The organism is Nocardioides oceani, assembly GCF_030412965.1.
Classification (GTDB): domain Bacteria; phylum Actinomycetota; class Actinomycetes; order Propionibacteriales; family Nocardioidaceae; genus Nocardioides; species Nocardioides oceani.
This window is the reverse complement of sequence record NZ_JAUHJQ010000002.1, coordinates 491,979-549,649: the sequence shown is the minus strand read 5'-3', so window position 1 is coordinate 549,649 and position 57,671 is coordinate 491,979. Positions and strand designations below refer to the sequence as shown.

At 73.2% G+C, this 57,671-nt stretch carries 52 protein-coding genes; 16 read left to right on the top strand and 36 right to left on the bottom strand.

From position 1 onward, the window contains the following. Positions 1-83: 83 nt before the first annotated feature. Both QWY28_RS08165 and QWY28_RS08160 read left to right on the top strand, forming a co-directional pair. On the top strand, positions 84-695 hold the full coding sequence (locus tag QWY28_RS08165) for a sigma factor-like helix-turn-helix DNA-binding protein (RefSeq protein ID WP_300951873.1): 612 nt from the start codon (positions 84-86) through the stop codon (positions 693-695). Further along, positions 692-1,228 carry a hypothetical protein gene (locus QWY28_RS08160; protein WP_300951871.1) on the top strand — a complete coding sequence of 179 codons (537 nt, stop codon included), beginning with the start codon at positions 692-694 and terminating at the stop codon, positions 1,226-1,228. The genes QWY28_RS08165 and QWY28_RS08160 overlap by 4 nt, the downstream gene beginning before the upstream one ends. Positions 1,229-1,233: 5 nt before the next feature. Here QWY28_RS08160 and QWY28_RS08155 read toward each other — a convergent pair whose 3' ends face one another. From QWY28_RS08155 to rimP, 12 genes are all read right to left on the bottom strand, one after another. Beyond that, the gene (locus QWY28_RS08155; protein WP_300951869.1) at positions 1,234-2,610 is read right to left on the bottom strand and encodes a M16 family metallopeptidase; all 1,377 of its coding nucleotides are present in this window, start codon (positions 2,608-2,610) and stop codon (positions 1,234-1,236) included. Positions 2,611-2,618: 8 nt separating this feature from the next. After that, complete coding sequence (locus QWY28_RS08150; RefSeq protein WP_300951868.1) at positions 2,619-4,856, bottom strand: polyribonucleotide nucleotidyltransferase; 2,238 nt, start codon at positions 4,854-4,856, stop codon at positions 2,619-2,621. 279 nt (positions 4,857-5,135) lie between these two features. Next, the gene (rpsO, locus tag QWY28_RS08145; protein ID WP_154612046.1) at positions 5,136-5,411 is read right to left on the bottom strand and encodes a 30S ribosomal protein S15; all 276 of its coding nucleotides are present in this window, start codon (positions 5,409-5,411) and stop codon (positions 5,136-5,138) included. 212 nt (positions 5,412-5,623) lie between these two features. Continuing rightward, complete coding sequence (locus QWY28_RS08140; RefSeq protein WP_300951864.1) at positions 5,624-5,869, bottom strand: DUF6458 family protein; 246 nt, start codon at positions 5,867-5,869, stop codon at positions 5,624-5,626. Between the two features lie 86 nt (positions 5,870-5,955). Beyond that, positions 5,956-6,978 (bottom strand): hypothetical protein, encoded by a 1,023-nt coding sequence (locus tag QWY28_RS08135; protein WP_300951863.1) that lies wholly within the window; start codon positions 6,976-6,978, stop codon positions 5,956-5,958. After that, entirely contained in the window at positions 6,975-7,913 is a 939-nt protein-coding gene (locus QWY28_RS08130; protein ID WP_300951862.1) for a bifunctional riboflavin kinase/FAD synthetase, read from the bottom strand. The genes QWY28_RS08135 and QWY28_RS08130 overlap by 4 nt, the downstream gene beginning before the upstream one ends. 157 nt (positions 7,914-8,070) lie before the next feature. Beyond that, positions 8,071-8,970, bottom strand: coding sequence for a tRNA pseudouridine(55) synthase TruB (truB, locus tag QWY28_RS08125; RefSeq protein WP_300951861.1), 900 nt, complete (start codon positions 8,968-8,970; stop codon positions 8,071-8,073). Beyond that, positions 8,967-9,503, bottom strand: coding sequence for a 30S ribosome-binding factor RbfA (gene rbfA / locus QWY28_RS08120; protein WP_300951859.1), 537 nt, complete (start codon positions 9,501-9,503; stop codon positions 8,967-8,969). The genes truB and rbfA overlap by 4 nt, the downstream gene beginning before the upstream one ends. Positions 9,504-9,640: 137 nt before the next feature. Continuing rightward, positions 9,641-12,553 carry a translation initiation factor IF-2 gene (gene infB, locus QWY28_RS08115; RefSeq protein ID WP_300951857.1) on the bottom strand — a complete coding sequence of 971 codons (2,913 nt, stop codon included), beginning with the start codon at positions 12,551-12,553 and terminating at the stop codon, positions 9,641-9,643. A gap of 87 nt (positions 12,554-12,640) precedes the next feature. Next, complete coding sequence (locus tag QWY28_RS08110) at positions 12,641-12,934, bottom strand: YlxR family protein (RefSeq protein WP_300952298.1); 294 nt, start codon at positions 12,932-12,934, stop codon at positions 12,641-12,643. A gap of 139 nt (positions 12,935-13,073) precedes the next feature. After that, on the bottom strand, positions 13,074-14,051 hold the full coding sequence (gene nusA / locus QWY28_RS08105; RefSeq protein WP_300951856.1) for a transcription termination factor NusA: 978 nt from the start codon (positions 14,049-14,051) through the stop codon (positions 13,074-13,076). Continuing rightward, the gene (gene rimP, locus QWY28_RS08100) at positions 14,051-14,557 is read right to left on the bottom strand and encodes a ribosome maturation factor RimP (protein ID WP_300951855.1); all 507 of its coding nucleotides are present in this window, start codon (positions 14,555-14,557) and stop codon (positions 14,051-14,053) included. The genes nusA and rimP overlap by 1 nt, the downstream gene beginning before the upstream one ends. An 88-nt stretch (positions 14,558-14,645) precedes the next feature. On the opposite strand from rimP, the gene QWY28_RS08095 reads away from it, so the two are divergent. Further along, on the top strand, positions 14,646-15,182 hold the full coding sequence (locus tag QWY28_RS08095) for a hypothetical protein (protein ID WP_300951853.1): 537 nt from the start codon (positions 14,646-14,648) through the stop codon (positions 15,180-15,182). Then, a complete protein-coding gene (locus QWY28_RS08090; protein ID WP_300951851.1) occupies positions 15,179-15,613 on the top strand; it encodes a DUF4439 domain-containing protein in 435 nt (144 codons plus the stop codon). The genes QWY28_RS08095 and QWY28_RS08090 overlap by 4 nt, the downstream gene beginning before the upstream one ends. A gap of 156 nt (positions 15,614-15,769) precedes the next feature. Here QWY28_RS08090 and QWY28_RS08085 read toward each other — a convergent pair whose 3' ends face one another. The 9 genes from QWY28_RS08085 to dxr all read right to left on the bottom strand — a co-directional run bounded on the left by QWY28_RS08085 (position 15,770) and on the right by dxr (position 25,397). Then, positions 15,770-16,720, bottom strand: a complete 951-nt coding sequence (locus tag QWY28_RS08085) for a zinc metalloprotease (protein WP_300951850.1) — start codon at positions 16,718-16,720, stop codon at positions 15,770-15,772. 348 nt (positions 16,721-17,068) lie between these two features. Continuing rightward, on the bottom strand, positions 17,069-17,782 hold the full coding sequence (locus tag QWY28_RS08080; protein WP_300951848.1) for an HAD family hydrolase: 714 nt from the start codon (positions 17,780-17,782) through the stop codon (positions 17,069-17,071). After that, entirely contained in the window at positions 17,779-18,534 is a 756-nt protein-coding gene (locus tag QWY28_RS08075; protein WP_300951847.1) for a hypothetical protein, read from the bottom strand. Before QWY28_RS08075 ends, QWY28_RS08080 begins: the two co-directional genes overlap by 4 nt. Then, positions 18,527-20,308, bottom strand: coding sequence for a proline--tRNA ligase (locus QWY28_RS08070; protein ID WP_300951846.1), 1,782 nt, complete (start codon positions 20,306-20,308; stop codon positions 18,527-18,529). Before QWY28_RS08070 ends, QWY28_RS08075 begins: the two co-directional genes overlap by 8 nt. Positions 20,309-20,438: 130 nt before the next feature. Then, positions 20,439-20,801, bottom strand: a complete 363-nt coding sequence (locus QWY28_RS08065; protein ID WP_300951844.1) for a DoxX family protein — start codon at positions 20,799-20,801, stop codon at positions 20,439-20,441. A 26-nt stretch (positions 20,802-20,827) separates the two neighbouring features. Beyond that, positions 20,828-21,673 (bottom strand): GNAT family N-acetyltransferase, encoded by an 846-nt coding sequence (locus QWY28_RS08060; RefSeq protein ID WP_300951843.1) that lies wholly within the window; start codon positions 21,671-21,673, stop codon positions 20,828-20,830. Positions 21,674-21,722: 49 nt separating this feature from the next. Beyond that, on the bottom strand, positions 21,723-22,874 hold the full coding sequence (gene ispG / locus QWY28_RS08055) for a flavodoxin-dependent (E)-4-hydroxy-3-methylbut-2-enyl-diphosphate synthase (protein WP_300951841.1): 1,152 nt from the start codon (positions 22,872-22,874) through the stop codon (positions 21,723-21,725). A gap of 41 nt (positions 22,875-22,915) precedes the next feature. Beyond that, the gene (locus QWY28_RS08050; RefSeq protein WP_300951840.1) at positions 22,916-24,280 is read right to left on the bottom strand and encodes a M50 family metallopeptidase; all 1,365 of its coding nucleotides are present in this window, start codon (positions 24,278-24,280) and stop codon (positions 22,916-22,918) included. Between the two features lie 22 nt (positions 24,281-24,302). Beyond that, the gene (gene dxr, locus QWY28_RS08045; RefSeq protein WP_300951838.1) at positions 24,303-25,397 is read right to left on the bottom strand and encodes a 1-deoxy-D-xylulose-5-phosphate reductoisomerase; all 1,095 of its coding nucleotides are present in this window, start codon (positions 25,395-25,397) and stop codon (positions 24,303-24,305) included. Positions 25,398-25,453: 56 nt separating this feature from the next. On the opposite strand from dxr, the gene gabT reads away from it, so the two are divergent. Next, positions 25,454-26,818, top strand: a complete 1,365-nt coding sequence (gabT, locus tag QWY28_RS08040) for a 4-aminobutyrate--2-oxoglutarate transaminase (RefSeq protein WP_300951837.1) — start codon at positions 25,454-25,456, stop codon at positions 26,816-26,818. Between the two features lie 31 nt (positions 26,819-26,849). After that, positions 26,850-28,652 carry an N-acyl-D-amino-acid deacylase family protein gene (locus QWY28_RS08035; RefSeq protein ID WP_300951835.1) on the top strand — a complete coding sequence of 601 codons (1,803 nt, stop codon included), beginning with the start codon at positions 26,850-26,852 and terminating at the stop codon, positions 28,650-28,652. Positions 28,653-28,738: 86 nt separating this feature from the next. On the opposite strand, the gene QWY28_RS08030 is transcribed toward QWY28_RS08035, so the two are convergent. Then, complete coding sequence (locus tag QWY28_RS08030; protein ID WP_300951834.1) at positions 28,739-29,944, bottom strand: saccharopine dehydrogenase family protein; 1,206 nt, start codon at positions 29,942-29,944, stop codon at positions 28,739-28,741. A 13-nt stretch (positions 29,945-29,957) separates the two neighbouring features. Then, positions 29,958-31,391: a gamma-aminobutyraldehyde dehydrogenase gene (locus QWY28_RS08025; protein WP_300951832.1), complete on the bottom strand. Its 1,434-nt coding sequence runs from the start codon at positions 31,389-31,391 to the stop codon at positions 29,958-29,960. 143 nt (positions 31,392-31,534) lie between these two features. On the opposite strand from QWY28_RS08025, the gene QWY28_RS08020 reads away from it, so the two are divergent. Continuing rightward, entirely contained in the window at positions 31,535-32,926 is a 1,392-nt protein-coding gene (locus QWY28_RS08020) for an aspartate aminotransferase family protein (RefSeq protein ID WP_300951831.1), read from the top strand. An 86-nt stretch (positions 32,927-33,012) separates the two neighbouring features. On the opposite strand, the gene QWY28_RS08015 is transcribed toward QWY28_RS08020, so the two are convergent. From QWY28_RS08015 to QWY28_RS08000, 4 genes are read right to left on the bottom strand one after another with little or no spacing between them, the layout of a single operon-like run. Next, the gene (locus tag QWY28_RS08015) at positions 33,013-33,819 is read right to left on the bottom strand and encodes an ABC transporter permease (protein WP_300951829.1); all 807 of its coding nucleotides are present in this window, start codon (positions 33,817-33,819) and stop codon (positions 33,013-33,015) included. Continuing rightward, the gene (locus QWY28_RS08010) at positions 33,816-34,748 is read right to left on the bottom strand and encodes an ABC transporter permease (protein ID WP_300951828.1); all 933 of its coding nucleotides are present in this window, start codon (positions 34,746-34,748) and stop codon (positions 33,816-33,818) included. The genes QWY28_RS08015 and QWY28_RS08010 overlap by 4 nt, the downstream gene beginning before the upstream one ends. After that, positions 34,749-35,930: an ABC transporter ATP-binding protein gene (locus QWY28_RS08005; RefSeq protein WP_300951827.1), complete on the bottom strand. Its 1,182-nt coding sequence runs from the start codon at positions 35,928-35,930 to the stop codon at positions 34,749-34,751. Continuing rightward, the gene (locus tag QWY28_RS08000; protein WP_300951825.1) at positions 35,923-37,125 is read right to left on the bottom strand and encodes a polyamine ABC transporter substrate-binding protein; all 1,203 of its coding nucleotides are present in this window, start codon (positions 37,123-37,125) and stop codon (positions 35,923-35,925) included. The genes QWY28_RS08005 and QWY28_RS08000 overlap by 8 nt, the downstream gene beginning before the upstream one ends. A 195-nt stretch (positions 37,126-37,320) precedes the next feature. On the opposite strand from QWY28_RS08000, the gene QWY28_RS07995 reads away from it, so the two are divergent. Both QWY28_RS07995 and QWY28_RS07990 read left to right on the top strand, forming a co-directional pair. Continuing rightward, entirely contained in the window at positions 37,321-37,794 is a 474-nt protein-coding gene (locus QWY28_RS07995; protein WP_300951824.1) for an Lrp/AsnC family transcriptional regulator, read from the top strand. Positions 37,795-37,868: 74 nt separating this feature from the next. After that, positions 37,869-39,152: an NAD(P)/FAD-dependent oxidoreductase gene (locus tag QWY28_RS07990; protein WP_300951822.1), complete on the top strand. Its 1,284-nt coding sequence runs from the start codon at positions 37,869-37,871 to the stop codon at positions 39,150-39,152. Positions 39,153-39,372: 220 nt separating this feature from the next. Here QWY28_RS07990 and QWY28_RS07985 read toward each other — a convergent pair whose 3' ends face one another. Both QWY28_RS07985 and QWY28_RS07980 read right to left on the bottom strand, forming a co-directional pair. Next, complete coding sequence (locus tag QWY28_RS07985; RefSeq protein ID WP_300951820.1) at positions 39,373-40,569, bottom strand: AGE family epimerase/isomerase; 1,197 nt, start codon at positions 40,567-40,569, stop codon at positions 39,373-39,375. Further along, positions 40,566-41,990, bottom strand: a complete 1,425-nt coding sequence (locus QWY28_RS07980) for a M1 family metallopeptidase (RefSeq protein ID WP_300951818.1) — start codon at positions 41,988-41,990, stop codon at positions 40,566-40,568. The genes QWY28_RS07985 and QWY28_RS07980 overlap by 4 nt, the downstream gene beginning before the upstream one ends. A 121-nt stretch (positions 41,991-42,111) precedes the next feature. On the opposite strand from QWY28_RS07980, the gene QWY28_RS07975 reads away from it, so the two are divergent. From QWY28_RS07975 to QWY28_RS07945, 7 genes are all read left to right on the top strand, one after another. Beyond that, positions 42,112-43,470, top strand: coding sequence for a rhodanese-like domain-containing protein (locus tag QWY28_RS07975; protein ID WP_300951816.1), 1,359 nt, complete (start codon positions 42,112-42,114; stop codon positions 43,468-43,470). 94 nt (positions 43,471-43,564) lie between these two features. Further along, positions 43,565-45,598, top strand: coding sequence for a hypothetical protein (locus QWY28_RS07970; RefSeq protein ID WP_300951814.1), 2,034 nt, complete (start codon positions 43,565-43,567; stop codon positions 45,596-45,598). Between the two features lie 8 nt (positions 45,599-45,606). Then, a complete protein-coding gene (locus QWY28_RS07965; protein WP_300951813.1) occupies positions 45,607-46,818 on the top strand; it encodes a hypothetical protein in 1,212 nt (403 codons plus the stop codon). Positions 46,819-46,850: 32 nt separating this feature from the next. Further along, positions 46,851-48,128 carry a YeeE/YedE family protein gene (locus QWY28_RS07960; protein WP_300951812.1) on the top strand — a complete coding sequence of 426 codons (1,278 nt, stop codon included), beginning with the start codon at positions 46,851-46,853 and terminating at the stop codon, positions 48,126-48,128. Positions 48,129-48,307: 179 nt separating this feature from the next. After that, positions 48,308-49,228, top strand: a complete 921-nt coding sequence (locus tag QWY28_RS07955; protein WP_300951811.1) for a serine protein kinase RIO — start codon at positions 48,308-48,310, stop codon at positions 49,226-49,228. A gap of 47 nt (positions 49,229-49,275) precedes the next feature. Beyond that, positions 49,276-50,376, top strand: a complete 1,101-nt coding sequence (locus QWY28_RS07950; RefSeq protein WP_300951810.1) for an LOG family protein — start codon at positions 49,276-49,278, stop codon at positions 50,374-50,376. A gap of 53 nt (positions 50,377-50,429) precedes the next feature. Continuing rightward, entirely contained in the window at positions 50,430-52,208 is a 1,779-nt protein-coding gene (locus QWY28_RS07945) for a TIGR03767 family metallophosphoesterase (protein ID WP_300951808.1), read from the top strand. Positions 52,209-52,289: 81 nt separating this feature from the next. On the opposite strand, the gene rlmN is transcribed toward QWY28_RS07945, so the two are convergent. From rlmN to tsf, 7 genes are all read right to left on the bottom strand, one after another. Next, positions 52,290-53,414, bottom strand: coding sequence for a dual-specificity RNA methyltransferase RlmN (rlmN, locus tag QWY28_RS07940; protein ID WP_300951807.1), 1,125 nt, complete (start codon positions 53,412-53,414; stop codon positions 52,290-52,292). 82 nt (positions 53,415-53,496) lie between these two features. After that, on the bottom strand, positions 53,497-53,871 hold the full coding sequence (locus tag QWY28_RS07935; protein WP_300951805.1) for a hypothetical protein: 375 nt from the start codon (positions 53,869-53,871) through the stop codon (positions 53,497-53,499). Further along, on the bottom strand, positions 53,871-54,398 hold the full coding sequence (locus QWY28_RS07930; protein WP_300951804.1) for a histidine phosphatase family protein: 528 nt from the start codon (positions 54,396-54,398) through the stop codon (positions 53,871-53,873). The genes QWY28_RS07935 and QWY28_RS07930 overlap by 1 nt, the downstream gene beginning before the upstream one ends. 7 nt (positions 54,399-54,405) lie before the next feature. Next, a complete protein-coding gene (locus QWY28_RS07925; RefSeq protein ID WP_300951802.1) occupies positions 54,406-55,296 on the bottom strand; it encodes a phosphatidate cytidylyltransferase in 891 nt (296 codons plus the stop codon). Between the two features lie 15 nt (positions 55,297-55,311). Beyond that, entirely contained in the window at positions 55,312-55,866 is a 555-nt protein-coding gene (frr, locus tag QWY28_RS07920; protein ID WP_300952297.1) for a ribosome recycling factor, read from the bottom strand. 44 nt (positions 55,867-55,910) lie between these two features. Then, positions 55,911-56,624 (bottom strand): UMP kinase, encoded by a 714-nt coding sequence (gene pyrH, locus QWY28_RS07915; RefSeq protein WP_300951800.1) that lies wholly within the window; start codon positions 56,622-56,624, stop codon positions 55,911-55,913. Positions 56,625-56,727: 103 nt separating this feature from the next. Beyond that, the gene (gene tsf / locus QWY28_RS07910) at positions 56,728-57,540 is read right to left on the bottom strand and encodes a translation elongation factor Ts (RefSeq protein WP_300951799.1); all 813 of its coding nucleotides are present in this window, start codon (positions 57,538-57,540) and stop codon (positions 56,728-56,730) included. Between the last annotated feature and the right edge of the window lie 131 nt (positions 57,541-57,671).

The following is a 57,671-nucleotide window of genomic DNA, read 5'->3' as shown; positions in this document are numbered from 1 at the left end:
TGATGAATAGTCGACATTAGGCAATTCCCTAATGTAGCCTGATCCCCTCGGCCCGCTCGTGGCCGCGGGACGGGAGGACGGTCGTGGGTGGAGCCGTCGCCGTCCTGACGATCGACCAGCGCCGCAGCCGCAGCGGCACCGACCGGGTCCCCGAGGTGCTCGCCGAGCTCGCTGCCGTCCCCGAGCACCCCGTCCTGCGCCCCTTCGAGCGCACCGCCGGCGACGAGCTCCAGGGCGTCGTCGACCGGCCCGACGCGCTTGCCGCCGTCGCCGGCGCGCTGCTCCGCCAGCACGGCTGGTACGTCGGCATCGGCATCGGCCCCGTGGAGGAGCCGCTCCCCTCCAGCGCCCGCGCCGGCCGCGGCCCGGCGTACCTCTCGGCGCGCGAGGCCGTGACCGCCGCGAAGACGAGCCCCTGGCACCTGCGGGTCGTCGGCGACCACCCGGACGCCCGCTCCCTCGAGACCACGCTGTGGCTGTGGGCGGCCGTCCTGGCCCGCCGCACCGACCGCGGCTGGGAGGTCGCGGACCTCGTCGCCGAGGGGCTGACCTACGAGCAGGTCGGCCGACGGCTCGGCATCAGCCAGTCGGCCGTCAGCCAACGGGCGCAGGCGGCCGGCATCGTCGAGGCCCGGCGCGCGCAGGAGCTCGTGGCCACCCTGGCCGCGCGCGTCCTGGGGCAGGAGCCCTCGTGAGCGCGGACGACCTCGGCCACCTGCTGGTCGTCCTGCTCGGCTTCGCCGCGGCCGCCGCGCTCGCGGGGTGGACCCGCGCCGGCGAGCGGGTCTTCGTGCCGGTGACGGCCGGGTTGCTGGCCTGCACCGCGCTGGTCGCCGCCGTGCCGTCCTCGGTCGAGGTCGACGGACGGCCGCTGACCGCCCTGCTGGTGCTCCTGGCCGGCGTCCTCGGCGTCGCGGGCGGCGGGCCGGTCACGGCCCGGGTCTTCGCCCTGGTCGACCGCGAGGACACCGGGTCGTCCCTCGACCGGGCCGGTGCGGTGCTGCGCGGAGGCGCGTGGATCGGCGCCCTGGAGCGGGCGGCGATCTACGCGACGCTCGTCGCCTCCTGGCCCGAGGGCCTCGCCGTGGTGCTGGCGCTCAAGGGGCTCGGCCGCTACCCCGAGCTCAAGGCCGAGGGCGAAGGCACCGCGGAGCGGTTCATCATCGGCACCTTCGCCTCGGTCCTCTGGGCGGCCGCTTGCGCGGCCGTCGTCGTGCTCGTCCGCTAGACCCGTCAGGCCGGTCCGACCACGGCCAGCACCTCGGGCCGCGCGAACACCTCGGCGGCGACCGCACGCACTTCGTCGAGGGTCACCGCGTCGATGCGGGCGATCACCTCGTCGATCGACAGCAGCTCGTCGTGGACCAGCTCGGCCTTGCCCAGGCGCGACATTCGCGAGGCGGAGTCCTCCAGGCCGAGCACGAGGCCGCCGCGCAGCTGTCCCTTGCCGCGGGCCAGCTCCTCGGCGTCGATCCCCTCGGCGGCGACCCTCGCCAGCTCGGCCCGGACGGTGGCCAGCACCTCGTCGTACTTCGCCGGCAGGCAGCCGACGGCGACGCCGACCAGGCCGGAGTCGGCGTGGCTGCTGGCGAAGGAGTAGACCGAGTACGCCAAGCCGCGCCGCTCGCGCACCTCCTGGAACAGCCGGCTCGACGTGCCGCCGCCCAGCGCGGTGTTGAGCACCCCGAGGGCGAAGCGGCGCTCGTCGCTGCGGCCAAGGCCCTCCATGCCGAGGACCAGGTTGACCTGCTCGAAGGGCCGGGTGGTGGCGACGGTGCCGGGGACGACCGGCAGCCAGGGCTCCGCTGCCCGGCGGGGCAGGGGCTCGTCCTCGCCGTCGAGGAAGCCGCGCCGGCCGAAGGCCTCGACGACCTGCGCCACCAGCGCGTCGTGGTCGACCGCACCGGCGACCGACACGACCATCCGCGACGGGCGGTAGTGCTCGGCGTAGAACGCCCGCACCTGGTCCGCGCTCAGCGCGGTGATGGAGTCCTCGGTGCCGGCGATGTCGCGGCCGAGCGGCGAGTCGCTCCCCCACGCCTGCTCGGCGAAGAGGTTGTGCACGACGTCGTCGGGGTCGTCGTCGTGCATGGCGATCTCGTCGAGGATCACGTCGCGCTCGGCCTCGACGTCGTCGTCGGTCAGCACCGAGGAGGTCATCATGTCGCCGAGCACGTCCACCGCGAGCGGGAGGTCCTCGCCGAGCACGCGCGCGTGGAAGCAGGTGTACTCCTTCGCGGTGAAGGCGTTGAACTCCCCGCCCACCGCGTCCAGCGCGATCGAGATGTCGAAGGCCGAGCGCTCGGTCGTGCCCTTGAACAGCAGGTGCTCGAGGAAGTGCGAGCAGCCGTGCAGCGTCGCGGACTCGTCGCGGGAGCCGACGCCGACCCACACGCCGATCGCCGCGGAGCGGGCGCCGGCCATCTCCTCGGAGACCAGGCGCAGCCCGCCGGGCAGGACGGTACGCCGCACGGTCGAGGTCACCTGGCCGGCGGCGTCGCGCACCGTCTGCAGGGTCTCGGTCCGGGCGGTCAGCTCGGCGATGTCGTCAGAACGGGACGACCGGCCGGCAGGGGTCTGCCGGCCGGTCGTCGTGGTCCGTGGAGCCACGATGGAGGTCAGGCCTCCTCGGTGGCCTCGGCCGCGGCGTCGTCGGCACCCTCGGTGCCCTCGGACTCCTCGACCACGGGGACGAGCGAGAGCTTGCCGCGGTCGTCGATCTCGCCGATCTCGACCTGGATCTTCTGGCCGACCGAGAGGACGTCCTCGACGGCCTCGACGCGCTTGCCGCCGGCGAGCGGGCGCAGCTTGCTGATGTGCAGCAGGCCGTCCTTGCCGGGCAGCAGCGAGACGAACGCACCGAAGTTCGTCGTCTTGACGACCGTGCCGAGGTAGCGCTCGCCGACCTCGGGCATGGTCGGGTTGGCGATCCCGTTGATCGCGGAGCGAGCGGCGTCGGCGGCCTCGCCGTTGGTGGCACCGATGTAGATGGTGCCGTCGTCCTCGATGGAGATCGAGGCGCCGGTGTCGTCCTGGATCTGGTTGATCACCTTGCCCTTCGGGCCGATGACCTCGCCGATCTTGTCGACCGGGATCTTGATGGTGATGATCCGCGGCGCGGTGGGCGACATCTCCTCGGGGGCGTCGATGGCCTCGGCCATGACGTCGAGGATGGTGTGGCGGGCGTCGCGGGCCTGCTGCAGCGCGGCGGCCAGCACGTCGGCGGGGATGCCGTCGAGCTTGGTGTCGAGCTGGAGCGCGGTCACGAACTCGCGGGTGCCGGCGACCTTGAAGTCCATGTCGCCGAACGCGTCCTCGGCACCGAGGATGTCGGTCAGCGCGACGTACTCGGTCTTGCCGTCGATCTCACCGGAGACCAGGCCCATCGCGATGCCGGCGACGGCGGCCTTGAGCGGCACGCCGGCCTGCAGCAGCGACAGGGTGGAGGCGCAGACCGAGCCCATCGAGGTCGAGCCGTTGGAGCCCATGGCCTCGGAGAGCTGGCGGATCGCGTAGGGGAACTCCTCGCGGTCCGGCAGCACCGGCAGCAGCGCACGGCGCGCGAGCGCACCGTGGCCGACCTCGCGGCGCTTCGGCGAGCCGACGCGGCCGGTCTCGCCGGTGGAGAACGGCGGGAAGACGTACTTGTGCATGTAGCGGCGGTGCTTCTCCGGCGACAGCGTGTCGAGCTGCTGCTCCATCTTGAGCATGTCGAGGGTGGTGACGCCCAGGATCTGGGTCTCGCCACGCTCGAAGAGCGCCGAGCCGTGGACGCGCGGGATCACGCCGACCTCGGCGTGCAGCGGACGGATGTCGGCCAGGCCGCGGCCGTCGATGCGGATCTTGTCGCGCAGGATGCTCTCGCGGACCAGCTGCTTGTTCAGCGCGCGGAACGCGGCGCCGAGCTCCTTCTCGCGGCCCTCGAACTGGCTGCCGAGCTTCTCCAGGACGGAGTCCTTGAGCTCGTCGGTGCGGTCGTTGCGCTCGGTCTTGTCGGCGATCTTCATCGCGGCGGCGAGGTCGGCCTTGGCGGCGGACTCGACGGCGGCGAAGACGTCGTCCTCGAAGTCGAGGAAGACCGGGAAGTCCTGGACCGGCTTCGCGGCGGCGGCGGCCAGCTCGGCCTGCGCCTCGCACAGCTGCTTGATGAAGGGCTTCGCGGCGTCGAGGCCGCCGGCGACGACCTCCTCGGTCGGCGCCTGGGCACCGCCCTGGACCTTCGCGAAGGTCGTCTCGGTGGCCTCGGCCTCGACCATCATGATTGCGACGTCGCCGGTCTCGGTGACGCGACCCGCGACCACCATGTCGAAGACGGCGTCCTCGAGCTGGCTGTGCGTCGGGAACGCGACCCACTGGCCCTCGATCAGGGCGACGCGGACGCCGCCGACCGGGCCGGAGAACGGCAGGCCGGAGAGCTGGGTGGAGATCGACGCGGCGTTGATCGCGAGCACGTCGTACGGCGTGTCCGGGTTCAGCGCGAGGACGGTGATGACGACCTGGACCTCGTTGCGCAGGCCCTTCTTGAAGGTCGGGCGCAGCGGGCGGTCGATGAGCCGGCAGGTGAGGATCGCGTCCTCACCCGGGCGCCCCTCGGAGCGGAAGAACGAGCCGGGGATCTTGCCCGCGGCGTACATCCGCTCCTCGACGTCGATCGTCAGGGGGAAGAAGTCGAAGTGGTCCTTGGGCTGCTTGCCGGCCGTGGTGGCCGAGAGCAGCATCGTGTCGTCGTCGAGGTAGGCCGTGACGGAGCCGGCGGCCTGACGGGCCAGCAGGCCGGTCTCGAACTTGACGGTGCGGGTGCCGAACTTGCCGTTGTCCAGAACGGTCTCGACGGCGGAGATGACGGGGTCGGTCAAAGGGTGTCCCTTGTCTGTCGCGGAGCGATCCCGCGGCGTCCCGCGTGGTGTGACCGGCCGGTCTTCGATCGAGGCCCGCAGGCGCGCCCGCGCGGGGCGTCCTTCCTGAGGGCCACTACCGAGGACCGGGCCAGAACGGCGGGTCGCTCCTGGTGTGGTTGTTCCGTTGGTGAATCTAGCGCAGGACGGCGGCAGGGCCGCGCTGCGAGGGGGCCGCCACGACGGCGCAGTGCCCCGAAATGCGTGGAGGGCCCACCGGGGTGGGCCCTCCACGGGAGATCAGCGGCGCAGGCCGAGACGCTCGACGATCGACCGGTAGCGGTCGATCTCCGTCTTCTGCAGGTAGTTCAGCAGGCGGCGGCGCTGGCCGACGAGCAGCAGCAGGCCACGACGGCTGTGGTGGTCGTGCTTGTGCTGCTTGAGGTGGTCGGTGAGGTGGGAGATCCGGTGGCTGAGCAGCGCGATCTGGACCTCGGGCGAGCCGGTGTCGCCCTCGGTCGTGGCGTACTCGGCGATGATGCGCTTCTTGGTCTCCGCGTCGGTACCGATCGACATGCGGGCTCCTTCCGGCCGTGAGGCCTTGATCGCTGCGCGGCGCGCCGGGGCCTGTTCACCCGGGCACTCTGGTTCCGCGGCCGTTCTGACGGCAGTCGCCCTCGGCGGGCAACCGGAGAAGACTAGCGCGGCGCCGGAAGGGTGCCCAAAACGACGGCCACCCGGCCGGCGGGGGCCGACCGGGTGGTCCGGGGAGCGTGGTGCGCGGGCGGTCAGACCGCCGGCGGCTCCTGGCGCTGGACGGTCTGCGAGCCGTCGGCGTGCGTGGTGGTCGAGACCGCACCGCCGCGCGCCTTGCGGCTGTTCAGCGTGACGGCCGTGAGGACGAGCACGAGGACGCCGCCGATCGCCATGATCCAGCCGACCATCGTGAGGTCCACACCGCTGATCGCGTCCTCGACCGCGAGGGCGAGGATGAGACCGACGACGAGGAGGAAGACTCCGAGTCCGTAGCCCATGACTGTCCTTTCAGAGGTGACGTCGCAGGGGTGACGTCGTGCGCTGGGTCCGGTGCCCACCGGCCCGGGCCGGAAAACCGTGTGGCCTAGGCCGGTCGGCCCGGGCCCCGGTCGCGCAGCGCGAGGTAGACCGCCCGGACGCCGACCGCGCGCTCCATCTCGCGCAGCACGCTGCCGAAGAACTGCTCGCGGTAGGTCTCGTCGGTGACCGTCGAGACGGTCAGGTAGAGGTTGGAGAACGCGGCGAGGAACAGCGAGACCTGGAACAGCGGGACCGAGACCTGGTCGAGGTAGGGCAGGTTGCGGATCGAGCCCTGCTCCTTGCCGGTCCACGCCTCCTGGACCCCGACGTCCATCACCAGCCCGCCGAAGACGAGGAAGAACACCAGGACCGTCGCGGCCAGCAGGAGCACCTGGACGGCCTGGATCACGACGAGCACCAGCACGAGGTTCCAGCGCTCGAAGCCCGCGATCGTCGCGTACGCCGCGGGGTCGGCGTCGGGGTCGGCCACGAGCGCCCGGCACTCCTCCTCCAACGGCGTGCCGACGCAGGCACGCAGCAAGAGCTCGTCGTCGACGTCGTCGTCGGTGCGGTCGACCTCCTCCGGCAGCCGCACCAGCAGGAACGCGACGGCCAGCAGGCCGAAGAGCACCACGACGAGCCACAGCGTCCCCGGGGAGAGGCTGGCCGAGAGCTGCCAGGCCTCGGCGTTGATGAAGAGGAAGGTCACGAACAGCAGCAGGAGCGGCAGCGCGCGGCTCATCATCGGCAGCAACGTGCGCAGGCTGCCCAGGCCGCGGCGCAGCGCCCACACGACGATCGGGCGGGTGCGCAGGGCCGTCAGGGCGTACGCCGCGGCACCGAGGACGCCGATGGTCAGCAGGAACGCCGGGGCGGCGGTCAGCTCGTCGGACAGCCAGGCCAGCACCACGCCACCGGCGAGGGCGAGCAGCACCGTCAGCACCGCGGCAGGGAGGAACTTGCGCGGGCGCAGCGCCTCCCGGGCGAGGTGGCGCTCCTCGGGGACGAAGTAGGCCAGTCCGTGCTGGAGGAACCAGACCTCCGTCGCCGGGAGGGGTCCGGCGGCGACGTGCTGCTCGGTGCTCACGGCACGAGCAGCTCTCGCGCCCGGGCCACGTCGAGGTCCATCTGCTCCACGAGCGCCTCGACGGACTCGAACGCGGTCATCCCCCGCAGCCGGTCCACGAACGACACCTCCACCTCGACGCCGTAGAGGTCCAGGTCGGTGCGGTCGAGGACGTAGCTCTCGACCCGGCGCGCCCGCACGCCGTCGAAGGTCGGGTTGGTCCCGACCGAGATCGCAGCGGGGAAGGTCTCCCCCGTGTCGAGGCGCCGCAGCCACCCGGCGTACACCCCGTCGGCGGGCGCCGCCTGCATGCCGTCGGTGGGGACGTTGGCCGTCGGGTAGCCCAGCTCGCGGCCGCGCTGATCGCCGCGGACCACCTCGCCGCGCACGGCGTAGGGCCGGCCCAGCGCCTCGGCGGCGCCGGCGACGTCGCCGGCGGCCAGGCAGGTCCGGACGTACGTCGAGGACCAGACCATCGGGCCGCCGTCGAGCGGGATGCCCTCGGCGGTGAAGTCGTGGGTGCGGCCGGTCTCCGCGAGGGTCGCGACGTCGCCGGCGGCCCGGCTGCCGAAGCGGAAGTTCGCTCCGACGACCACCGCACGGGCGTGCAGGGGGTCGACGAGCACCCGCTGCACGAACTCCTCGGGCGTCCACGCCGCGACCGACCGGTCGAACGGCACCGCCAGCACGCCGTCGGCGCCGGCCTCGCCGAGCAGCCCGGCCCGGACCTCGATGGTCGTCAGGGTCGTCGGCGCGTGCTCGGGCCGCAGCACCGCCATCGGGTGCGGGTCGAAGGTGACCGCGACGACCGGCAGCCCGCCGTGCTCCGCGGCGATCGCACGCGCTCGCTCCAGCACCCGCCGGTGGCCGAGGTGGACGCCGTCGAAGTTGCCGATCACCACCACGGTGCGTCCGAGGTCGCCGGGGACCTCGTCGAGCGAGCGCCAGATCTGCACGGAGGAACCCTAGACCGTCCCCTGTCGGCGACCGTCGCGGAGGCCGGCCGCCGACGACGCGGGAGCCGAGCCCCCGCCCGCCGCAGGCGGAACCGCGCCCCGAGGCCGCAGCTCGGGTCACCGGGTCTCGACACGCTCGCGAGCGCTCGCGGCGGGGTCAGACGAAGACGGCGACCGGCCGGGCGACGTCGCCGCGCGGCTCGTACAGCGCGAGGAACTCCCCCGACGGCGCGAAGACGGCCGTGGTGCCGTCGAGCGCGAGCTCCAGGCTGCGACCGACCCGGACGTCCGCGGCGGCCCGGTCGTCGAGGTCCCGGCTGGGGAAGGCCGCGCGCGCCGCGTCCGCGATGGGCAGCACTCCTCCGTCGGTCCCGACCTCGTCGGCGAGCTGCTCGAGGGTCCGGGCGACATCGAGCCCGTAAGGCCCGACCGCCGTGCGCCGCAGCGCGGTCAGGTGGCCGCCGACGCCGAGCCGCGCGCCCGCGTCGCGGGCGATCGCCCGGACGTAGGTGCCGCTGGAGCAGCGCAGGCTGAGGTCGACGTCGACGACGTCACCCCCGTGCCGCACGTCGTGCACGACCAGCTCGTGGACGGTGACCGAGCGCGGCTGGAGCTCGACCTGCTCGCCGTCGCGGACCCGCTGGTAGGCCCGCTTGCCGTCGACCTTGATCGCCGAGACAGCGGTCGGCACCTGCTGCAGCTCACCGACGAACTCCCCGAGCACCGCACGGACGGCGTCCTCGTCGACCGCCGCGGTCGAGGCGGTCGAGACGACCTCGCCCTCGGCGTCGTCGGTGGTGGTGGCGACGCCGAGCCGGACGGTCGCGTCGTACCCCTTGTCGGTGAGCATCAGGTGGCCGAGGAGCCGGGTCGCCCGCTCCACGCCGAGCACCAGCACGCCGGTCGCCATCGGGTCGAGCGTGCCGGCGTGGCCGACCTTGCGCGTGCCGACGAGGCGGCGCACCCGCGCGACGACGTCGTGCGAGGTCATCCCGCCGGGCTTGTCGACGACGACGAGGCCCGGCCGCACCGGCGGCCGCCGGTCGGGTGCGCTCACACCTCGTCCGGGTCGACGGGATCGATCGGCTCGGCCGGCGCCGCCGGGTCCCCGCCGGCGTCGGTGTCGTCGTCGGTGTCGTCGTCGGCCTCGGCGTCGCGGGGCTTCTTGTAGGGGTCCGCCTCGCCGGCGTACGCCTCGACCCGGCGGGCCGCGACCTCCTCGTCGAGCGCCTTGGCGCGCGCCAACACCTCGTCGAGGTGACGGGCGGACTCCGGCAGCGCGTCGGCGACGAACGTCAGCGTCGGGACGTGCCGCGTGCCCAGCTGCTTGCCGACCTCGGAGCGGAGGAGGCCCTTGGCCGACTCGAGCGCGGCGGCGGTGCCGGCCAGCGCGGTCTCGTCGTCCTGCGCGCCCTCGCCGGTGCCGGCGAGCACGGTGTAAAAGATCGTGGCCTGCTGGGTGTCACCGGAGACGCGTACGTCGGTGACGGTGACGAACCCCAGCCGCGGGTCCTTGATCCGCCGCTCGAGCATCTCGGCCACCACGACCTGGATGCGGTCGGCGATCTTGCGTACCCGGGGACTGCTCATGTCTCTCACTCTCTCAGAACGTGACCGACCCGTGACGGCCAGGCGGTGTCGGGCAGGACGGCCGGTGCCGGCCTGCCCGGAACGCACCGGTCGGCGGGCCCCACCCACGAAGGGGGGACCCGCCGACCGGGTGGTGATCAGCTGCGGGGGATCTCCCGCATCTCGAACGCCTCGACGATGTCGCCTTCCTTGATGTCCTGGAAGTTGCGCAGGACCAGACCGCACTCGAAGCCCTCACGGACCTCGGACGCGTCGTCCTTCTCGCGCTTGAGCGACGCGAGGTCGAGGTTGTCGGCCACCACGGCGCCGTCACGGATGACGCGCACCTTGGCGTTGCGTCGGATGACGCCGCCGGTGACCATGCAGCCCGCGATGTTGCCGACCTTGGACGAGCGGAAGATCGCACGGATCTCCGCCTGGCCGAGGGTCGACTCCTCGAACTCGGGCTTGAGCATGCCCTTGAGCGCCGCCTCGATCTCCTCGATCGCCTGGTAGATGACCGAGTAGTAGCGGATCTCGACGCCCTCCTTGTCCGCCATCTCGGTCGCCTTGCCCTGCGGGCGGACGTTGAAGCCGATGATGATGGCGTCGGAGGCGGCGGCCAGGTCGACATTGGTCTCGGTGATCGCACCGACACCGCGGTCGATGACGCGCAGGGTGACCTCGTCGCCGACGTCGATCTGCGACAGCGAGTCCTCGAGGGCCTCGACCGAACCGGACACGTCGCCCTTGAGGATCAGGTTGAGCTCCTGGCTCTCGCCCTTCTCCATGGAGGCCATGAAGTCCTCGAGCGTGCGGCGGACGCGGCGCTTGGCCTGCATGGCCGCCCGCTCGCGGGCCTCGCGCTTCTCGGCGATCTGACGGGCCATCCGGTCGTCCTCGACGACGAGGAAGTTCTGGCCCGCGCCCGGCACGGCGGAGAGACCCAGGACCATCGCCGGACGCGCCGGGGTGGCCTCGCGGAGCTCGTTGCCGTGCTCGTCGAGCATCGCGCGGACACGGCCGTGGGCCGGGCCGGCGACGATCGAGTCGCCCACCCGCAGCGTGCCGCGCTGGACCAGGACCGTGGCGACCGGACCGCGACCGCGGTCCAGGTGCGCCTCGACCACGAGGCCCTGGGCGTCCTGCGTCGGGTTGGCGCGCAGGTCCAGCGAGGCGTCCGCGGTCAGCACGACCGCCTCGAGGAGACCGTCGAGGTTGAGCCCGGACTTCGCGGAGACGTCGACGAACATCGCGTCGCCGCCGTACTCCTCGGGGACCAGGCCGTACTCGGTCAGCTGGCCGCGGACCTTGGTCGGGTCCGCCTCCGGCTTGTCGATCTTGTTGACCGCGACCACGATCGGTACGCCGGCGGCCTTGGCGTGGTTGAGCGCCTCGACCGTCTGCGGCATGACGCCGTCGTCGGCCGCGACCACGAGGATCGCGATGTCGGTCGCCTGCGCACCACGGGCACGCATGGCGGTGAACGCCTCGTGACCCGGGGTGTCGATGAGCGTGATGCGCCGCTCCTCGCCGTCGACCTCGGCCGCGACCTGGTAGGCACCGATGTGCTGGGTGATGCCACCGGCCTCCTTGTCGACGACGTTGGCGTTGCGCAGCGCGTCGAGGAGCTTGGTCTTGCCGTGGTCGACGTGACCCATGACGGTGACGACCGGCGGACGCACGACCAGGTCGGCCTCCTCGCCCTCGTCCTCGCCGAACTCCAGGTCGAAGGACTCCAGCAGCTCGCGGTCCTCGTCCTCGGGGGAGACGACCTGCACGACGTAGTTGAGCTCCTCGCCGAGCAGCTCCAGCGTCGCGTCGTTGACCGACTCGGTCGCGGTGACCATCTCGCCGAGGCTGAACAGCATCTGCACGAGCTGGGCCGCGTCGACGCCGATCCGCTCGGCGAAGTCGGTCAGGGACGCGCCGCGCGGCAGGCGGACGGTCTCGCCGTCGCCCTTCCGGACGCGCACGCCGCCGATCGTCGGGGCCTGCATGGCCTCGAACTCCTGGCGACGCGCCCGCTTCGACTTGCGACCGCGACGCGACGGACCACCGGGGCGACCGAACGCACCCTGGGTCTGGCCACGCTGACCGGGACGGTTGCCGCCACCGCCGGGACGACCGGCGAAGCCGCCGGGACGACCCGGAGCGCCGGCACCGGGACCGCCGCCGGGACCGCCACGACCGGGAGCACCGGGGCGCCCGGGGGCACCACCGGGGCGACCCGGGCCGCCGGGACGACCCGGACCACCGGCGGGACGACCGCCGGGGCCGGCGCCGAAGGCGGCCGGGGACTTCGGCATCATCGCCGGGTTCGGACGCGGCATGCCCGGACGACCCGGTGCGCCTCCGTCGCGGCCGGCCGGCGGACGCGGCGGCCGCTGGTCACCGGCGCCGGTGCCCTGGCCACCGGCCGGAGCACCACCCGCGGGCGGAGCGGAGGGCGCGGGCCGACGGCCCATGCCCTGGTTGGAGCTGAACGGGTTGTTGCCCGGGCGCGGGGCACCAGGACGACCGACCGGGCGCGGGGCCGGGCTGGGCGCCTTGGGCGCAGCCGGCCGCGCGGACGCCGCCGGTGCCTCGGGGGCTGCCGGAGCGGCCGGAGCCGCCGGGGCCGGCTGGACCGGCTTGCCGTGCGGGCGCACCTGAGTGGGCTCGGGAGCCTTCTCCGGGGCCGGCTTCGCCGCGGGACCGGGCCGGGGCCCGGGGCGCGGACCGCCGGGCGCGGGCTGGGCCGGCGCGGCGGGAGCAGCCTCGGCCGGAGCCGGGGCGGCCTGCGGAGCCGCGGGAGCGGCCGGGGCGGGCGCGGACGGCGCCGGTGCGGCGGGAGCCGCGGGCGCGGGTGCCTTCGGCGCCGCCGACTCGGCGGGGGCCTGGGCAGGTGTGGAGCCGCCGGCAGCCTTCAGCTGCTCGCCGAACTCCTTCTTGAAGCGCATCTCGACGGGGGGCTCCACCGTGGAGCTCGCCGACTTGACGAACTCCCCCATCTCCTTGAGCTTCTCGAGAACGAACTTGCTCTCGACGCCGTACTGCTTGGCGAGCTCGTGAACTCGGGTCTTGGCCACGTTTCTCCTTCTGGCCCCAGACCCGCGCTCGGCGTCCTAGGACCGTTGGTGGTTGTGCAAACTCATTGGGAAGTACTCATCGAGTGCTCATGAGCTGCTGCTCCAGTTCCTGGTCGTTGCATCAGGGCGGACGTGCGTGCGAGCGAGGTGCTCGGCCACCGGCGTGCTGGAGAGCCCGGCTGGTCCGCTGGTCCTCAGCGCCCGGCCGAACGCCTTCCGGCGCACCGCGAGGTCGTAGCACTCCTGGGTGGGGTGCAGGTGTGCACCACGCCCGGGAGCGGTGGCAGTCGGATCGGGCACGACGGCCGGTCGGCCCTCGGCGTCCGAGCCGGCGGTCACCCGCAACAACTCGCGCTTCGCGGCCCGCTTCCGGCACCCCACACAGGTCCGGACCGGCCCCGAGGGGTCGATGTCGTCCGAGCGTGCGGGAGACCGAGGAGAGCGAGCCACTGCCGTCAACACTACCGGGTCGACGGCCCTGGACCGAACCGGGGCGTGCCCGGCCGGCCGCGGCGGGGCCTCAGGCGTCGGCGTCGGCCTCGTCGGAGCGGATGTCGATCCGCCAGCCCGTGAGCCGCGCGGCCAGGCGGGCGTTCTGGCCCTCCTTGCCGATGGCGAGCGAGAGCTGGAAGTCGGGCACGACGACGCGGGCCGAGCGGGCCGCCGCGTCGACGACCTCGACCGAGGTGACCCGGGCGGGCGAGAGCGCGTTGGCGACCATCGTGGCCGCGTCCTCGGACCAGTCGACGATGTCGATCTTCTCGCCGTTGAGCTCGGCCATCACGTTGCGCACCCGCTGGCCCATCGGGCCGATGCAGGCACCCTTGGGGTTCACCCCGGAGGTCGTGCTGTGCACGGCGATCTTCGTGCGGTGCCCCGCCTCACGGGCGATCGCGGCGATCTCGACGGTCCCGTCGGCGATCTCGGGGACCTCGAGGGCGAAGAGCTTCTTGACCAGGTTCGGGTGCGAGCGCGACAGGCTGATCTGCGGGCCGCGCATGCCCTTGCGCACCGACACGACGAGGCACTTGATGCGGGTGCCGTGCCGGTAGTCCTCGCCCGGGACCCGCTCGCTCACCGGCAGCAGCGCCTCGAGCTTGCCGAGGTCGACCATGACGTCGTCGGGGTTGCGGCCCTGCTGGATGACGCCGGAGACGATGTCGCCCTCCTTGCCGGAGAACTCACCGAACCGGATCTCGTCCTCGGCGTCGCGCAGCCGCTGCAGCATGATCTGCTTCGCGGTCGTCGCGGCGATGCGGCCGAAGCCCTGCGGGGTGTCGTCGTACTCCCCCACCGGGTTGCCCTCGTCGTCGACCTCGGTGGCCAGGACGGTGACGTGGCCGGACTTGCGGTCGAGCTCGACGCGCGCACGCTCCTGCGCGCCGGGGGTCTTGGTGTACGCCGTGAGCAGGGCCTGCTCGATCGCCTCGACGAGGACGTCGAAGGAGATCTCCTTCTCGCGCTCCAGCATCCGCAGGATGCTCAGGTCGATGTCCATCAGGACTCCTCCTCCTCGAGACCCGCGGCGGGGTCGGTCTTGCGATTGAACTCGACCTGCACGAGCGCCTTGGCGACGTCGGCGTAGGCCACCCGGCGCTCGCGGCCGGTCACGTCGAGCGTGGCGCCCTCCTCGTCGGAGGCGGTGATGCGCCCGGTGAGGGTCTCGCCGGCGGTCGTGGTGACCTTAACCAGCCGGTCGGCGTTGCGGCGCCAGTGGCGCGGCAGGGTGAGCGGGCGGTCGACGCCGCGCGAGGTGACCTCGAGGGTGTAGGGCTGCTCGCCCATCACGTCGGACGTCTCGAGCACCTGGTCGACGGCCCGGGTCGCGTCGGCGACGTCGTCGAGCGTGACGCCGCCGTCCTTGTCGACCGCGACGCGGAGCACGCGCCGCTTGCCGGCGGGGGTGATCTCGACGGCCTCGACGTCGAGACCGAGCGCCTGCAGGGGGTCGCGTAGCTCCTGCTCGATCCGACCCCGGACGGCGTCCTGCTTGCCTGTGGTCACGGGTGGGCGACCTCCCTGTTCTGTTGTCCTGCGGTTCCTCGCGTCCGGACACCATAACGCCCGGAGGAACGGAGGTTAGGGTCACGCCGTGCCCCACCTCCCACCCGCGTCCCGGCGTGCCGTCGTCGGCGTGGGCGCGGTCACCCTGGCCCCGGTGCTGGCGGGTGGGCTGGCGGCGTGCGACGCCTCCGACGTCGGGGACCTGCTCCCCGGCGCGGACCCCTCCGACGGTGGCGTCGAGGCCCCGGACCCGTCCGCGGACGAGGCCCTCCTCGACCGTGCGGTGGCGGAGGTGGCCGAGGCGCACGCGGCCGTCGCCGCCGCCCGGGCTCGCCACCCACGGCTGCGCCCGCTGCTCGCCGACCTCGAGCGCGTGCACGCCGCCCACCTCGCCGCGCTGGAGTCCGATCCGGCGCAGGCCGCCCGGCCCGGCGACCCCGGAACCGGGAGCGTGGCCGCCGCGCTGGCCGACGTCCGCCGCCGCGAGACCGCGCACCAGCGACGCCTGGCCGACCTGGCGGTCCGCGCCGACAGCGGCCGGCTCGCGCAGCTGCTCGCCGCGATGGCTGCGGGCGTCGCCCAGCAGCTGGTGGTCCTGCCCCGACGCGTGGAGGCGGGCCGGTGACGACGCTGGAGGCCCTGCGGACGACGCTCGCCGCCGAGCACGCCGCGGTGTACGTCGTCGGCGCGCTCGGAGCCCAGACCTCGCAGTCCGGGGCGCCGGCGCTGTACGCCGCGCTCCAGGACGCCTACGTCCAGCACCGGGCGCAGCGCGACCGGCTCGACCGCGAGCTGCGCGACCGGGGTGCCGAGCCGGTGGCCGCGGAGCCGGCGTACGCGCTCCCCGAGCGGCTCGGGACGGTGGCGGCCGTCGAGCGGCAGGCACTCGAGCTGGAGACCGCGTGCGCGGCGACGTACGCCGCCCTGGTCGCGCACACCGCGGGGCCGCTGCGCCGCTGGGCGGTGGAGGTGCTGGTACGCACAGCGGTCCGCGAGCTCGCCTTCCGGGGAACGCCCGAGATGTTCCCCGGAGTGGGCGAGCACGCGGACCGCTGACGCGACCCGGACACGGTGGGTCCTGAGGGAGCCGTCCGAGGTGGGGACCGACGGTGTGCTCCCTCGTGCAGAACTCTGCAGCACGGCACGACCGGCGGTCGATGCCCGCGAACCCTCAGGTTCGTGCATTGCAGGTTCCTGCAGACGGCCGCTCCGTCAGGCGCGGTAGGCCGTCCACATCTGCTGGGCCCGGCTGGCCTGGCCCGGGGTGAACTCGGTGTAGCAGGCGTCGTAGCTGTAGTCCATGAAGTTGTGGATCGGGTCCAGGCCCGGCAGCGAGCAGGAGTCCCGGCCGGCCGGGCAGCCGCTGGTCGAGCTGGCCTGCGCGGGGGTGTCGGAGACCTCGTCGTTCGTGCTCGTGCAGCCGCCCTGGAAGGTGTGGTAGAGCCCGAACCAGTGACCGGCCTCGTGCGTCGCGGTCTGGCCCAGGTCGTAGTTGGTGGCCGAGCCGCCGGGCAGCGAGGAGTACTGCACGCGGATGCCGTCGATGCCCGGGTTGCGCGCGTAGTCCCAGGGGAACGTCGCGATCCCGAGGTAGGAGAAGTCGACCAGCCAGACGTTCAGGGCGTTCTTCCCGCCCTTGCGGGTCTGCTTGCGGTAGGTCGAGCTCTGCTTGTCCTGGTGCCACTGGGTGTTGTTGTAGCGGTAGGTACCGGCGAGGCTGAAGGAGAACCCGGTGCTCGCCGCGGTGGTCGAGCCCTGACCGGCGAACGACGCGTTCATCACCGCGACCTGGTCGGCGATCTGCTGGTCGGTGACGTCCCCGCCGCCGTTGGCGTCGCGCATGACGTGGAAGTAGACCGGGACGGTCGCCGCGGCGGCGAGCGAGGTCGAGCGCTTCCCGAGCCGGTCGAGGCGTGCCTGGGTGCGGCGCTCGATGCGGGCCTGCTCCGCCGCGCTGATGCTGCGGTGGTCGGTGCCGTGGGCGCCGTGCCCGCGTGCGGCGTCCGCCTCGTCCGCATGGGTGGGGACGATGCAGTCGACGGCGGCGCGGGCCGAGCCGTCGGCGACGACGGCGGAGGCCGGGGTGGCCAGTCCCCCGCCGACGAGGACCGTCGCGCCGATCAGGGTGAGGGCGGCGGTCCCGAGATGGTGCCGAGTTCCCATGGAGGGTGTCCTTCGTGCCTGGGCCGCGGGGCGCGGCCGGGTGCGCCGATCCTGCGCCGCGGTCGTCGGCGGCGGAAGCGCCGATCGGCTGCAGGTCTGTGCACTGCGAGAACCTGCAGGTGACCCACCACGCAGGCGCCGGACTCCACCCCTCCAGCCCACCGTCCTCAGCCCTCCAGCCAGGTCCGCACCTGCCCGCTGACGTCCTCGGGTGGCTGCGGGATCGGGCCGCTCGGGGGGATGTGCAGCGACCCTGTGGTCGCTTCACACGCGTTGTGCGGCATGTGGAGCGACCGCAGGGTCGCTCAACACGCGGCGCGGACGCCCGGAGCTGGGAGGTTGCCGGTCTCAGTACCAGCGCGACACGACGTCGTGCACCTCGCCGATGCGCTGCACGACCGCGTCGGGCCGGCCCTCGGTGTGGCCGACCTGCTCCGGCGGGATGACGCTGTGCGGGACGTGGATCGCCCGCATGCCCACCTGCTGGGCGCCCCAGACGTCGTCGAAGAGCCGGTCGCCGACGTACACGCAGCGTGCGGGATCGGTGGCGCCGACGGCGTCCATCGCGGCGCGGAACGCGTGCGGCGACGGCTTCGTCCACGGCACCTCGCTGGTGTAGACGTCGCCGTCGAGGAGGTGGAGCACGCCGTCGCGCTCGAAGAAGCCGCGGTGCCAGGCGCGCGGCCAGATGGTGTTGGACAGGACGCCGACCTTCACGCCGTCGGCCCGGAGCGCCTCGAGCAGCGGACCGACCTCCGGGTCGGTCGCGGTGTGCGGCTCCCAGAAGTCGTAGTACGCCGACAGCAGCGCCGGGTCGTGGTCGAGCCCGGCCTCGGTGAACAGGTCGGCGATGGTCGCGCTCTGCTGGTGGTCGCGGCTGCGGCCCCACACCACCGAGCCCGCCGCGTGCAGCCGCTCGGCGTGCAGGTGGCGGTCGTCGTCGGGGTCCTCCGTGGCGACGACGGCGGCCGCGAGCGCCAGGGACTCGGCGTGGAAGTCGACGTCGTGCCACTGCGTGAGCGTGCCGCCCCAGTCGAAGACGACCGCCTCGACGCCCCTCATCGGACGACCTCGACGCCGACGCCGCGCCACCGGCCGTTGACCCGCTCGAGGTCGACCACGAGCCCGACGGTCCCGGAGGAGCCCCCTGCGGTGGCCTGGGCGGCGACGACCGCCCGCACCCGGTCCCGGGCGTACGTCGCCAGGCCGGCCGCCCGCACGTCGCCGGCGCCCCGGGCGTCGACGACACGGGCAGCCGCCACCAGGGCGCGCCGGTGCGCGGGCTCCGCCTCGAGGTCGCCGACCGCCGCGGCGCCGGTCAGCGCCGGGAGCTCGGTGACGACGTCGGAGACCCGCAGCCGGTCCCCGGCGGCGTCGACGGTGACCAGCACGGGGGCCGCCGACCGGCCGCCGAGCAGCACGAGGAGCTCCGCCTCGGCCCGGGTGCCGCCGGCGAGCCCGACGGCGCGGACCGTCACGTCGGCGGCGCCGAGCGGCAGGTCGCCGAGCACCGTGGCCAGCTCGGGCGTCGTGACCGCCCGGACCGCGGCGTCGTCGCCGGAGAGGATCGCGCCCACGGCGCGGCGGGTGAAGTCGACGTACTGCTCGCGTCGCCGCTCCGGCAGCGTGGCCACGCCCGGCTCGCCCTCGCCGGCCGCCTGCGGCGGGGTGTACGGCGGGACGTAGCCCTCGGGGCCGTCGTCGTCGGTGCGCAGCGCGACCCACAGCGCCGCCAGCAGCACCAGCGGCGTGAGCACCCCGAGGAGCAGGACCGTCCCGGACCTGCCCTCGAGGCGGCGGGACAGGTCAGGCACGGACGAGCCGGACCAGGTGGTCGACGACCTGGTCGGCCGGGACCTGCTCCCGCTCGCCGGTGCGGCGGTCCTTGACCTCGACGACGCCGTCGGCCAGCCCCTTGCCGACCACGACGATCGTCGGCACGCCGATCAGCTCGGCGTCCTTGAACTTCACGCCGGGGCTGACCTTGCCGGGGCGGTCGTCGTGGAGCACCTCGATGCCCTGCTTCGCCAGCTCGTGGGCGATCCGGTCGGCCGCGGCGAAGACCGCCTCGTCCTTGCCGGTCGCGACCAGGTGGACGTCGGCCGGCGCGACGTGGCGCGGCCAGCACAGCCCCTGCTCGTCGTGGGTGCCCTCGGCGATCGCGGCGACCGCGCGCGAGGGACCGATGCCGTAGGAGCCCATGGTGACGGTGACGAGCTTGCCGTCCTCGTCGAGCACCTGAAGGCCCAGCGCGTCGGCGTACTTGCGGCCGAGCTGGAAGATGTGGCCCATCTCGATGCCGCGGGCGGTCTCCAGCACGCCGTCGTCGCACGCGGGGCACGGGTCGCCGTCGCGGACCTCGGCGGCCTCGATGGTGCCGTCGGGGGTGAAGTCGCGACCGGCGACGAGGTCGAGCACGTGGCTGCCGTCGACGTCGGCCCCGGTGACCCACCGGGTGCCCTCGACGACGCGGGGGTCGACGAGGTAGCGGATGCCGGAGTCGTTCTTCTCGCCGAGCACGCCGGGACCGATGTAGCCCTTGACCAGCGCGGGGTGCTTGCGCAGCTCCGCCTCGTCCATCGGCTCGACCTCGATCGGCTCCAGCTGGCCCTCGAGGCGCTTCTGGTCGACCTCGCGGTCGCCGGGGAGGCCGATGGCGAGCGGCTCGCGGGTGCCGTCGGGGTGCTTGAGGGTCACCAGCACGTTCTTGAGCGTGTCGCCGGCGTGCCAGGGACGGTCCTCGCGCGGGTACGCCGCGTTCAGGTGGTCCACCAGCGTGTCGATCGTGGGGGTGCCGGGCGTGGCCTCGGCGTGGGCGGCCGGCGCGTCGTCGTACGGCACGGGGCGGGGCGCGCGGACCTGGACGGCCTCGACGTTCGCGGCGTAGTCGCAGGCGGTGCAGCGGACGTAGGTGTCCTCGCCGACGGTGGCCTTGGCGAGGAACTCCTCGGACTTCGAGCCGCCCATCGCACCGGAGGTCGCCTTGACGATGGCGTACTCGAAGCCGAGCTTGTCGAAGATCCGGACGTAGGCGTCGCGGTGGCGCTGGTAGCTCTCCTCCAGGCCGGCGTCGTCGACGTCGAAGGAGTAGGAGTCCTTCATGATGAACTCGCGCCCGCGCAGCAGGCCCGCGCGCGGACGCGCCTCGTCGCGGTACTTGGTCTGGATCTGGTAGAGCGCGAGCGGCAGGTCCTTGTAGGAGGAGTACAGGTCCTTGACGAGGAGGGTGAACATCTCCTCGTGGGTCGGGCCGAGCAGGTAGTCGCCGCCCTTGCGGTCCTGCAGGCGGAACAGCCCGTCGCCGTACTCCGTCCAGCGGTTCGTGGCCTCGTAGGGCTCGCGCGGCAGCAGCGCGGGGAAGCTGACCTCCTGCGCGCCGATGCCGTCCATCTCTTCGCGGATGATGTCCTCGATGCGGCGCAGCACGCGCAGGCCGAGCGGCAGCCAGGTGTAGATGCCGGGGGCGGCGCGGCGGATGTAGCCGGCGCGCACGAGCAGCCGGTGGCTGGGGACCTCCGCGTCCGCCGGGTCGTCGCGCAGCGTGCGGACGAAGAGGCTCGACATGCGCAGGATCCGGGCGGCGGTCATGGGCGCAAGGGTACGGCGACCGCTCGGCCGCCGACGACCCGGTTCCGGCCGCGGCGGGCCCGGCGCCGGGCTCGCCTGCGGGGTCGGCTCCGGGGTCGGCTCCGGGGTCGGCTCCGGGGTCGGCTCCGGGTCAGCTCCGGGCGGCCTTGAGGGCGGCGCGGATCATCGGCACCTGCAGCGGGAGGCGGCCCAGCGCGATCGCCTTGAAGCGCGTGCTGCGGGTCTTGAGGGAGTCCTGGGCCATCTTCACGTTGCCCGGGAAGACGCCGAGGAGCACCGCGACGCTGGCGTAGCCCGCGACCTTGCGGGTGGCGGGGACGGCGAGGCCGGCGGCGCACGCCAGCTCGGCGACGCCGCTGCCGTAGATGACCTCGCGGTGGGCCGGCACCCAGGCCGGCATGAGCGGCTCGAAGACCTCGGGCTTGACGAGGTGCACGACCCCGCTGACGGTGAATCCGGCGGCGAGGACCTTGGCGCTCAGGGGAAGGCTCATGCGGCCCAGCCTGTCAGACCGGCCGGTCAGAACATCACGGTGGAGAACCGGGCGGTCTCCTGGAAGCCCACCCGGGCGTACGCGCGGCGGGCCGGCTCGTTCCACTCGTTGACGTACAGCGACACCACGGGCGCGACCTCCGCGCGGACCATCTCCACGACGGCCGCCATGCCGCGCTCGGCCAGGCCCTCGCCACGCCGGTCCGGCGCGACCCAGACGCCCTGGATCTGGGCGGCGTGCGCCGACGCGCAGGCGACCTCGGCCTTGAACACCAGCCGGTCGCCGTCGAACGTCGCGAAGGACCAGCCCCGGTTCATCAGCTGGGTGACCCGCGCGCGGTAGAGCTCGGCTCCCCCGCCGTGCTCCGGGGAGACGCCGACCTCCTCGGTGTACATCGCCACGCACGCGGGGTAGAGCTCGGCCATGTCCTGGCGCGTCGTGCGCCGCACCCGCGGGTCGGGCTCGACCGCCGGGGGCCCGGCGATCTCCAGGTGCGGCTGCTGCCACCGCGCCTCGCGGGGCCGGCCCCAGCTGGCGGCCACGCCGTTCCACAACGCCTCGACGGCGTCGTGCGGGCCGACGATCGTCGAGACGGTCCGGCCGCGGGTCAGCGCGCGCTCCGCGAAGGCGCGGGCGTCGTCGGCGGTGGCGCCGACGGGGACGAGGTTGGCCCCGACGTGGCAGGCAGCGACGAGCTCGCCGCCGTCGAAGCGGCCCCACATCTCACCGCCGAGCCAGCGCGGCTCCAGGTTGGTGGTCCGGGCGCGGTAGTCGGCGAAGACGTTGACGACGGGGTCGCGCGCGGTGAGCGCGAGGAAGGCGTCGAGGTCGGCGGCCGCGAGGGGGCGCACACCGTGACGCGTCGAGAGCACGTCGGCAGCCTACGGGAGGGACCGGCCCGCGGTCAGGGCCCGGCCCGGCTCAGCCGACGGTGACCTCGGCGGCCGCGCCGTCGACGGACTCCATGCCCTCGGCGATGCGCATGGCCTCCTCGATGAGGGTCTCCACGATCTGCGACTCCGGCACGGTCTTGATGACCTCGCCCTTGACGAAGATCTGGCCCTTGCCGTTGCCCGAGGCGACGCCGAGGTCGGCCTCGCGGGCCTCGCCGGGGCCGTTGACGACGCAGCCCATGACGGCCACGCGCAGCGGGACCTCCATGCCCTCGAGGCCGGCGGTCACCTCGTCGGCGAGCTTGTAGACGTCGACCTGGGCGCGGCCGCAGGACGGGCAGGAGACGATCTCCAGCTTCCGCGGACGGAGGTTGAGCGACTGGAGGATCTGGATGCCGACCTTGACCTCCTCCACCGGCGGGGCGGAGAGGGAGACGCGGATGGTGTCGCCGATGCCCTGGGAGAGCAGCGCGCCGAAGGCGGTCGCGGACTTGATGGTGCCCTGGAACGCGGGGCCCGCCTCGGTCACGCCGAGGTGCAGCGGCCAGTCGCCCTCGGCGGCCAGCAGCTCGTAGGCGCGGACCATGACGACGGGGTCGTTGTGCTTGACCGAGATCTTGAAGTCGCGGAAGCCGTGCTCCTCGAAGAGGCTCGCCTCCCACTTCGCCGACTCCACGAGCGCCTCGGGCGTGGCCTTGCCGTACTTCTCCATCAGCCGCTTGTCGAGCGAGCCGGCGTTGACGCCGATCCGGATCGAGGTGCCGCGGTCGGCGGCCGCCCGCGCGATCTCCTTGACCTGGTCGTCGAACTTCTTGATGTTGCCGGGGTTGACGCGGACCGCGGCGCAGCCGGCGTCGATCGCGGCGAAGACGTACTTCGGCTGGAAGTGGATGTCGGCGATGACCGGGATCTGGCTCTTCGCCGCGATCGCCGGGAGCGCCTCGGCGTCGTCCTGGCTGGGGCACGCGACGCGGACGATGTCGCAGCCCGACGCGGTCAGCTCGGCGATCTGCTGGAGGGTCGCGTTGATGTCGGCGGTCACCGTCGTCGTCATCGACTGCACCGAGATCGGGTGGTCGCTGCCGACCCCGACCTTGCCGACCTGGATCTGGCGGGTCTGTCGGCGCGGCGCGAGCACCGGCGGCGGGGCCGCAGGCATGCCGAGGCTGATGGCGGTCATGGCTCCAGCGTACGGCGCGACCCGAGGCCGCCGGACGCCGCTCAGGAGTCCGGCAGGTGGAGCGGCACGACCAGGTCGCCGACGATCAGGACGACGCCCATCACGAGCATGGCCGACGCGACGACGTACGCCACGGGCAGGAGCTTGGCCGCGTCGACGTACCCCGGGTCGGGGCGACCGCGGAGCCGGGCGAACCCGCGCCGCACGGCCTCCCACAGGGCGCTGGCGATGTGACCGCCGTCCAGCGGGAGCAGCGGCACGAAGTTGAACACGCCGATGAAGAAGTTGAAGCCGGCGACGAGCATGAGCAGGAAGGCGACCTTGTCCTGGCTCGGGAGCTCCTCGTGCGCGGCGGTCTCGCCGGCGATCCGGCCACCGCCGACGATGCTGACGGGCCCGTCGGGGTCACGCTCCTCCAGGCCCACGATCGCCTGGCCGACGTCCCAGACCTTGACCGGCAGCGTCGCGAGCGCCGTGACGGTGTCGACCGCCATGCCGCCCATCTGGTCGAGCGTGTAGAGCGGCCCTCCGGTCTCCGTGACGACGCTCGTCGTCGGCGTCACGCCCAGGAAGCCGACCTCCCGCAGCGTCGTGTCGGTCTCCGAGGTGGGACGGGCCTCGACCGTCGTGCTGGTCGTCCCGCTCAGCTCCTCGCCGTCGCGCTCGTAGCGGATCACCGCGTCGCCGTCGGCGTTGTCGCGGATCAGGTCGCGCAGCTGGTCCCAGTCGGTGACGGTGGTGCCGTTGAAGCCCGTGACCACGTCGCCGGGCCGCAGTCCGGCCTCGGCCGCGGGCGCGGCCGGGTCGGAGGCCCGGCAGCTGCGCCCCTCCTCGGAGTACGGCAGCACGCACTCGGAGACCGAGGCGATGACCGGTGCCCCCGGGTCGGCCTCGACGGACTTCTGGCCGTAGGTCGCGAAGACGGCCCAGAACAGGAAGAACGCGATGAGGATGTTGACCGTCGGGCCGCCGGCCATGACGACGACCTTCTTCCACCACGGCAGCTTGTAGAACAGCCGGTCCTCGTCGCCGGGCTGCACGAGCTCCCACTCCGCCGCGCGGGCGTCGCTGATGAGCTGGGTGAACATGCCGGTGTTGGACTTGCGGACCCGGACGACCTGCTGGCCGTGCTCGTCGTGGGTCACCTCGTCGGCGACCGCGGTCGCCCCCGGCGGGAGCATCCCGACGATCTTGACGTAGCCGCCGAGCGGGATCGCCTTGAGGCCGTACTCGGTCTCGCCGACGCGCTTGCTCCAGACCGTCGGGCCGAAGCCGATCATGTACTGCGTGACCTTCCCGCCGAACCGCTTCGCCGGGATCATGTGGCCGAGCTCGTGCAGGCCGATCGAGGCGAGGATGGCGACGACGAACGTCAGGACGCCGAGGAGGTAGAGCAGGGCGGTCATGCGGGTCCGATCCGGGGGCGGGTCACGGCTGGAGCAGCGCCTCGGCACGGGCGCGGGCCCAGGTGTCGGCGGCGAGGACGTCGTCGACGGTGAGGTGCTCGGTCGAGGGTACGTCGTGCTCGCTGAGAACAGCCTGAACCGTGGCCACGATGTCCCCGAAGCGCAGGCGGCCGTCGTGGAAGGCGTCGACCGCGACCTCGTTCGCGGCGTTGTAGACCGCCGGGGCCGTGCCGCCGCGCTCCCCTGCCGTGCGGGCCAGCGTGACGGCCGGGAACACCACGTCGTCGAGCGGCTCGAAGCGCCAGTCCGCCGCCTTCGTCCAGTCGATCGGCGTCTCGGCGTCCGGCACCCGGTCGGGCCAGGACATGCCGAGCGCGATCGGCACGAGCATCGTCGGCAGCCCCAGCTGGGCGACGACCGCACCGTCGACGAACTCCACCATCGAGTGGATCAGCTGCTGGGGGTGCACGACCACGTCGATGCGGTCGAAGGGGATGTCGAAGAGCAGGTGCGCCTCGATCACCTCGAGCCCCTTGTTGACCAGCGTCGCGGAGTTGGTGGTGATCACCCGGCCCATCGCGAAGTTCGGGTGGGCCAGCGCCTCCGCCGGCGTGACGGCGGCGAGCTCCTCGGCCGTGCGGCCGCGGAACGGGCCGCCCGACGCGGTGAGCACCAGGCGGCGTACCTCCGCGGCGGAGCCGGCGCGCAGGCTCTGCGCGATGGCGCTGTGCTCGGAGTCGACGGGGACGATCTGGTCGGGGCGGGCCCGCTCCCTGACCAGCGGGCCGCCGATGATCAGCGACTCCTTGTTGGCCAGGGCGAGGGTCGTGCCGGCGTCGAGCGCCGCCAGCGTGGGGCGCAGGCCGACCGCGCCGGTGATGCCGTTGAGGACGACGTCGGCGGTCATCGACGCGGCCTCGACGCTCGCCTCCTCCCCCAGCCCGGAGTACGCCGGGCGGAGCTCGGCGACCTGCTGCTCGAACAGCTCGGGCTGGGACCCGCCGGCGGTCAACCCGACTACCCGGAACCGGTCGGGGTTGGCGCGCACCAGGTCGATCGCCTGGGTGCCGATGGAGCCGGTCGAGCCGAGGATGACGATGTCGCGGCGCTCTGTCACCGGCCCAGTCTCCCAGGCGGTGCGGGTGTGACCCGGACCACGCCTACGCTGACGCCATGACGACGATGTCCGCCCCCAACACCTCGCCAACCACCGGCGGGCCGGCCCTGCCCCAGGAGCGCCGGCTGGTCACCGAGATCCCCGGCCCCGGCTCGCTCGAGCGGCTGGAGCGCAAGCGGGCGCACGTGGCCGACGGGGTCGGCACGACGCTGCCGGTCTTCGTCGTGGCCGCGGGCGGCGGGGTGCTCGTCGACGTCGACGGCAACTCGCTGATCGACCTCGGCTCCGGCATCGCGGTGACGACCGTCGGCAACGCGGCCCCGGCCGTCGTCGAGCGGGTCTCCGCGCAGCTGGCCGCCTTCACCCACACCTGCTTCATGGTCACGCCGTACGACGGGTACGTCGACGTGTGCGCCGCCCTCGCCGAGCTCACGCCGGGCGACCACGCGAAGAAGTCGGCCCTGTTCAACTCCGGCGCCGAGGCCGTCGAGAACGCGGTCAAGATCGCCCGCGTGGCGACCGGGCGGGACGCGGTCGTCGTCTTCGACCACGCCTACCACGGCCGCACGAACCTCACGATGGCGATGACGGCGAAGAACATGCCCTACAAGCACGGGTTCGGGCCGTTCGCCGGTGAGGTCTACCGCGCGCCGATGTCCTACCCGTTCCGCGACGGGCTCTCCGGGGAGGAGGCCGCCCGCCGGGCCATCGACGTGGTCGAGAAGCAGGTGGGCGCGACGAACCTGGCCTGCGTCGTCATCGAGCCGGTGCAGGGCGAGGGTGGCTTCGTCGAGCCGGCGCCGGGCTTCCTGCCCGCGCTCGAGCGCTGGTGCCGGGCGAACGGCGTGGTGCTCGTCGCCGACGAGATCCAGTCCGGCTTCTGCCGCACCGGCGACTGGTTCGCCTGCGACCACGAGGGGGTCGTGCCCGACCTGGTCACCACCGCCAAGGGCATCGCCGGCGGCCTCCCGCTGGCCGCGGTCACCGGGCGCGCCGAGCTCATGGACGCCGTGCACGTCGGCGGCCTCGGCGGCACCTACGGCGGCAACCCGCTGGCCTGCGCCGCGGCCCTCGGCGCGATCGAGGAGATGCGCGGCCACGACCTCACCGGGCGGGCCCGAGCGATCGGGTCGCTCATGCGCTCGCGGCTCGAGGCGCTGCAGGCCGAGCACCCGGTCGTCGGCGACGTACGCGGGCGGGGCGCGATGATGGCGATCGAGCTGTGCGAGCCGGGCACCACCGAGCCCGACCCGGTGCGTGCCGCCGCCGTCTCGGCGTACTGCCACCAGCAGGGCGTGGTCACGCTCACCTGCGGCACCTGGGGCAACGTCTTCCGGTTCCTGCCGCCGCTGGCGATCTCCGACGCGCTGCTGGAGGAGGCCTTCGACGTCGTCGTCGACGCGTTCCGGGCAACTGCTTGACGCGCGTCAGCGATGCCGGTTCGATCCGGTTGTGACCTACGACACGATCATCAAGGGCGGCCGCTGGTTCGACGGGACGGGGGCACCGTCGGCGGTGCGCCACCTCGGGATCCGCGACGGCCGGGTGGCGACCGTCTCGACCGCGCCGTTGGACGAGACCGGCTGCCCCGAGGTCGTCGACGCGACCGGCCGGTGGGTCATGCCGGGGATGGTCGACATCCACACCCACTACGACGTCGAGGTGCTCGAGGGGCCTGCGCTGGAGGAGTCGCTGCGGCACGGCGTCACCACGATCCTGCTGGGCTCGTGCTCGCTGTCGACCGTGCACGTGGACCCGGTCGACGCCGGTGACCTGTTCGGCCGCGTGGAGGCGATCCCGCGCCAGCACGTCATCGGGTCCGTCGGCACCCACAAGACCTGGCGCTCCGCGCGGGAGTACGTCGCCGCGCTGGAGTCACTCCCGCTCGGGCCGAACCTCGCCTCGTTCATCGGCCACTCCGACATGCGGACCGCCACCATGGGCCTGGACCGCGCCACGCGCGACGACGTCCGGCCGACCCGCAGCGAGGTCGACCGGATGGAGCAGATGCTCACCGAGGCGCTCGACGCCGGGTTCATCGGCATGTCGGCCCAGCAGCTGCTCTTCGACAAGCTCGACGGCGACCTGTGCCGCTCGCGCACCCTGCCGTCGACGTACGCCCGGCGCCACGAGATGCGCCGGCTGCGCGAGGTCCTCCGGCGCCGCGGACGCGCTCTGCAGGCCGGCCCCGACGCCACCCACCCGCACACGATCCTGCTCCAGGCCCTGCACTCGATCGGCCTGCGGGCGATCGGTCGCAACCCGCTCAAGACCAGCCTGCTCTCGGCCGCCGACCTCAAGGCGATCCCGTTCGTCATCCACCTCATGCGGCTGCTCGGCGGCGTGGTCAACCGGCTCGGCGCGGACTTCCGCTGGCAGCACCTGCCGGTGCCGTTCGAGGTCTACGCCGACGGCATCGACCTGGTGATCTTCGAGGAGTTCGGCTCCGGCGCGGCCGCCCTGCACCTGCAGGAGAAGCTCGCCCGCGACGAGCTCATGCGCGACCCGACGTACCGCGCCCGGTTCCGCAAGGACTACGAGTCGAAGTACGGCCCGCGCGTGTGGCACCGCGACTTCTTCGACGCCGAGATCGTCGCGTGCCCCGACGCCTCGGTCGTCGGCAGGTCCTTCGGGCAGGTCGGCGTCGAGCGCGGCGGAGCGCATCCCGTCGACGCGTTCCTCGACCTGGTGCTCGAGCACGGCACGGCGCTGCGCTGGCGCACCACGATCTCCAACCACCGCCCGAAGGTGCTCCAGCAGATGGCGCAGACGCCGAGCATCCAGATGGGCTTCTCCGACGCCGGCGCGCACCTGCGGAACATGGCGTTCTACAACGTCGGCCTGCGGCTGCTCAAGCACGTCTCGGACGCCGAGCGGTCGGGCCGGCCGTTCCTGACCGTCGAGCAGGCGGTGCACCGGATGACCGGCGAGCTGGCCGACTGGTACGGCCTCGACGCCGGCCACCTCCGCGAGGGCGACCGGGCCGACGTCCTCGTCGTCGACCCCGAGCGGCTCGACGCCTCGCTCGAGGAGTACGCCGAGGCGCCGGTCGACCAGTACGGCGGGCTCTCGCGCATGGTCAACCGCAACGACGCCACCGTCCCGCTCGTCATGGTCGGCGGTCGCACGGTCTGGCGCGACGGGCGGGCCACCCCGCTGCTCGGTCGCGAGCGGACCGGGCAGTTCCTCCGCGCCGGCGAGCCCGCCGCCCCGCTGCCCGCCTCCGGCGCCGACACGCTGCCCTCCGCCAGCTGAGGCCTGCCCGGCTGGGCTGGCCGAGCCGGGCCGGGCCGGGAGAGCTTCTTGAGGGGCCCCGGGAACCCACGGCCACCCGCCCGGACTCAGGCGTCGAGCTCCTGGATCCCCCACGGGCTGCCGTAGGCGGTGAGCAGGTCGAGGAACGGCACGGCGTCGAACGCCTCGGGGCCGAGCACGCCGGCGCCGCTCCAGACGCCGGTGACGAGCAGCTCGAGCGCGACGACGGGGTTGACCGCGGTCTGCCAGACCACGCACTGGTGGCCGTACTCCCGCATGGACCACTCGTTGTCGACCACGTGGTAGAGGTACGTCGACCGCGGCGCGCCGTCGCTCCCCCGGCCGGTCACCCACAGCCCGGCGCAGGTCTTGCCGGTCATCCGAGGACCGAGCCCGGCGGGGTTGGGCAGGCAGGCGGCGACCACGTCGCGCGGGCTGACCTCGACGTCGCCGACCCGGACCTTCTCGGTGCGGTCGAGCCCCAGCTTGTGCAGGGTCTTGAGCACCTCGATGAACTCGTTGCCGAGGCCGTACTTGAACGTCGCGCGGCGGCAGTCGACCCACCGCGGCATGAGGAGGACCTCCTCGTGCTCGACGTTGACGCACTCGACCGGGCCGATGCCCTCGGGGAAGTCGAAGACCTCCGGCTCCGAGAACGGCTCGGTGGTCCGCCAGCCGCCGTCCTCCCAGATGACCGGCGGGTTGAGGCACTCCTCGATGGTCGTCCAGATCGAGAAGGACGGTGCGAAGGCGTGCCCCTCGACGGCGAGGTTCGACCCGTCGCGCGTGCCGAGCTCGTCGATCTCGGAGAACAGGTGGTCGGCGGCGTACCGTGCGAACACGTCGGAGAGCCCGGGCTCGACCCCGATGCCGACTAGCGCGAGCCGGCCGTCGGCCTCCCACGCGCCCGCCGCGGCGAACTGCTCGTCGCCGAGCTTCAGGCCGGTCTTCTCGTACGGCGCGTCCGGGTGCGGCCGCGAGAGCGACATCGCCATGTCGAGGTAGTCCGCGCCGGCGGCGCGGGCGCCCTCGAAGACCGGCATCACGAAGCGCGGGTCGACGGCGTTCATGACGTGCGTGGCCCGGTGCTCGCGGGCCAGCGCGGCGACGGAGTCGGCGCTCGAGGCGTCGACCTGCGCGGCGGTGAACCGCTCGTCGGCGGACGCGGCGGCCCGCTCGGCGGAGGCGAGCGAGTAGTCGGCGACGACCACTGCCTCGAAGAAGTCGCGGCGCACCGCGATCGAGCAGAAGGCCGCACCGACGCCGCCGGCGCCGACCAGGAGGATGCGCATGGGGGTCATCACCTCACGCGCCGATGTAGGACATGACGTGCTTGATCCGGGTGTAGTCCTCGAGGCCGTACATCGAGAGGTCCTTGCCGTAGCCGGAGTGCTTGAAGCCGCCGTGCGGCATCTCGGAGACGTAGGGGATGTGGGTGTTGATCCACACGACCCCGAAGTCGAGCGCCCGGGACATCCGCATCGCCGTGCCGTGGTCGCGGGTCCACACGCTCGAGGCCAGGCCGTAGCGCACCCCGTTGGCCCAGCGCAGCGCCTCCGCCTCGTCGGCGAAGCGCTGGACGGTGATGACCGGCCCGAAGATCTCGTCCTGGACCTGCTCGTCGTCCTGCCGCAGCCCGGACAGGACGGTCGGCTCGTAGAAGTAGCCGGTCTCGCCCTGGCGGTGGCCGCCGGCCTCGAGCCGGGCGTGGTCGGGCAGCCGGTCGACCATGCCGGACACCCGCGCGAGCTGGTCGGCGTTGTTGAGCGCGCCGTAGAGGACGTCCTCGTCGTCGGGCATGCCGGTGCGGGTCGAGCGCGCCTGCTCGGTCAGCGCCGCGACGAAGTCGTCGTGGACGCCCGGTCCCACGAGGACCCGGGTGGCGGCCGTGCAGTCCTGGCCGGCGTTGAAGTACCCCGCCTCGGCGATCGCGGCCGCGGCCTTCTCGACATCGGCGTCGTCGAAGACGATCACCGGAGCCTTGCCGCCCAGCTCGAGGTGCACGCGCTTGAGGTCGGTGGCCGCGGCGCCGGCCACGTCCATCCCCGCCCGCACCGACCCGGTGATCGCGACCATCTGCGGCGTCGGGTGCGCCACGAGCGCGCGGCCGGTGTCCCGGTCGCCGCAGACGACGTTGAGCACGCCGGGCGGCAGGAACTCCTGGGCCAGCTCGGCCAGCATCGTCGAGGTCGCAGGGGTGGTGTCCGAGGGCTTGAGCACCACGGGGTTGCCAGCGGCCAGGGCCGGAGCGATCTTCCAGACCATCATCGGCAGGGGATAGTTCCAGGGCGTCACCTGGCCGACCACGCCGATCGGCTCGCGGCGGATGAAGGAGGTGTGGTCGGCCATGTACTCCCCGGCCGACTTGCCCTCGAGCACGCGGCAGGCACCGGCGAAGAACCGGAAGTGGTCGACCGTCGGCGGCATCTCCTCGCTGGCGGTCAGCCCGATCGGCTTCCCGGTGTCGCGGCACTCCGCGGCCACGAACTCCTCGGCGCGCGCCTCGAGCGCGTCGGCGATGCGCAGGAGGGCCAGCGACCGCTCCTGGGGCGTCGTGGACCCCCAGCCCTCGAAGGCGCGCTGCGCGGCGGCGTACGCCCGGTCGAGGTCCTCGGCCCCCGACAGCGGCGCACGCGCGTAGACCTCCCCCGTGCTGGGGTCGATCACCTCGTAGGTCTCGCCGGAGGCGGAGTCGACGGACGCGCCGTCGACGACATTGCGGAACGACTGCTCGGCCATGGCCCGACCCTAGTGACCGCAGCGCCGAATGGGGAGGTCTGACGCGGAATCGTCCACGGATTCCGTCGTGAAACCTGGCTGTCACATTCGGATCCGCGCGCGGTGGCTTGCTCTGGCGGGTCCCCGGCGCGCACCATGGAGCCATGCACCCGGACTACGACCACCTGCAGCAGGCCGCCAAGGACCACCTGTGGCTGCACTTCGCCCGGCACGGCGCCTACGCCGACGGCGACGTGCCCGTGATCGTGCGCGGCGAGGGCGTCCACCTCTACGACGCGACCGGGAAGCGCTACCTCGACGGGCTCGCCGGCCTGTTCGTCTCCCAGCTCGGCCACGGCCGCACCGAGCTCGCCGAGGCGGCGGCCAAGCAGGCCCAGGAGCTGGCCTTCATGCCGCTGTGGTCCTACGCGCACCCGCCGGCCATCGAGCTGGCCGAGAAGGTGGCGTCGTACGCCCCGGGCGACCTCGACCGGGTCTTCTTCACCAGCGGCGGCGGCGAGGCCGTCGAGACCGCCTGGAAGCTGGCGAAGAACTACTTCAAGCTCACCGGCCGGCCGATGAAGCACAAGGTCGTCAGCCGCTCGATCGCGTACCACGGCACCACCCAGGGGGCGCTGTCGATCACCGGGCTGCCCCTGCTCAAGCAGCAGTTCGAGCCGCTGGTGCCCTCGACGTTCCGCGTGCCCAACACCAACGCCTACCGCGCCGACGAGATCACCGCCGGCTACCTCGACGGCGCCTCCGACCCCGAGGCCTTCGGCCGGTGGGCCGCCGACCAGATCGCCGTCGCCATCGAGAACGAGGGCCCCGACACCGTGGCCGCGGTCTTCCTCGAGCCGGTGCAGAACGCCGGCGGCTGCTTCCCGCCGCCGCCGGGCTACTTCCAGCGGGTCCGCGAGATCTGCGACGAGTACGACGTGCTGCTGGTCTCCGACGAGGTCATCTGCGCGTTCGGGCGGCTCGGGCACATGTTCGGCGCCGACCGCTACGGCTACCAGCCCGACATCATCACCTGCGCCAAGGGCATCACCTCCGGCTACGCCCCGCTCGGCGCGATGATCGCCTCCGACCGCCTCATGGAGCCGTTCCTCGAGGACAAGGCGATGTTCGCCCACGGCTACACCTTCGGCGGGCACCCGGTCTCCACCGCCGTCGGCCTGCGCAACCTCCAGCTCTTCGAGGAGGAGCGGGTCCTGGAGAACGTCCGCGACAACGAGGCGACGTTCCGGGCGACCCTCGAGCGGCTGCTCGACCTGCCGATCGTCGGCGACGTGCGCGGCGACGGCTACTTCTACGGGATCGAGCTGGTCAAGGACAAGGCGACCAAGGAGTCGTTCACCGCCGAGGAGTCCGAGCGGATCCTCTACGGCTTCGTGTCCAAGCAGCTCTACGCCGAGGGGCTCTACTGCCGCGCCGACGACCGGGGGGACCCGGTCGTCCAGCTCGCTCCCCCGCTCGTCTGCGGGCTCGAGCACTTCGAGGAGATGGAGCAGATCCTCCGCGTCGTCCTCGACAAGGCCTCCTCCCTGCTCTGAGGCCCCGGGGCCACCCGCGCCCCGCCTCGTGATGCTGAGCGGGCGCCGGAGCGCTCGCTGGGCATCACGAGGCGGTTCCGGGAGGGTCAGGCGCGGGCGGCGAGCCGGCGGCGGTTGCCGAGCTCGCCGACGACGACGATGGCGACCGAGACGAGGAACATCACGGTGCCGACCACGTTGACCTGCATCGGCACGCCGCGCTGGGCGACGCCCCACACGTACATCGGGAACGTCGTGGTGGTGCCGGCGTTGAGGTTGGTGATGATGAAGTCGTCGAAGGAGAGCGAGAAGCTCAGCAGCGCGGCGCCCAGGATGCCGGGGAATACCAGCGGGAAGGTCACCCGCCAGAACGTCTGCAGCGGGGTGGCGTAGAGGTCCATCGCGGCCTGCTCGAGGTGGTCGTCCATGCCGGCCAGGCGCGCGCGGACCGCGACGACCACGAAGGACAGGCAGAACATCACGTGGGCGACGAAGATCGTCCAGAAGCCCAGCCGCCCGCTGAAGCCGGTCGCCACGAACAGCGCCAGCAGCGAGGAGCCGAGCACGATCTCGGGCGCCGCCATCGGCAGGAACACCAGCAGGTTGGTCGCCGAGCGGCCGGCGAAGTCGTGCCGCACCAGCGCGAAGGCGGCCAGCGTGCCCAGCACGGTGGCGACCAGCGTCGCGAGCAGTCCGATCTGCACGCTGCGGGTGAGCGCGTCGCACATGCCTGGGTCGGCGCACGGGTTGGCCCAGTTGTCGAGGGTGAAGGCGTCGAAGGCATAGACGTTGCGGCTCGCCGGCGCGTTGAAGCTCATCAGCACCACGACCGCGATCGGCACGAACGTGTAGGCGAGGACGAGCAGTCCGAGCACCAGCACGAGGTGCTCGCGCAACCACCGCAGGCCGTTCACAGCAGCTCCTCGGTGCCCGCGCGGCGTACGTAGACCAGCACCATCACGACGATCAGCACCATCAGCACCATCGAGAGCGCCGCGGCCGCCGGGTAGTCGTTGGCGTCGGTGAACAGGCTCTGGATGACCCCGCCGACCATCCGCTGGTTCGGCGAGCCGAGCAGCTCGGCGTTGATGTAGTCGCCCGCGGCCGGGATGAAGGTCAGCAGCGTCCCGGAGACGACCCCGGGCAGCGACAGCGGCCAGGTCACCTTGAAGAACCCGACCGCCGGGTGGGCGTAGAGGTCGCTGGAGGCCTCGACCAGCCGCGGGTCGATCTTCTCGAGGCTGGCGTAGAGCGGCAGCACCATGAACGGCAGGAAGTTGTAGGTCAGCCCCGCCACGACCGCCACCGGCGTCGCGAGGAGCCGCCCGTCGTCGCCGAGGACCTGGAGGACCTGGAGGGTGTTCACGACCCAGCCGTCGTCGGCCAGGATCAGCTTCCACGACAGCGTGCGCACCAGGAAGCTGGTGAAGAACGGCGCGACGACCAGCACGAGCATGAGGTTCTTCCACCGACCGGCCTTGAAGGCGATGGCGTAGGCCAGCACGTAGCCGAGCACCAGGCAGAACACGGTCGCGAGCCCGCCGTACCAGAGCGACCGGAGCAGCGGACGCCAGTACTCCTGCAGCGCGTCGACGTAGTTGCCGACCGCCCAGGTCATCTCGTAGCCGCGGAAGTCCGAGCCGGCGGGGTCGTAGAGGCTGGTCGCGACGAGCGAGTAGAACGGCACGACGAAGAACAGCGCCAGCCACAGCAGGCCGGGCAGGAGCAGCAGGTAGCCGATGCCGCCGCGGCGACGGCCGGTCGGCGGCGGCAGCTCCCCGGGCGGCTCCGCCGGCAGGCCCGGTACGTCGACGGGCGGGGCGACCCCCGCCGTGCTCGTCACTCAGGCCCCCGCGCGCTCGGCCGACCCGGCAGCGACGTCCTGGCCGCGGTCGAGGAGGAAGGCGTACTCCGGCCGCCACGACAGCTCCACCGGCTCACCCTGGGTGAACAGCCGGGTGCGGCCGGTGTTCTGCGAGAACACCTGCAGCTCCTGCCCCCACGGCATCCGCACGAGGTACTGCGTGCTCACCCCCACGAAGCTCACGTCGCTCACCACGCCGCCGGGGATGGTGTTGCCGGGGGCGTCGAGCTCCTCGCCCGGCGGGCCGACGAGCACCTTCTCGGGCCGGATGCCCACCCACCCGGCGTCGCTGTCGGTGTGCACCCGCGCGGTCGGCACCGAGACCTCGATGCCCTGCATGTCGACGGTAGTGACGTCGGCGGCCCGACGCAGCACCCGTCCCTCGACCAAGTTGGACTGGCCGAGGAAGTTCGCGACGAACGTGCTGCGCGGGTTCTCGTAGAGCTCCGCGGGCGCCCCCATCTGCTCGATGACGCCGCCGTTCATCACCGCCACGGTGTCGGCCATCGTCATGGCCTCCTCCTGGTCGTGGGTGACGTGGACGAAGGTGCGCCCGACCTCGACCTGGATCCGCTTGACCTCGATCTGCATCGACCGGCGCAGCTTGAGGTCCAGCGCGCCGAGCGGCTCGTCGAGCAGCAGGACCTCGGGGTTGTTGATGAGCGCCCGGGCCAGCGCGACCCGCTGCTGCTGGCCGCCGGAGAGCTGGGCGGGGCGCTTGCGGGCCTGCGAGGTGAGCTCGACCAGCTCGAGCATCTCCTGCACCCGCCGGTCGACGTCCTTCTGCCTGCGCCGCCGCAGCCCGAAGGCGACGTTCTCGAAGATGTCGAGGTGCGGGAAGAGCGCGTAGCTCTGGAAGACGGTGTTGACCGGCCGGCGGTAGGGCTTGGCGTAGGTGATGTCCTGCCCGGCGAGCGTGATCGTCCCCGAGGTCGGCGTCTCGAGGCCGGCGACCATCCGCAACGTGGTGGTCTTGCCGCAGCCGGAGGGGCCGAGCAGCGCGAAGAACGAGCCGCGGGGCACGTCGAGGTCGAGCGAGCGGACCGCGGTGAACCCGCCGAACGACTTGGTCAGCGCCCGCAGGCGGAGGCCGTCGTACGCCGTGTGGTCGCCGCGCGCGGGTGCGCCCGGGTCCAGCGGGGTCGCGGAGGTGTCAGCCACCTGTGACATCGGACCAGTCCCTTTCGTAGGCCGTCGCCTGGCGGTCGTCGAGCGGCATGAACGCGAAGGTCTGCGCGAGCATCTCGGCGTCGGGGAAGATCAGGGTGTTCTCGACCAGCGAGGCGTCGATCTTCTCCATCTCCTCGCGCGCGCCCTCGACGGGGCAGATGTAGTTGACCCACGCGGCGAGCCGGGCGGCGACGGCCGGGTCGTAGTAGTGGTCGATCCAGGCCTCGGCGTTCGCCTGGTGCTCGGCGCCGTTGGGGACGAGCATGTTGTCGCTCCACAGCGCCAGGCCCTCCTCGGGCGCGACGAACTTGATGTCGGGGTTCTCGAACTGGAGCTGGATGACGTCGCCGGACCAGGCCTCGCAGGCGACGATGTTCCCCGCGGCGAGGTCCTGGATGTACTCGTTGCCGGTGAACGCGCGCACCTGTCCGTCGCCGACCGCCTTGCGCAGCCGGTCCACGGCGTCGTCCCACTGGTCCTGGGTGAAGTCCTCGGGGTCGGCGCCGGTGATCTTGAGCGCGAAGGCCATCGTGTCGCGCATCTCCGACAGCAGCGTGACCCGGCCCTTGAGGTCGGGGTCGTCGAGCAGCTCGCTGAAGCTGCCGATCTCGCCGGTCTTGGCCGCGTTGTAGGCGATGCCGGTCAGCCCGGTCTGCCACGGCGCGTGGAACTGCAGGTCGGGGTCCCACGCGACCCCGCGCAGCGGCTCGATGAGGTTGGCGTGCAGGTTGGGCACGCTCGCCCGGTCGATCGGCTGGACCCATCCGAGGCTGACCATCCGCGCGGCCATCCAGTCGGTGAGCATCATGAGGTCCCGCTCGATCGGCTCGCAGCTGCCGAGCTGGGCCTTGACCTTCGCGTAGAACTCCGCGTTGTCGTTGACGTCGTCGGTGTAGCGCACCGTCATGCCCGTGCGCTCCTCGAGGAGCGCACGGGTGTTGCCGGCGTCGCGCCGCGGGTCGATGTAGCCGGGCCAGTTGGAGACGACGACGAGCCGGTCCTCCTCGGAGCGGTCCGTGGCCCGGCACTCGGCGGGGTCCTGCTGCGCGCCCTCCTGCCCGAAGAGCGGCAGCACCCCGACGCTCGCGCCGACGACGGCGAGCCCGCCCAACCCCCGCAGGACGGTACGTCGCGTGGTCACCGGCCCGCGCGGGCCGCGCGTGGCCATGGGCGCTCGGCGGGTCATCCGGCTCCCCTCGGCGGCCCTGCGGCCGCGGCTCGTTCCTGGCTGGCGTGCTCCGGATCGTGCCACCGGGTGCGGCCAGCGGCAAGGGAAACCGTCGGGACGAAACGTGTTCGCAACGGAATCGATCGTTTCGCGGCACCCCGACCGGCGTTCCGCACTCGCCCGGGCCGGCCTGCCCGTGGGAGAGTGCGGCCCATGACCCGCAGGCAGGACCGCTCCGCCGTGGTGCTCGACGACGTCTCCAAGGCCATCATCGAGCAGCTCCAGCAGGACGGACGACGCTCCTACGCCGCGATCGGCAAGGTCGTCGGGCTGTCCGAGGCCGCCGTCCGGCAGCGCGTCCAGCGCCTCGTCGAGGGCGGGGTGATGCAGGTCGTCGCGGTCACCGACCCGCTTGAGCTCGGCTTCGCCCGCCAGGCGATGGTCGGGGTCAAGGTGCAGGGACCGCTCGAGCCGGTGGCCGACGCGCTGAGCGCACTCGACGAGGTCGACTACGTGGTGATCACCGCCGGCTCCTTCGACCTGCTCGTCGAGGTGGTCTGCGAGAGCGACGAGCACCTGCTGGACCTTCTCTCGCACCGCGTCCGGTCGATCGAGGGCGTCGTGGCCACCGAGACGTTCATGTACCTCAGCCTGCGCAAGCAGACCTACTCCTGGGGTGTCCGCTGACCCGCTCGCTGTGGTCCGACACGGCCCCGCCCGCGCCGACTCGACCGCCGCTGCCGGGCGGCCGGGACGCCGACGTGGCGATCGTCGGCGGTGGGTACACCGGTCTGTGGACGGCGTACTCCCTCGCCGTGGCGGATCCCTCCCTGCGGATCGTCGTGCTGGAGGCCGAGCGGGTCGGCCACGGCGCGTCGGGGCGCAACGGCGGCTGGCTCTCCGCGCTCTTCCCCGCGTCCCTGCCCGCGCTCGCGGCGGCCGCCGGCCGGGACGCGGCGCTCGCCCAGCACCGCGCGATGCGCGCGACGGTCGACGAGGTCGCCCGCACCGCGGCCGCCGAGGGCATCGACTGCCACCTGGCCAAGGGCGGCACCGTGGTCGCCGCCCGCAGCCGCGCGCAGTGGGCGCGGGCCCGAGCCGAGGTCGCGGAGGCGCGCACCTGGGGCCGCGGCGAGGACGACCTGCGCCTGCTCGACGGGGCCGAGGCGTCCGCCGTGCTCGGCGCGACCGGCGTCCGCGGGGCGACGTACACCCCCGACTGCGCCGCGATCCACCCCGCCCGGCTCGTCCGCGGCCTGGCCGAGGCCTGCGAGCGGCGCGGCGTGACCATCCACGAGCGGACGCGGGTGACCGCGATCGAGCCGCGGCTGGCGCGCACCACGCACGGCGACGTCCGCGCCGACGTGGTGGTGCGAGCGACGGAGGGCTTCACCCCGGCGCTGCCGGGCCTGCAGCGGGCCGTGGTCCCGGTCTACTCCCTGATGATCGCCACCGAGCCGCTCCCCGCCGAGACCTGGGCGGAGATCGGCCTCGCCCGCCGCGAGACGTTCAGCGACCACCGGCACCTCGTGGTCTACGGCCAGCGCACCGCGGACGACCGGCTGGCGTTCGGCGGCCGGGGCGCGCCGTACCACCTCGGCTCGCGGGTGCGTCCGGCCTTCGACCGCGACGAGCAGGTCTTCGCGGGGCTGTACGCCACGCTCACCGCGATGTTCCCGGTGCTCGCCGGGACCCGGGTCACCCACGCCTGGGGCGGCCCGCTCGGCATCCCCCGCGACTGGTGCGCCTCGGTCGGGCTGGACCGGCGCACCGGGCTCGCGTGGGCCGGTGGGTACGTCGGCGACGGGGTCGCCACCACCAACCTCGCCGGCCGCACCCTGCGCGACCTGGTCCTCGGCCACGACACCGAGCTCGTGCGGCTGCCCTGGGTGGGGCACCGGTCGCCGGCGTGGGATCCCGAGCCGCTGCGCTGGCTCGGCATCAACCTCGGCCTGCGGGCCACCCGTCTCGCCGACGCCGAGGAGTCCCTCACCGGGCGGCCCAGCCTCGTCGCCCGTGCCACCGCTCCGCTGCTCGGCGGCTGACGGCGGGTCGGCTCCGGGGGGCGGTCGAGCCTGGGCCGGCCTGGGCGTCGACATTCGTTCAATTGCGCGGTTGTGGACGTCTGGGAGCGCTTCCACCCCGACACAACCGCGCAATTGAACGAATGTGTGCGCCCCGGAGTGCCGACCCGGGACCGACCCGGCCGGCCGGCGACCGGCCAGCCACCGACCGCCCCCTCGGACCCGGCGAGCGGACCCGAGGTCAGCGCAGGGCGACGGCGGCGGAGGGGGCGAGCGGGAGCGAGGGCAGCAGCAGGGCGTTGAAGGCGTGGTAGGCGTCGGGCTTGCCGGGCCAGGTCAGGTCGGCGGGGGCGAGGTCGGGGCCGAGCTCGTGCAGCCAGGAGCCGTCCGGCTCGACGAAGTGCTCGACGGTGAAGTCCCACCACCGTCCTGCCAGGTCGGCGTAGCGGGCCTCCCCCGTCGCCCGCTCCAGCGCGTGCGCGGCCAGCACCGCCTCGCAGTGCACCCAGTGGAACCGCTGGTCGACGACCGCCTCGCCGGCCCAGTCGGTGGTGTACGGGAAGCCGCCGCGGCCCTCGTCGGCGTCGGCGGCCGCCCGGTCGAACAGCCCCGCAGCGGCCTCGAGCAGCCAGGCAGGCGGCGGGTCGCCGGCCACCTCGTGGGCGGCGTGCAGGTGCGTGAGCAGCCGGGCCCACTCCAGGCCGTGCCCGGGGGTGGCGCCGTAGGGCCGGAACGGGTCGGCCGGGCGGTCGCGGTGGTGCTCGGGCAGCGGCCGCCAGTCGGCGTCGAAGTGCTCGACGACCCGCCAGCGGTGCTCGCGCGCGACGGCGTCGACGAGGTGCTCGGCGATCCGCAGCGCGCGGTCGCACCACACCCGGTCACCGGTGGCGTCCGCGGCGACGAGGTACGCCTCGACCGTGTGCATGCAGCTGTTGGCGCCGCGGTAGTCCTCCGCCCGCGACCAGTCCCCCGACCACTGGTCGACGCACAGGCCGCGCGGCTCGTCCCAGAACCGCTCCTCGTGGACCGCCAGCGCGCGGCCGAGCAGCCCCTCCGCGCCGGGGACGCGGGCGCCGTGCGCCGTGGCCGCGGCGAGCACGACGAAGGCGTGGTCGTAGCAGGACTTGGTGTCCTCCACCGGGCGGCCGTCGGTGTCCAGGGCGCTCCACCAGCCGCCGAGGGCGCGGTCCTCGAAGGGCCCGACGAGCGCCTCGACGCCGTGCCGGGCGAGGTCGGCCACCCCGGGGACGCCGAGGAGGGAGGCGACCGAGAAGACGTACGTCATCCGCGCGTTGACCCACAGCTCGAGCCCACCGTCGGCGTCGACCGAGCCGTCGCGCCGCAGGTGGCCGAAGCCCCGCTCGACCCGCGAACGGGCCGCGAAGGCCAGCAGCTGCTCCAGCAGGACCGCCCGCCGACCCACCACCGGCCCACTCACGCGAACCCGTTCGCGGCCGTCCGCGCCGGCGGTCGCGGCGCGCGGAGCCAGGCGTCGAAGAAGCCGTCGAGCCGCTCGCCGCTCACCTCGGCCGCCAGCTCCTCGAGCTGGGCGCCGGAGCCGTGGCCGCCCTCGCGGGCGCCCAGCCAGGTCCGCAGCAGCGTCGCGAAGTCGTCCTCCCCGATGCGCTGGCGCAGCGCCTGGAAGGCCATCCCGCCGCGGAGGTAGACCGGCGCGGAGAAGATCCGTCCCGGCCCGGGGTCGTCGAGCGGCACCTGCCAGAACGACTCCTGGCCGGACAGCGCCGCGTGGGTGCGCTCCATCCAGCGCTGCGCCGGCGGGCCGCCGTGCGCCTCGGCGTACCTCGCCTCGAGGAAGGTCGCGGCCCCCTCGTTGACCCAGATGTCGCGCCAGCCGCGCACCGCCACCGAGTCGCCGAACCACTGGTGGGCGACCTCGTGGACGAGGATCGCGAGGGCTCCGTCGCCGCCGAGGACGGGGTACGTCGGCCGGGTCTGGTTCTCCAGCGCGAACCCGGGGTCGAGGCTGGTGGTCAGGCCGCCGGTCGTGCTGAACGGGTAGGGGCCCAGCAGCCGCTCGGCCCACCGGACGACCTCCGGGGTGCGGCGCATGAGGTCCATCGCCCGGGACCGCGCCGGCTCGGGGATGCGCCGGGAGACGGCGACGTACCACGGCAGCCCGTCGTCGGTGCCCTGCTCGACCTGGAACCGGCCGGCGGCGAAGAAGGCGAGGTACGGCGCCATCGGCTCGTCGGCCCGCCACCGGGTGGTCGCGAGCGCGCCGTGCACCCGGCGCGAGACGAGCCGGCCGTTGCCGACGACCTGCTGGTCGGCCGGCACCGTCACGGACACGTCCACCAGCGCCTTGTCGCGCGGGTGGTCGTTCGCGGGGAACCACCACGGCGCCATGTGCGGCTGGTTCATCGCCACGACCTCGCGGCGGTCGGCCAGCCAGTTGCGCTCGCCCTCCCACCCGATGCGGCCCGGCCGGCCGGCGTACCGGACGACCACGGTGACGACCTCCCCGGCAGGGACCGGCTCGGCCGGCCGGATGCGCAGCTCGTGGCGGTCGGGCCGCGTCCAGTCCGCGCGTCGGCCGTCGACGCGGACCGCCTGCACCGGCAGGAGGAGGTCGAGGTTGAAGCGGGACAGGTCGTGCGTCGCGCGGAGCCGCAGCGTGGTGGTGCCGCTCAGCCGCCCGCGCGCGAAGTCGTAGGCGACGTCGACGTCGTAGCGCCGGACGTCGATGCCGCCGTTGCCGTCCTGCGGGAAGTACGGGTCCCCGATGCCGGCGGCGCCGGGCCGCGGACGGGGCCCGTCACCCGCGATCGCGGTCGCGGACCCGCCGAGCACGAGCACGGCGACGAGGAGGCCGGGCAGCAACCGGCGGAGGGGACGCACCGGCGAACGGTAACCCCTGGCACCCGCGAGGCGTGGTGGGTTGCAATGTCCACCGGTTTAGTCAACTATCTCGGTAGACATTGATCAGTTCGCCGCTCCGGTGCCCACCTCAGGAGGAATGATGCAGGTCGTCACCATCGAGGTCCCCTCGCTCGGCAACCGCTGCCACCTCGTCCACGACGGCCGGCGCGCCCTGGTCGTCGACCCGCCGCGCGACCTGGCCCTGGTCGAGCGGGCCGCCGAGGCCGCCGAGGTCGACATCGCGGTCGTGGCGGACACCCACGTCCACAACGACTACGTCTCCGGGGCCCTCGGGCTCGCCCGCCGGCACGGCGCGGACTACCTCCTCTCCGCCGACGAGCGGGTGGAGTTCGAGCGGGTGGGCGTCCGCGACGGCGACGAGGTGCCCGTCGGGCGGCTGTGCGTCGAGGTCCACGCGACCCCCGGCCACACCCGCCACCACCAGGCCTTCCTCGTCCGCGAGGGCATGCAGCCGGCGGCGCTCCTCACCGGGGGCAGCCTGCTGCACGGCACCGTCGGGCGCACCGACCTCGTCGACCCCCGGTTGACCCGGGAGCTCGCGCGCCAGCAGTGGCGCTCGGCCCGGTCCCTCGCCCGGCTCCATCCCGCCACGACCCTCCACCCGACCCACGGCTTCGGGAGCTTCTGCGCTGCGACGAGCGCGCCGACCTCCGACCCGGACCGCCCGGTGACCCTCGCCGAGCAGCTCACCGCCAACCCGGTCCTCACCACTCCCCAGGAGACCTTCGTGACCGGCCTCGTGTCCGGCTTCGGTCCAGTGCCCGCCCACTACCGGCACATGGCGCCGCTCAACCGCACCGGCGCCGGGCGCGCCCTGCCCCGCCCGGCGCGGCCGCTCACCGCCGAGGCGGTCACCGACACCGTGCTCGCGGGCGGCTGGGTCGTCGACCTGCGCGACCGCTCCCGGTTCGCCGAGGCGCACCTGCCCGGGTCGGTCAGCGTCGAGGCCGGCACCCAGATGGCGACGTACGTCGGCTGGCTGGTGCCGTGGGGCGCGGAGCTCGTCCTGGTGACCGACGACGCGGCGGCCCTCGAGCCGGCGTTGCGCGACCTGGCCGCCATCGGCATCGAGGGTGTGGGCACGCACCTGGTCGACAGCGCACGGCTGACCGCGGCGTACCGCCGCACGGACTGGGCCGGCTACCGCGCCGCGCTCACGCGCGAGCCCGACCGGCCGCGGGTCGTCGTCGACGTCCGCCAGCACGACGAGTGGGCCGGCGGCCACCTGCCCGGCGCGGTGCACGTGCCCGTCCAGGACGTCGCCCGGCACGCTGCCACGCTCCCCGACGGCGAGCTGTGGGTCCACTGCCGCTCCGGCTACCGCGCGGCGATCGCCGCCAGCCTGCTCCACCGCCACGGGCGCGACGTCGTGCTCCTCGACGACGCCTGGGACCGCGTCCACGAGCTCTCGATCCCGGTCGACGGCCTGGCCGCCTGACCGCACCTCCCCGACCCCACGACCGACAGGAGGACACCCGACCGCACCCCGCTCCCGCACGAACCGCTCATCCTCGGGAAAGGCAACAACGAACGTGCATGCTCCCTCCCGACGCCGCACGCGTCGACACCCCGCCCGCACCACACCCTCTGGATCGCCCCCAGCGCAGCGAGCCCTGGCCCGGACCACCCTGGCCGGCGCCGCCCTGGCCCTGGGCCTGGCCTCGGCCCTCCACCCGGCCCCGGCGGCCGCGGAGGACGACGGGGCCACCAGCGGCGGCACCGACGGCCCGGTCGGGACCGCGCTCCAGGCCGTCAGCGCGGTCAACGCGATCCTCCAGGGCGTCTTCAACTCCGACATCGTCGGCCAGACCTCGAAGATCCTCGGCGCCGACAACGTGGCGTACTGGATCCAGAACAACCTCGACACCTCCCTCATCCCCACCGACGTGCTCTCCGACCTCGGGCTCGGCTCGGTCATCCCCGACCTCGGGCTCGGCGGCGCGGACAGCGGCGGCACGGTCGACGACTTCGGGACCCGCCGGGAGTACCTCGCGGTCTGGGCCGGCGACAACAACGTCCTGGACCGCACCGGCTCCGAGCTGCTCGACCTGCCCGACGTCGTCGGCAAGGACCTCATCGGCGGCAAGGACCTGATCGGCCCCGACTTCCTCGCGGTCGTCGACGCCACGAAGGGCTCGCCGTCGTACGGCGAGGTCGTCAACACCGCCACCGTCGGGCCGCTGGTGGAGAACGAGCCGCACCACATGCAGTACCTGTGGCACAAGGGCCACCACATCTTCGCCGGCGGCCTGTTCACCGACGTCACCTACGTCATCGACACCTCCGGGCTGCCCGCGCTGAAGCTCAAGGCGGTCAACCTCCCGACCGACACCCTGTGCGGCTCCGTGCCGGACGCCTACTGGGTGACCAAGGACGGCGGCGCGTACGGCACCTACATGGGCGGCCCCGACGTCCCCGACCCCTGCACCTACTCCGACGGCTCGGTGCGCCTGGGCAACGGCTTCGCCGGCTCCCCCGGCGAGCTCGTCCGGCTCGACGAGAACGGCAGGACCGTCTACGAGGCACCGGCCACCCCGCCGGAGGCCGAGACCGAGCAGCGCTGCGACAACATCCCGCAGATCCTCACCGCCACCTGCGCCAACCCGCACGGCGTCCAGGCCCGCGAGGACCTCGACACGCTCATCACCAGCGACTACAACGAGCCGCGCAACATCATCCTCAACCCGGTGCAGGCGCCGTCGTCGTACCTGCGCCGCCCGACGGTGCGCACCTGGGACATCTCCGACCGGGACGCGCCGAGGCTGAAGTCGGTCTCCTTCCTGCCCGACGGCCCGCGCGTCGGCAAGGTCGCGCACCACGAGGAGCCGCGGGCGGTCATGGAGACCACCGTGACCAACCAGCCCGGCCACCGGGGCGCCTTCGCCACCACGATGCAGGGCGGCGCGATCTACTACACGCCCGACATCACCGCCGACCAGCCGGAGTGGCGCGAGGTCTTCGACCTGACCACGTCGAACAAGCAGGTCGACGGCGAGCGCAACCCGTACGGCGGCGGGTCGAACGGCGGCTGGGTGCAGACCAGCCTCGACGACAAGTACCTCTACCACGCCGTCGCGGGGCGGGCCGCCAGCGGCGGCGACGCCGGCAGCCCGCCGTACATCCTCAAGCTCGACATCCAGGACCTGCTCGCCTCGGGCGAGTCCCCGCAGTGCTCCATCGACACGATCGAGGAGACCGTGCGCGGCGGCGACGAGGCCGACTGCCCGGCGATCGTCGACACGATCGAGGCGCCCGGTGGCCCGCACTGGGGCGCGCTGGACAACCTCGAGCTCGGCGAGGACGGCTACTACCGCGAGACCAGCACGACGAACCGGTTCGCCTACGCGAACTACTTCGTCGCCCGCACCGGTCTCGACGGCGACCACCGCGTCTGCCTGGTCGACGAGGCCGAGGACGGCTCGATGGTGCTCGACGAGGAGTTCCGCGACGAGTACACCGACGAGCCCTGCATCGACTTCGACCGCGCGCTGTGGCCGCACGGGCGCTGGGGCCCGGCCAAGCCGCACTCGATGCTGTTCGTGACGGCCGACGCCGACATCAAGTGAGGCCTGCCATGGACCTCCGCCTGCGGACGGTCCTCCCTGCGGTGGCCGTCGCCGCGTCCCTCGTGGGCGCGGCGGCGGCCACCGCGCCGGGGGCGGGCGACGCCCCCCGCCGGGAGGGCCAGACCCTCGAGCAGGACTGGCAGGCGCGGACCGCCGGGCAGCAGGTGCTCGGCGGCGAGCGCACCCCCGGCGTGCCGTCGGTGCAGCGGATCCGCCACGACGACGTGGTGTTCACCGTGACCGTCGCGCCGGCCCGGCCGGGCCCGAACCTGGTCCGCGTCGACAGCAGGACCGCCGACGGCGGGGCGCACGACCACCGCGCGGAGCCGGTGCGCGTCGGCACCGCCGGCCTGCCCGACCGGGACTTCGTCCGCGCCCGTCCCCGGCCCGGGACCGACGGGCTGTGGGCGGTCGTCGACCTGCCGCCCGGCACCGCGACCGTGCTGCTGACCCACGGCCGGTGGCACCGGGTGCCGTTCCTCCTGGAGACCGGCGACGCCGGCACGCCCGCCGCGCCGGTCTGGCGCGGCTCCGACGGGCCCGAGTGCCTGGGGGCGGCGACCGGGACGACGCTGGCCGGCGACGTGCCGGACGGCTGCCCGACCGACGCGCTCGCCGACGGCGACGCCGAGGCCCTGACCGGTGTCGTCGACCTGCTCGCCGACCGCGGCGTCGAGGAGCTCGCGCTGCGGCACGACCGGTCCGCGCGCAGCCGGGAGGCCCGTGCCCTCGTGGCCCGCGCGGCTGCGCGCCGCGGCGTACGCCTCGTGGGGGCCGGCGACACGCCCGGTCGCCGCAACGCGCTGCTCGTCCTGAGCGGCTGGGCCGACGCCGCCCGGTCGCTCGCCGCCGTCAGCAGGACTCCCCTGCGCCGCCAGCCGATCCGGTCCGACGGCACCTGGCTGGCGCCCTGGCTGCTCACGCCGGGCGTCGTCGACACGACCGCCGGCGCGATGGTCCCGCTGGACTTCGACATCCGCAGCGAGGCTGCGCGCGCCTACAGCGGGGCACTGGCCCGGTACCTGCCCGGCCAGGCGCCCACCGCGACGGGGTACGCCGCGTGGCGCTCCGCGCTCGGGGAGCCGCCCGCGACACCGACCCTGCACGCCGCCACCCGGGCGGCGTACCTGCCCGCCGAGCCCGGCCACGCCGCGCACGGCACCGAGATCGCGTGGTTCCCCGGGGGCACCGTGACCCCCGTGGGACCGCTCCCCCGATGACCCACCAGCAGCACCCGACCGAGAGGAACGCCATGTCCATCCTGCAACGTCCCGGACCGCGCAGCGCCGCGGCCGACGGGCCCCGAGCCGTCCCACCGGGCCCGCCTCCGGCGCAGGCCCCTCCGGCGCAGGCTGGGCTCGTCATCGGCGGCCTGCTCGCCGCGCTCGTCCTCGGCGGCACCATCTGGACCCGCTCCGGCGGCACGCCCGCCGCGCTGTTCGCCATCGGCGTCGCGCTCGGGTTCGTGCTGTTCCACAGCCGCTTCGGCTTCACCTCGGCCTGGCGACAGCTGGTCGCGGTGCGGCAGGGCAAGGCGCTGCGGGCGCACATGCTGATGCTCGCGGTGGCCTGCACGCTCTTCGCGCCGATCCTCGCCACGGGCACCGCGATCGGTGACGCCGTGCCGGCGCCGACGCTGGCGCCCATCGGCTTCGGCCTGTTCGTGGGGTCGTTCCTCTTCGGCGTGGGCATGCAGCTCGGCGGCTCGTGCGCCTCGGGGACGCTGTTCGCGATCGGGTCGGGGCAGAGCGCGATCGTCCTGACCCTCGCCGGGTTCGTCGTGGGGTCGACCATCGGCGCGCTGCACTTCCCGTGGTGGACCAGCGACCTGCCCAGCCACGAGCCGGTCTCGCTCACCGACGTCGGCGGCGGCTACCTCGGCGCCTGGGCCATCTCGCTGGCCGTGATGGCCGCCGTGGTCGGCCTGACCTACCTGGTCGCGAGGGGCCGCAGCGTCCCGCCGGTCGAGCGGCCGCCGGTCGCGAGCGGCGCGGCGCGCGCCGTGCGCGGCTCCTGGCCGCTGTGGGTGGGCGCGCTGCTGCTCGCCGGCCTGAACGCGCTGACGCTGCTGGTCTCCGGCGGCGCGTGGGGCGTGACCTTCGCCTTCTCGCTGTGGGGCTCCAAGATCCTCGACGCCGTCGGCGTCGACGTCCTCGCCTGGCGGTTCTGGAGCGACCCCGCCAACCTCGCGAAGTACCAGGCCGGCGTCCTCGTGGAGAAGACCTCGGTCATGGACCTCGGCATCATCCTCGGCGCGCTCGTCGCCTCCGCCGCGGCCGGCTCCTGGGTCCTGCACCGGCGCATCCCGTGGCGGCTGGCGGCCGGCGCGGTCGTCGGCGGCATCCTGATGGGGTACGGCGCCCGGATCGCCTTCGGCTGCAACATCGGCGCCTACTTCGGCGGCATCGCCTCCTTCAGCCTGCACGGCTGGCTGTGGGGCGTGATGGCCATCGTAGGCACCGTCGGCGGGTTGGCGCTGCGGCCGCTGTTCGGCCTCGGCAACCCCAAGCCGTCCGACTCGGTCTGCTAGCCGGACCCCTCGAAAAGCCGTTGCGGCGCCCGGTCCCGGACCTCCACCATGGTCCGCGACCGGGCGCCGTCGCGTCGGCACCGGCCCCCGCACCACCGATCGAGAGGAGCGTGACAGGTCCATGACCGTCCTCCGCCTGCCCTCCGCAGCCCCTCTCCTCCTCGATCCCTGGAGCACCGTTGACCTCGTACGACCCGCACCACCCGCAGCACCCCACCTCTGATCCCACCTCTGATCCCACCTCTGGCCCCGCCCCCGGCCCCGCCGGGCTCGACGCGTCCCTGCTCGAGGAGTGGCGCACCTACGACGAGCTCGGCGACGGCCAGCGCTGGACGACGTGGCACGACGTCGAGCCGCTCTCCCGTGGGCCCGAGCCGCGGCCCGGCTGGGTCGTGACCTCCCGCGGCGCCGTCGACACCGACCTCGGCATCCTCAAGACCGGCAAGGAGGCCGACGTCTTCCTGCTCGAGCGCGCCGACCCGCACGAGCCGGAGCGGGGCGTCGTGATGGCCGCCAAGCGCTACCGCTCGACCGACCACCGCACGTTCCACCGCGCCGCCTCCTACACCGAGGGACGCAGCATGAAGCGCTCGCGCGACGAGCGGGCCGTCAAGCGGAGGTCCACCTTCGGCCGCCAGGTCGCGGCCGGCGAGTGGGCCGTCTCGGAGTGGGACGCGCTCAAGCGGTTCTGGGCGCTCGGGCTGCCGGTGCCCTACCCGGTGCAGATCGACGGCACCGAGCTGCTCATGGAGTGGGTCCACGTCGACGGCGAGGAAGGCCCCGAGACGGCCCCGCGGCTCGCCCAGACCCGGCCGGGCCCCGCGCTGCTGGGCTCCTGGTTCGAGCAGCTGCGCGACGCGCTGGCCACGATGGTCCAGCACGGCGTGGTGCACGGCGACCTGTCGCCGTACAACATCCTGGCCGCGGGCGAGCGCCTCGTCGTCATCGACCTGCCGCAGGTCGTCGACCTCGTCGGCAACCTCAACGGGATGGACTACCTGCTGCGCGACTGCACCAACGTGTGCCGGTGGTTCCGTGCCCGGGGGCTGGAGGTGGACGAGCAGGAGCTGTTCGGCGACCTGCTCGCGCACGCCTTCTGACACCGGCTCCGGGACCCGGGTCTGGGGCCGGCACCTAGGTTGGCCGCGTGAAGCAGACCCACGGCCGCGTCGTCCACGTCGAGTCGCTGGCGGACTTCGACCGCCGCATGGCCGCAGGCGCCACGTCGCTGTCGGGCTGGCGGGTCCGCGCGGTCGACCTGTCCGGCCGCTCGGACCTGCTCGCGCGCTGCCGCGTGGCCGGGGCGGCGTTCCTCGGGTGCACCCTCGCCCCGGGGGACGCCGAGCGGCTGCTCGGCGCGGGCGCGCTCGTCCTGCCGGTCGCGCCCGACGCGCCGTTGGACACCGCGCGCACCGCGCTCTACACCGCGGCGGAGCTCTACGGCGAGAGTGCCTACGAGTCCTCGCTCGACGCCCGCGCCTACGCCTGGTCCCAGGAGCCGTCGACCCCCGAGACGGCGCTCGCGCAGGCGCTCCACGACCACGCCGTCGACCAGGCGCTCGGGTCCTGGGTCGCCGGCCGCCGGCTGGTCGGTGTCATGGGCGGCCACGCCCTGGCGCGCGGATCGGCGGAGTACGCCGCGGCGGCCGCGCTCGGACACGCGCTGGGCGGCTCGTGGACGGTCGCCACGGGTGGCGGGCCCGGCGCGATGGAGGCGGCGAACCTCGGGGCGCGGCTGGCGCGGCGGCCGGCCGACGAGCTCGCCGCCGCCCTCGCGGAGCTGGCCCGCGTGCCGTCGTACCGGCCCTCGATCGGCGCATGGGCGGGCACCGCCCTGGAGGTGTGCGCCGCGCACGCCGACCCCGTCGAGACCCTCGGCATCCCGACCTGGCACTACGGCCACGAGCCGCCGAACGTCTTCGCCACCGCGATCGCGAAGTACTTCCGCAACGCCACGCGCGAGGCGGTGCTGCTCGAGGTGTGCGACGCCGGCATCGTCTTCCTGCCCGGCGCCGCCGGCACCGTCCAGGAGGTCTTCCAGGACGCCTGCGAGAACTACTACGCCGACGAGTCGTCGGTCGCGCCGATGGTGCTCGTCGGCCGCAGCCACTGGACCGAGACGTTCCCCGTGTGGCCGCTGCTCGAGTCGCTGGCGCGCGGTCGCCACATGGCACCGCACGTCCACCTCGTCGACACCGTCGCCGAGGCCGCGGCACTGGTGTCCGCCGCGTCCCCGCCACAGGGGTGAGTTCGGCGAATACCCACCCGGGTGTCGGTCGTCACACCTAGGGTGCTGCCACCATGCCGATGCCAGATATCTCCCGCCGCCAGCTGCTCCGGTCCGCCGGCGCCGCCGCCCTCGCCGCCACGACCGCCGCCTCGGCGGCAGCCACCTCCGCCGCGTCCGCCGCCACCTCCGCGGCGTCCTCGGCCGGGTCCGCGCTCGCCCGCGCCGTCCGCGGCACGACCCTCGCCGGTGTCATCCGCACGGGCACGCCGAACGCGCTGGGCTACGCGCCCCTCGTCGCCGGCCCGGGCGAGAGGCACCGCCTCCGCAAGGACCTCGGCCTCAAGGCCGCCGCCGGCCGCGCCGGCAAGCGCAAGGGGCTCCTGGCCTTCGCCCAGCTCAGCGACATCCACGTGCTCGACGCGCAGTCCCCACTGCGCGTGGAGTGGGTCGACCGCTGGGACGACGCGGACCTCGGCGGCCCCACCCCGGGCGGGCTGCTCTCGTCCTCCTACCGCGCGCACGAGATGCTCGGCGCGCACATCGCCGACTCCATGGTCCGCCAGCTCAACGCGATCGGGAAGGGCCCGGTCACCGGCAAGCCGCTCGCCGTGGCCGTGCAGACCGGCGACAACTCCGACAACAGCCAGTACAACGAGATCCGCTGGAACATCGACGTCCTCGACGGCGGCGAGGTCCGCGTGGACTCCGGCGACCCGGAGAAGTGGGAGGGCGTCGCCGACCTCGACCCCGAGCACTACGACATCCACTACTGGCACCCCGACGGCCAGCCCGCCGGCGCCGAGGTCGACCGTCCGCGCGGCAAGTTCGGCTTCCCGGCCGTGCCCGGGCTGCTCGACGCCGCGCGCCGGCCGTTCACCGCCGAGGGCCTCTCCATGCCGTGGATCACCGCGTTCGGCAACCACGACGGCCTGGTCCAGGGCAACTTCCCGATCGAGCTCGCCGGGCTCTCCGAGGTGGCCACCGGCCCGACCAAGATCATCGTGCCGCCGGAGAACGTCACGAAGTTCGAGGTCCTCGGCGCGCTGCTCAACGGCCGGGAGAAGGTGACCGAGCTGCTGCAGAAGATCATGGCCTCGCCGAACGCACGCACCGTCACCCCGGACGAGGACCGCCGGCTGCTCAGCCGCGCCGAGGTGGTCGCCGAGCACTTCACCACCACCAGCACGCCCGTCGGCCACGGGTTCACCGCCGCCAACAAGGCGCAGGGCACGGCGTACTACTCCTACACGCGCGGCAAGGTCCGCTTCGTGGTGATGGACTCCGTCAACACCGCCGGCGGCCAGAACGGCTCGCTCGACCGGGCGCAGCTGGCCTGGCTCAAGGCCGAGCTGCGGAAGGCCAAGACGGACCGCAAGTACGTCGTCGTGTGCTCCCACCACCCCTCGACCTCGATGACGAACGACGAGGGTGGGGACCGGGTCCTGGCCGAGGAGCTCGTGAAGGTGCTGCACGCCCACCCGGTCGTCATCGCCTGGGTCAACGGCCACACCCACAGCAACCACGTATGGCCCCGGCCGGTCATCGCCGACAAGCGGAAGAACAAGGGCCGCGGCTTCTGGGAGATCAACACCGCCTCCCACATCGACTGGCCCCAGCAGTCCCGCCTCATCGAGATCGCGGACAACAAGGACGGCACGCTGTCGATCTTCACCACGATGGTCGACCACGGCGGTGCGGTCACGCCGGACCTCGACCTCGCCGACACCCACGCCCTGGCCTCGATCGGCCGGGAGCTCGCCGCCAACGACTGGCACGAGAAGAGCAGCGACCGCCGCGGCACCACCGCCGACCGCAACGTCGAGCTGCTGATCCGCGATCCGCTGCGCTGAGCCCAGCGAGCCTGGACGGCACGAGGGCGTCCCCGGGATTCCCGGGGGCGCCCTCGTGCCGTCAGGACCGCTGTGGCGGGCTCAGGACTCCACGGCGGCGAGCTGGCCGCAGGCGCCGTCGATCTCGCGGCCGCGGGTGTCGCGGACCGTGGTCGGGATCCCCTTGGCCTCGAGGCGACGGACGAACTCGCGCTCGTCCGCGGGGTCCGAGGCGGTCCACTTCGAGCCCGGCGTCGGGTTGAGCGGGATCAGGTTGACGTGGACCCAGCCCCAGTCGCCGTAGGCGTTGAGCACGTCGCCGAGCAGGTCGGCGCGGTGCGCCTGGTCGTTGATGCCGCGCATCATGGCGTACTCGATGGAGACCCGGCGCTTGGTCGTGCGCGCGTAGTTCCACGCCGCCTCGACGGTCTCCGCGACCGAGAAGCGGGTGTTGATCGGGACCAGCTCGTTGCGCAGCTCGTCGTCCGGGGCGTGCAGGCTCAGCGCGAGCGTGACCGGGATGCCCTCCTCGGCCAGCTGGTTGATCCGCGGCACCAGGCCGACGGTCGAGACCGTGACGCCGCGCGCCGACATGCCGAGGCCGTCGGGAGCAGGGTCGGTGAGGCGACGTACGGCGCCGATGACCGCCTTGTAGTTGGCCAGCGGCTCGCCCATGCCCATGAACACCACGTTCGAGACCCGGCCCGGTCCGCCGGGGACCTCGCCGCGGTGCAGCGCCCGCGCGGCCGCGACGACCTGCTCGACGATCTCGGCCGTGGACATGTTGCGCTGCAGGCCACCCTGGCCGGTGGCGCAGAACGGGCAGGCCATGCCGCAGCCGGCCTGGCTGGAGACGCAGACCGTCGCGCGGTCGGGGTAGCGCATGAGCACCGACTCCACGAGCGCGCCGTCGAAGAGCTTCCACAGCGTCTTGCGGGTGGTGCCTCGGTCGGCCTCGAGGGTGCGCAGGGGGGTCATCAAGGGCGGGAGCAGCGCGGAGACCAGCTCGTCGCGCTGGGCGGCCGGGAGGTCGGTCATCTCCGCCGGGTCGTCGACGAGCCGGGCGAAGTAGTGGTTCGAGAGCTGCTTGGCCCGGAACCCGGGGAGCCCCTGCTCCTCCAGGAGCGTCTTGCGCTCGGGGGACGTGAGGTCGGCGAGGTGCCGCGGCGGCTTCTTGCGGCCGCGCGGCTCGTTGAAGACGAGAGGGAGGGGCTTCGGGTCGGACATCGCCACCCATTCTCCCACCCGGCCGGTCACGGCGCTCAATCCTCGGCGGACGGCCGCCGTGGGCCGGCGGCGGCCCGCCGGCTCAGGACTGGGTCCGGACCATCGCCCACAGGACGAGGGCCGCGACGCCACCGACGACGACCGCGGTGAGGACCATGCCGAGCAGCATGTACCGACCGAAGCGGCGCGTGCGGGGCACGACCAGCAGCGCGAGCGGCACGGCGAGGACGACGAGGACGTAGGGGAACAGGTCCTCGGCCGTCCCGACCGAGAAGAGCGCGCCCAGCACCGCCGCGTACACGCCGGGCAGGAGGGTCACGGCGACGAGGCCGGTGAAGAACCCGCTGAGCGGCGTGAAGACCGGGTGGTCGCGGTGCCACCAGTCCCGACGGTCGTCCTCCCCCGCGGCGGCCCCGTCCTCGGCCGTCGGCTCGCCCGGGCGCTCCTCGGTGTCCATCACCTCGACCCTAACGGCTCCTCGACCCACAGCACGCCGGGCATGCCGAGCGCGGCCCAGGTCTCCGGGTCGGGCTCGGTGCCGGTCACGGCGGCGTGCGCCAGGGTCCACGCGGTGCCGTGCCCGACGAGCACGACCGGCCCGTCGCCGTGGAGGCGGAGGATCGAGGCGACCGACCGCACGACCCGCTCGCGGGTGCGCGCCAGCGGCTCCCACCCGTCGTACGCCGCGTGGTCGGGGTCGGCGAACGCCCGGCGGACCGTGGCGGCGAAGTCGGGCAACCAGTCGGCGGTCTCGCGCACCTGCTCGCGCAGGTCGGCGACCACCCCGACCTCCCCCTCGGTGAGCAGCTGCGCGGTGGCGACCGCCTTGAGCTCCGGCGAGGAGAACCAGGTGCCGCCCTGGGGCAGCCGGTCGCGCAGCTCCCACACGTCGTCGAAGCCGGCCGGGTCGAGCTCCCACGCGTGGGCCGGCCGCGTGCGGTCGACCAGCGGGCGACCGTGCCGGACCAGGAACAGCGCCGCCACGTCGCCGCTAGAAGACCGCGTAGTGCAGGAGCAGCCAGATCGGCGCGACCGTGGCCAGCAGGGAGTCGAGGCGGTCCATGAGGCCGCCGTGGCCGGGGACGACCTGGCTCATGTCCTTGATGCCGAGGTCGCGCTTGATGACCGACTCGCACAGGTCGCCGAGGGTGGCCATCACGACGGCGATGACACCGAGCGCGATGCCGACCCACCAGTCGCCGTCGAGCAGGTAGGTCACCAGCGCCCAGCCGGCCGCGACGGTGAACACCAGCGAGCCGGCGAAGCCCTCCCAGGACTTCTTCGGCGAGATGACCGGGGCCAGCGGGTGCTTGCCGAACAGCACGCCGGCGACGTACCCGCCGATGTCGGAGGCGATGGTCACCAGGATGAACGCGATGATGCCCTGCACGCCGGGGTCGCCGAGGCCGGCGCCGCCGCCGTCGCCGCCCAGCCCGGTGCCGCCCTCCGCGAGCAGCAGCGCGACGAACGAGCCGAGGAACGGCACGTAGACGAGGGTGAACACCGACGCCGTGGCGTTCTGCACGTAGCCGTCGATCCCGCGGCGCAGCAGCCACAGCATCGTGGCGAGCGCCGAGACGGCCGTGGCGGTCACGAGGGCAGGCGCGCCGTAGAAGTAGGCGACGACGACCATCACGACGCCACCGACCATCAGCGGCTGCTCGGGCAGGTCGATGCCCTTGGCCGAGAAGCCCCGGCGCAGCTCCCAGATCGCGACGACGACCGCCACCGCGACGATCACCATGAACGCCGTCTTCCAGAAGAACAGCGAGGCGGCGATCGCGCCGAGCAGCACGACCGCCGAGGTGACGGCGGCGCGCAGGTCCCGCCCGGCGCGCCCGTGGTCCTTGGCCGGCGCCGCCGGCGAGGGGGATTCGGTCATGGGGTGCCCGTTCCCTCAGACCTCGAGGAGCTCGGACTCCTTGTTCTTCAGCATCTCGTCGATGGCGTCGGTGTGCTTCTTGGTGATCCCGTCGAGCCGCTTCTCGGCGCCGGTGACGTCGTCCTTGCCGACCTCGCCGTCCTTCTCGAGCTTCTCGAGGTTCTGCTTGGCCGTGCGACGCAGGTTGCGGACGGCGACCCGGCCGTCCTCGGCCTTGCCGCGGGCGATCTTGATGTACTCCTTGCGACGCTCCTCGGTGAGCTCGGGGAACACGCAGCGGATGACCTTGCCGTCGTCCGCGGGGTTCACGCCGAGGTCGGAGTCGCGGATCGCGCGCTCGATGTTCTTCATCGCGCCCTGGTCGAACGGGGAGACCAGGATGGTGCGGGCCTCGGGGGCGGTGAAGGACGCGAGCTGCTGGATCGGGGTCGGGGTGCCGTAGTAGTCGACCATGATCTTGGCGAACATGTTCGGGTGCGCACGGCCGGCCCGGATCGCGGCGAACTCCTCGCGCGTCGCCTCGACCGACTTGTCCATCTTGCTGTCGGCCTCGTTGAGGATGTCGTTGATCACGGGGTCAGCTCCTGTTGGTTCGGGTCGTCCGTCGCTGCGGCTCAGTCACGCGAGACCGTCGTGCCGATCTTCTCACCCCGCACGGCACGGCCGATCGTGCCGGGGGTGGAGAGGTTGAAGAACACCATGTCGATGTCGTTGTCGCGGGCGAGGCTGACCGCCGTCGCGTCGGCGACCTTGAGGTCGCGGGTGAGGAACTCGTCGTACGTCAGGGACTCGAACTTGGTCGCGTCGGCGTTCTGGTTCGGGTCGGAGTCGTAGACGCCGTCCACGCCCTGCTTGCCCATGAGGATGACCTCGCAGCGCGTCTCCAGCGCTCGCTGGGCGGCGACGGTGTCGGTGCTGAAGAACGGCATGCCGGCGCCGGCACCGAAGATCACGACCCGCCCCTTCTCCATGTGGCGGATCGCGCGACGCGGGATGTACGGCTCGGCGACCTGCCCCATCGTGATCGCGGTCTGCACGCGTGTCTCGACGCCGTGCTTCTCGACGAAGTCCTGGAGCGCCAGGCAGTTCATCACCGTGCCCAGCATGCCCATGTAGTCGGCACGGGCACGCTCCATGCCGCGCTGCTGCAGCTCGGCACCGCGGAAGAAGTTCCCGCCGCCGACCACGATGCCGACCTCGACCCCGGAGCGGGCGACCTCGGCCACCTCGCTCGCCGTGGCGTTGATGACGTCCAGGTCGAGACCGACCTGTCCCCCGCCGAAGACCTCACCCGAGAGCTTGAGCAGGACGCGCTGGTAGCCGGTCATGCGGCTTCCCTTCTGTCGGCGGGTACGACGAAGGCCGGCCCGACGGAGTGTGTCTGCTCCATCGGACCGGCCTCCTCGTGTGTCTGGCGAGGACCCTAGTGCCTCAGGCGCCGACCTCGAAACGGGCGAACCGCTTCAGGGTCGTGCCGGCCTCGTCGAGGACCGTCTTGACGGACTTCTTGTTCTCGGTCACCGAGGCCTGCTCGAGGAGGACGACCTCCTTGAAGAAGCCGTTGAGGCGGCCCTCGGTGATCTTGGCGATCGCCTGCTCGGGCTTGCCCTCCTCGCGCGACTTCTGCTCGGCGATGCTGCGCTCGTGGTCGACGATGTCGCTGGGGACCTCGTCGCGGGTGAGGTACTGCGGGCGCATGGCCGCGATCTGCATCGCGGCGCCGCGGGCGGCGTCCTCGCTGCCGTCGTACTCCACCAGCACGCCCACGGCGGGCGGGAGGTCGGCGGCACGCTTGTGCATGTAGACGACCGTCGGGCCCTCGAAGTAGGCCACCTGGCCGAGCTCGATCTTCTCGCCGATGGAGATGGCGAGGTCGCCGACGACGTCGCCGACGGTCTTGTCGCCGAGCTGGACGGCCTTGAGGGCCTCGGCGTCGCCGGCCTTGGCCTCGGCGGCCGCGTCGGCGATCTTCTGGGCGGTCGCGACGAACTCGTCGCCCTTGGCCACGAAGTCGGTCTCGCAGCGCAGCTCGACGAGCGCGCCGCCGGAGGTGGCGACGAGGCCGGCGGTGGCCTCGCGCTCGGCGCCGCGGGCCTCGGCCTTCGCGGCACCCTTGACGCGGAGGATCTCGACGGCCTTGTCGAAGTCGCCGTCGGCCTCGGTCAGGGCCTTCTTGCAGTCCATCATGCCGGCGCCGGTGAGCTCACGGAGCTTCTTGACGTCGGCGGCGGAGATGTTCGCCATGGTGTTGTCCCGTCTGGGTCGCAGGAATCGGAGGAGACTGGGCCGGGCGCGACCTGGTCGCGCACCGGCGGGCCGACCGCCGCGGGGGGGGGGGGGGGGGGGGGGGGCGGGGGGGGGCGCGGGGGGCGCAG

Excerpts from the sequence above, each read along its gene's own strand:
- pyrH (WP_300951800.1), bottom strand. The coding sequence starts at position 56,624 with ATGACCGGCTACCAGCGCGTCCTGCTCAAGCTCTCGGGTGAGGTCTTC.
- QWY28_RS08070 (WP_300951846.1), bottom strand. The coding sequence starts at position 20,308 with ATGACCGCCGCCCGGATCCTGCGCATGTCGAGCCTCTTCGTCCGCACG.
- QWY28_RS07995 (WP_300951824.1), top strand. The coding sequence starts at position 37,321 with ATGACCCGCAGGCAGGACCGCTCCGCCGTGGTGCTCGACGACGTCTCC.
- rbfA (WP_300951859.1), bottom strand. The coding sequence starts at position 9,503 with ATGAGCAGTCCCCGGGTACGCAAGATCGCCGACCGCATCCAGGTCGTG.
- rlmN (WP_300951807.1), bottom strand. The coding sequence starts at position 53,414 with ATGTCCGACCCGAAGCCCCTCCCTCTCGTCTTCAACGAGCCGCGCGGC.
- QWY28_RS08065 (WP_300951844.1), bottom strand. The coding sequence starts at position 20,801 with ATGAGCCTTCCCCTGAGCGCCAAGGTCCTCGCCGCCGGATTCACCGTC.
- rpsO (WP_154612046.1), bottom strand. The coding sequence starts at position 5,411 with ATGTCGATCGGTACCGACGCGGAGACCAAGAAGCGCATCATCGCCGAG.
- QWY28_RS07960 (WP_300951812.1), top strand. The coding sequence starts at position 46,851 with ATGTCCATCCTGCAACGTCCCGGACCGCGCAGCGCCGCGGCCGACGGG.
- QWY28_RS07945 (WP_300951808.1), top strand. The coding sequence starts at position 50,430 with ATGCCGATGCCAGATATCTCCCGCCGCCAGCTGCTCCGGTCCGCCGGC.
- QWY28_RS08085 (WP_300951850.1), bottom strand. The coding sequence starts at position 16,720 with ATGGGAACTCGGCACCATCTCGGGACCGCCGCCCTCACCCTGATCGGC.
- QWY28_RS07935 (WP_300951805.1), bottom strand. The coding sequence starts at position 53,871 with ATGGACACCGAGGAGCGCCCGGGCGAGCCGACGGCCGAGGACGGGGCC.
- QWY28_RS08030 (WP_300951834.1), bottom strand. The coding sequence starts at position 29,944 with ATGCGCATCCTCCTGGTCGGCGCCGGCGGCGTCGGTGCGGCCTTCTGC.
- QWY28_RS08140 (WP_300951864.1), bottom strand. The coding sequence starts at position 5,869 with ATGGGCTACGGACTCGGAGTCTTCCTCCTCGTCGTCGGTCTCATCCTC.
- QWY28_RS08020 (WP_300951831.1), top strand. The coding sequence starts at position 31,535 with ATGCACCCGGACTACGACCACCTGCAGCAGGCCGCCAAGGACCACCTG.
- QWY28_RS08050 (WP_300951840.1), bottom strand. The coding sequence starts at position 24,280 with ATGACCGCCCTGCTCTACCTCCTCGGCGTCCTGACGTTCGTCGTCGCC.
- QWY28_RS07975 (WP_300951816.1), top strand. The coding sequence starts at position 42,112 with ATGCAGGTCGTCACCATCGAGGTCCCCTCGCTCGGCAACCGCTGCCAC.
- QWY28_RS08080 (WP_300951848.1), bottom strand. The coding sequence starts at position 17,782 with ATGAGGGGCGTCGAGGCGGTCGTCTTCGACTGGGGCGGCACGCTCACG.
- nusA (WP_300951856.1), bottom strand. The coding sequence starts at position 14,051 with ATGGACATCGACCTGAGCATCCTGCGGATGCTGGAGCGCGAGAAGGAG.
- QWY28_RS08025 (WP_300951832.1), bottom strand. The coding sequence starts at position 31,391 with ATGGCCGAGCAGTCGTTCCGCAATGTCGTCGACGGCGCGTCCGTCGAC.
- gabT (WP_300951837.1), top strand. The coding sequence starts at position 25,454 with ATGACGACGATGTCCGCCCCCAACACCTCGCCAACCACCGGCGGGCCG.
- QWY28_RS07925 (WP_300951802.1), bottom strand. The coding sequence starts at position 55,296 with ATGACCGAATCCCCCTCGCCGGCGGCGCCGGCCAAGGACCACGGGCGC.
- tsf (WP_300951799.1), bottom strand. The coding sequence starts at position 57,540 with ATGGCGAACATCTCCGCCGCCGACGTCAAGAAGCTCCGTGAGCTCACC.
- QWY28_RS08000 (WP_300951825.1), bottom strand. The coding sequence starts at position 37,125 with ATGACCCGCCGAGCGCCCATGGCCACGCGCGGCCCGCGCGGGCCGGTG.
- QWY28_RS07965 (WP_300951813.1), top strand. The coding sequence starts at position 45,607 with ATGGACCTCCGCCTGCGGACGGTCCTCCCTGCGGTGGCCGTCGCCGCG.
- ispG (WP_300951841.1), bottom strand. The coding sequence starts at position 22,874 with ATGACCGCCATCAGCCTCGGCATGCCTGCGGCCCCGCCGCCGGTGCTC.